The organism is Azospirillum thiophilum, from assembly GCF_001305595.1.
In the GTDB taxonomy this organism is placed as follows: Bacteria; Pseudomonadota; Alphaproteobacteria; order Azospirillales; family Azospirillaceae; genus Azospirillum; species Azospirillum thiophilum.
Genome location: NZ_CP012402.1, coordinates 208895 through 266565, shown reverse-complemented (window position 1 = coordinate 266565; position 57671 = coordinate 208895). Strand labels below are relative to the sequence as shown.

The 57671-nt window shown below is 69.4% G+C and carries 44 protein-coding genes (2 of these 44 running past the window's edge); 14 read left to right on the top strand and 30 right to left on the bottom strand.

Features of this window, described 5'->3' with window-relative positions; genetic code table 11:
- Positions 1 to 850, bottom strand: partial view of an alpha/beta hydrolase gene (locus tag AL072_RS15075; RefSeq protein ID WP_082109432.1) — the 5' portion only. It extends 263 nt beyond the left edge of the window; the window shows 850 of its 1113 coding nt (coding positions 1–850); the start codon lies at positions 848 to 850; its stop codon lies beyond the left edge, outside the window.
- A gap of 298 nt (positions 851 to 1148) precedes the next feature.
- Here AL072_RS15075 and AL072_RS15070 point away from each other — a divergent pair, with 298 nt between their 5' ends.
- The 3 genes from AL072_RS15070 (at position 1149) to AL072_RS15060 (ending at position 3915) form a co-directional block, all read left to right on the top strand.
- On the top strand, positions 1149 to 2348 hold the full coding sequence (locus AL072_RS15070; protein ID WP_045586166.1) for an MFS transporter: 1200 nt from the start codon (positions 1149 to 1151) through the stop codon (positions 2346 to 2348).
- 42 nt (positions 2349 to 2390) lie between these two features.
- The gene (locus tag AL072_RS15065; RefSeq protein WP_045586283.1) at positions 2391 to 3440 is read left to right on the top strand and encodes an NAD(P)-dependent alcohol dehydrogenase; all 1050 of its coding nucleotides are present in this window, start codon (positions 2391 to 2393) and stop codon (positions 3438 to 3440) included.
- A gap of 79 nt (positions 3441 to 3519) precedes the next feature.
- Complete coding sequence (locus AL072_RS15060; protein ID WP_045586165.1) at positions 3520 to 3915, top strand: (R)-mandelonitrile lyase; 396 nt, start codon at positions 3520 to 3522, stop codon at positions 3913 to 3915.
- 1253 nt (positions 3916 to 5168) lie between these two features.
- Here the strand turns inward: AL072_RS15060 and AL072_RS15055 are convergent.
- The 3 genes from AL072_RS15055 to AL072_RS15045 form a co-directional block, all read right to left on the bottom strand.
- Positions 5169 to 6449, bottom strand: a complete 1281-nt coding sequence (locus AL072_RS15055; RefSeq protein WP_245636876.1) for a DEAD/DEAH box helicase — start codon at positions 6447 to 6449, stop codon at positions 5169 to 5171.
- A 370-nt stretch (positions 6450 to 6819) separates the two neighbouring features.
- A complete protein-coding gene (locus AL072_RS15050) occupies positions 6820 to 7188 on the bottom strand; it encodes a DUF6481 family protein (RefSeq protein WP_045586164.1) in 369 nt (122 codons plus the stop codon).
- A gap of 222 nt (positions 7189 to 7410) precedes the next feature.
- Complete coding sequence (locus AL072_RS15045) at positions 7411 to 7620, bottom strand: cold-shock protein (RefSeq protein WP_045586163.1); 210 nt, start codon at positions 7618 to 7620, stop codon at positions 7411 to 7413.
- A 353-nt stretch (positions 7621 to 7973) separates the two neighbouring features.
- On the opposite strand from AL072_RS15045, the gene AL072_RS33470 reads away from it, so the two are divergent.
- Complete coding sequence (locus AL072_RS33470; RefSeq protein ID WP_342669611.1) at positions 7974 to 8282, top strand: DUF4167 domain-containing protein; 309 nt, start codon at positions 7974 to 7976, stop codon at positions 8280 to 8282.
- A 152-nt stretch (positions 8283 to 8434) separates the two neighbouring features.
- Here AL072_RS33470 and AL072_RS15040 read toward each other — a convergent pair whose 3' ends face one another.
- Positions 8435 to 8899: an ester cyclase gene (locus AL072_RS15040; protein ID WP_045586162.1), complete on the bottom strand. Its 465-nt coding sequence runs from the start codon at positions 8897 to 8899 to the stop codon at positions 8435 to 8437.
- 94 nt (positions 8900 to 8993) lie between these two features.
- Here AL072_RS15040 and AL072_RS15035 point away from each other — a divergent pair, with 94 nt between their 5' ends.
- Positions 8994 to 9932: a LysR family transcriptional regulator gene (locus AL072_RS15035; protein ID WP_045586161.1), complete on the top strand. Its 939-nt coding sequence runs from the start codon at positions 8994 to 8996 to the stop codon at positions 9930 to 9932.
- 182 nt (positions 9933 to 10114) lie between these two features.
- The gene (locus AL072_RS15030; protein WP_052710488.1) at positions 10115 to 13645 is read left to right on the top strand and encodes an indolepyruvate ferredoxin oxidoreductase family protein; all 3531 of its coding nucleotides are present in this window, start codon (positions 10115 to 10117) and stop codon (positions 13643 to 13645) included.
- 7 nt (positions 13646 to 13652) lie between these two features.
- Here AL072_RS15030 and AL072_RS15025 read toward each other — a convergent pair whose 3' ends face one another.
- From AL072_RS15025 to bcsA, 6 genes are all read right to left on the bottom strand, one after another.
- A complete protein-coding gene (locus AL072_RS15025; RefSeq protein WP_045586160.1) occupies positions 13653 to 15374 on the bottom strand; it encodes a tetratricopeptide repeat protein in 1722 nt (573 codons plus the stop codon).
- Positions 15375 to 15490: 116 nt separating this feature from the next.
- On the bottom strand, positions 15491 to 16120 hold the full coding sequence (gene bcsN, locus AL072_RS15020) for a cellulose biosynthesis protein BcsN (protein ID WP_425388600.1): 630 nt from the start codon (positions 16118 to 16120) through the stop codon (positions 15491 to 15493).
- A gap of 109 nt (positions 16121 to 16229) precedes the next feature.
- Complete coding sequence (locus AL072_RS15015; RefSeq protein WP_045586158.1) at positions 16230 to 18071, bottom strand: hypothetical protein; 1842 nt, start codon at positions 18069 to 18071, stop codon at positions 16230 to 16232.
- The gene (locus tag AL072_RS15010) at positions 18068 to 19135 is read right to left on the bottom strand and encodes a family 8 glycosyl hydrolase (protein WP_052710487.1); all 1068 of its coding nucleotides are present in this window, start codon (positions 19133 to 19135) and stop codon (positions 18068 to 18070) included. The genes AL072_RS15015 and AL072_RS15010 overlap by 4 nt, the downstream gene beginning before the upstream one ends.
- On the bottom strand, positions 19132 to 21714 hold the full coding sequence (locus AL072_RS15005) for a cellulose biosynthesis cyclic di-GMP-binding regulatory protein BcsB (protein WP_045586157.1): 2583 nt from the start codon (positions 21712 to 21714) through the stop codon (positions 19132 to 19134). The genes AL072_RS15010 and AL072_RS15005 overlap by 4 nt, the downstream gene beginning before the upstream one ends.
- Before the next feature lie 5 nt (positions 21715 to 21719).
- A complete protein-coding gene (bcsA, locus tag AL072_RS15000; protein WP_245636874.1) occupies positions 21720 to 23876 on the bottom strand; it encodes a UDP-forming cellulose synthase catalytic subunit in 2157 nt (718 codons plus the stop codon).
- A 535-nt stretch (positions 23877 to 24411) separates the two neighbouring features.
- Here bcsA and AL072_RS14995 point away from each other — a divergent pair.
- Positions 24412 to 25305, top strand: a complete 894-nt coding sequence (locus AL072_RS14995; protein ID WP_045586156.1) for an AEC family transporter — start codon at positions 24412 to 24414, stop codon at positions 25303 to 25305.
- 13 nt (positions 25306 to 25318) lie between these two features.
- A complete protein-coding gene (locus tag AL072_RS14990; protein WP_045586155.1) occupies positions 25319 to 25819 on the top strand; it encodes an OsmC family protein in 501 nt (166 codons plus the stop codon).
- Positions 25820 to 25906: 87 nt separating this feature from the next.
- Here the strand turns inward: AL072_RS14990 and AL072_RS14985 are convergent, their stop codons facing one another.
- Positions 25907 to 26566, bottom strand: coding sequence for a DUF4410 domain-containing protein (locus tag AL072_RS14985; protein ID WP_082109449.1), 660 nt, complete (start codon positions 26564 to 26566; stop codon positions 25907 to 25909).
- Positions 26567 to 26654: 88 nt separating this feature from the next.
- On the opposite strand from AL072_RS14985, the gene AL072_RS14980 reads away from it, so the two are divergent.
- Positions 26655 to 27449: a helix-turn-helix domain-containing protein gene (locus AL072_RS14980; RefSeq protein ID WP_045586153.1), complete on the top strand. Its 795-nt coding sequence runs from the start codon at positions 26655 to 26657 to the stop codon at positions 27447 to 27449.
- Between the two features lie 69 nt (positions 27450 to 27518).
- Here AL072_RS14980 and AL072_RS14975 read toward each other — a convergent pair whose 3' ends face one another.
- Positions 27519 to 28169: a helix-turn-helix transcriptional regulator gene (locus AL072_RS14975; protein ID WP_245636873.1), complete on the bottom strand. Its 651-nt coding sequence runs from the start codon at positions 28167 to 28169 to the stop codon at positions 27519 to 27521.
- A 111-nt stretch (positions 28170 to 28280) separates the two neighbouring features.
- On the opposite strand from AL072_RS14975, the gene AL072_RS14970 reads away from it, so the two are divergent.
- The gene (locus AL072_RS14970; RefSeq protein WP_045586278.1) at positions 28281 to 28910 is read left to right on the top strand and encodes a superoxide dismutase; all 630 of its coding nucleotides are present in this window, start codon (positions 28281 to 28283) and stop codon (positions 28908 to 28910) included.
- A 291-nt stretch (positions 28911 to 29201) separates the two neighbouring features.
- Here the strand turns inward: AL072_RS14970 and AL072_RS14965 are convergent, their stop codons facing one another.
- The 5 genes from AL072_RS14965 to AL072_RS14945 form a co-directional block, all read right to left on the bottom strand.
- The gene (locus AL072_RS14965; protein WP_045586151.1) at positions 29202 to 30518 is read right to left on the bottom strand and encodes a four-carbon acid sugar kinase family protein; all 1317 of its coding nucleotides are present in this window, start codon (positions 30516 to 30518) and stop codon (positions 29202 to 29204) included.
- Positions 30519 to 30523: 5 nt separating this feature from the next.
- Positions 30524 to 31942 (bottom strand): ribulose-bisphosphate carboxylase large subunit family protein, encoded by a 1419-nt coding sequence (locus tag AL072_RS14960; RefSeq protein ID WP_045586150.1) that lies wholly within the window; start codon positions 31940 to 31942, stop codon positions 30524 to 30526.
- Positions 31943 to 32116: 174 nt separating this feature from the next.
- Positions 32117 to 32656 carry a VOC family protein gene (locus AL072_RS14955; protein ID WP_045586149.1) on the bottom strand — a complete coding sequence of 180 codons (540 nt, stop codon included), beginning with the start codon at positions 32654 to 32656 and terminating at the stop codon, positions 32117 to 32119.
- 101 nt (positions 32657 to 32757) lie between these two features.
- On the bottom strand, positions 32758 to 34656 hold the full coding sequence (locus AL072_RS14950) for a TRAP transporter large permease (protein ID WP_045586148.1): 1899 nt from the start codon (positions 34654 to 34656) through the stop codon (positions 32758 to 32760).
- Positions 34657 to 34705: 49 nt separating this feature from the next.
- A complete protein-coding gene (locus AL072_RS14945; protein ID WP_045586147.1) occupies positions 34706 to 35746 on the bottom strand; it encodes a TRAP transporter substrate-binding protein in 1041 nt (346 codons plus the stop codon).
- A gap of 141 nt (positions 35747 to 35887) precedes the next feature.
- Here AL072_RS14945 and AL072_RS14940 point away from each other — a divergent pair, with 141 nt between their 5' ends.
- Together AL072_RS14940 and AL072_RS14935 are read left to right on the top strand one after the other, a co-directional pair.
- Positions 35888 to 36976 (top strand): LacI family DNA-binding transcriptional regulator, encoded by a 1089-nt coding sequence (locus tag AL072_RS14940; RefSeq protein WP_045586146.1) that lies wholly within the window; start codon positions 35888 to 35890, stop codon positions 36974 to 36976.
- Positions 36977 to 36999: 23 nt separating this feature from the next.
- Positions 37000 to 37719, top strand: a complete 720-nt coding sequence (locus tag AL072_RS14935) for a nitroreductase (protein WP_045586145.1) — start codon at positions 37000 to 37002, stop codon at positions 37717 to 37719.
- Positions 37720 to 37724: 5 nt separating this feature from the next.
- Here the strand turns inward: AL072_RS14935 and AL072_RS14930 are convergent, their stop codons facing one another.
- Positions 37725 to 40340, bottom strand: a complete 2616-nt coding sequence (locus AL072_RS14930) for a PAS domain-containing hybrid sensor histidine kinase/response regulator (RefSeq protein WP_082109429.1) — start codon at positions 40338 to 40340, stop codon at positions 37725 to 37727.
- Positions 40337 to 43411: a chemotaxis protein CheB gene (locus tag AL072_RS14925; RefSeq protein ID WP_045586144.1), complete on the bottom strand. Its 3075-nt coding sequence runs from the start codon at positions 43409 to 43411 to the stop codon at positions 40337 to 40339. The genes AL072_RS14930 and AL072_RS14925 overlap by 4 nt, the downstream gene beginning before the upstream one ends.
- Positions 43412 to 43819: 408 nt before the next feature.
- Here AL072_RS14925 and AL072_RS14920 point away from each other — a divergent pair, with 408 nt between their 5' ends.
- On the top strand, positions 43820 to 45865 hold the full coding sequence (locus AL072_RS14920; protein WP_045586143.1) for an NAD(+) synthase: 2046 nt from the start codon (positions 43820 to 43822) through the stop codon (positions 45863 to 45865).
- 128 nt (positions 45866 to 45993) lie between these two features.
- Here the strand turns inward: AL072_RS14920 and AL072_RS14915 are convergent, their stop codons facing one another.
- From AL072_RS14915 to AL072_RS14870, 10 genes are all read right to left on the bottom strand, one after another.
- The gene (locus AL072_RS14915) at positions 45994 to 46677 is read right to left on the bottom strand and encodes a hypothetical protein (RefSeq protein WP_045586142.1); all 684 of its coding nucleotides are present in this window, start codon (positions 46675 to 46677) and stop codon (positions 45994 to 45996) included.
- 87 nt (positions 46678 to 46764) lie between these two features.
- Positions 46765 to 47784, bottom strand: coding sequence for a cytochrome d ubiquinol oxidase subunit II (gene cydB / locus AL072_RS14910; RefSeq protein WP_045586141.1), 1020 nt, complete (start codon positions 47782 to 47784; stop codon positions 46765 to 46767).
- Positions 47785 to 47788: 4 nt separating this feature from the next.
- Positions 47789 to 49183, bottom strand: coding sequence for a cytochrome ubiquinol oxidase subunit I (locus AL072_RS14905; RefSeq protein WP_045586276.1), 1395 nt, complete (start codon positions 49181 to 49183; stop codon positions 47789 to 47791).
- Positions 49184 to 49354: 171 nt separating this feature from the next.
- Complete coding sequence (locus AL072_RS14900) at positions 49355 to 49981, bottom strand: MarC family protein (protein WP_045586140.1); 627 nt, start codon at positions 49979 to 49981, stop codon at positions 49355 to 49357.
- Between the two features lie 21 nt (positions 49982 to 50002).
- Positions 50003 to 50740, bottom strand: coding sequence for a DUF2161 domain-containing phosphodiesterase (locus AL072_RS14895; protein ID WP_045586139.1), 738 nt, complete (start codon positions 50738 to 50740; stop codon positions 50003 to 50005).
- 25 nt (positions 50741 to 50765) lie between these two features.
- Positions 50766 to 51062 (bottom strand): CcdB family protein, encoded by a 297-nt coding sequence (locus AL072_RS14890; RefSeq protein WP_045586138.1) that lies wholly within the window; start codon positions 51060 to 51062, stop codon positions 50766 to 50768.
- Between the two features lie 13 nt (positions 51063 to 51075).
- Entirely contained in the window at positions 51076 to 51330 is a 255-nt protein-coding gene (locus AL072_RS14885; protein ID WP_045586137.1) for a type II toxin-antitoxin system CcdA family antitoxin, read from the bottom strand.
- A 74-nt stretch (positions 51331 to 51404) separates the two neighbouring features.
- Positions 51405 to 53558 (bottom strand): methylmalonyl-CoA mutase, encoded by a 2154-nt coding sequence (scpA, locus tag AL072_RS14880; RefSeq protein WP_045586136.1) that lies wholly within the window; start codon positions 53556 to 53558, stop codon positions 51405 to 51407.
- A 207-nt stretch (positions 53559 to 53765) separates the two neighbouring features.
- The gene (locus tag AL072_RS14875) at positions 53766 to 55766 is read right to left on the bottom strand and encodes an acetyl-CoA carboxylase biotin carboxylase subunit (protein WP_045586135.1); all 2001 of its coding nucleotides are present in this window, start codon (positions 55764 to 55766) and stop codon (positions 53766 to 53768) included.
- A gap of 11 nt (positions 55767 to 55777) precedes the next feature.
- Positions 55778 to 57310 carry an acyl-CoA carboxylase subunit beta gene (locus AL072_RS14870; RefSeq protein ID WP_045586134.1) on the bottom strand — a complete coding sequence of 511 codons (1533 nt, stop codon included), beginning with the start codon at positions 57308 to 57310 and terminating at the stop codon, positions 55778 to 55780.
- 231 nt (positions 57311 to 57541) lie between these two features.
- Between AL072_RS14870 and AL072_RS14865 the strand changes: the two genes are divergently transcribed.
- Positions 57542 to 57671: the start of a helix-turn-helix domain-containing protein gene (locus AL072_RS14865; protein WP_045586133.1), read on the top strand. 1331 nt of this gene lie beyond the right edge of the window; the window shows 130 of its 1461 coding nt (coding positions 1–130); the start codon lies at positions 57542 to 57544; its stop codon lies beyond the right edge, outside the window.

The window sequence follows — 57671 nt, the reverse complement described above, 5'->3', positions numbered from 1 at the left end:
GCGTGGTGGTCGCCGGCGAACCGCCTGCAGGCGTGAATTCGCCCCGTGGCGTGCGGTAGAAGTCGTAGAATTCGCGCTGAATGGGGTGGGTGTCCGCCGTCAGCTCGTGCACCGTCCCGCTGGTGTATTTGGTCTCGCCGCCGGTGAACTCCACATAGCGCTGCTCGGCGGCTTCCGCGATGATCCGCTTGCGCTGCTCCACCGTCTGGGAGTGCTGGAGCGCGTCGCGGTTGGCGGCGCCCATGTCGTACATGCTGACCGTCGCGACGGCCCGCAGGCGCGGATCGATCTTGGCGGCGCTGATGACGAAGCTCCCGCTGCCGCAAATCCCGATCGCGCCGATCCGCGCCCGCTCGACGAACGGCCGGGTGCCCAGGAAGTCGACCGCGGCGCTGAACGCCTCGGCGTAGAGGTCCGGGGAGACCAGGTTGCGGGGTTGGCCGTCGCTCTCGCCCCAGAACGACAGATCGATGGACATGGCCACGAACCCCCGTTCCGCCATCTTGGTGGCGTAGAGATTGGCGCTCTGCTCCTTCACCGCGCCCATCGGATGGCCGACGACGATCGCCGGATTCTTCGCATTGCGGTCGAGGGTCTTGGGCGTGAAGAGAGTCCCGGCGACGTTCATCTGGTACTGGTTCTTGAAGGTGACCTTCTGGAGGGTCACCCGGTCGCTGGTGTAGAAGTTGGCCGCGCCTCTGGACATGTCCTGAGCCTTCGCGTCCGCCAGATCGAGGACCGGCATCATGCCGAGCGCGGCAACGCCGGCGCCGGTCATCTTCAGAAGGCTGCGCCGGTCGATGTCGGCACGCGCTTCCGCGGCGTGGTCGTCTGCATTCTGCCTGTTCATTGCTGTGGCTCCTTTCACGTCTGGGCGTGACGGAAATCTAGGCGATGCGGAGCGCGCGCATTAGACGGCGCGTTTTGCTTGTCGTTATGAATTCCGCTCATCAATCGGTCGCGGCCATTCAGCATTCATCCAGCGACCATCCAGGGGCTGGGAGCGGCGGAGGTCGCACCGATTGATGAATGCCGCTCATAACTACATGCGGTTTTGCACCGCTAATGACCCGAGAGTGCCTCGACTATCTATGCCTCATCGGATCGACCCGGCCGACACTCACTCTCCACGGACTCAAGGCAATCGCATGCAGGTTCACGTCTCTTCCGGGCACGACACGGCCGCGCCCCGGCCGGCCGCCTGGGGCGCCGTCTTCGCGATGTCGCTCTGCGTCTTCGTGCTGATCGCGTCCGAGTTCATGCCGGTCAGCCTGCTGACGCCCATCGCCACGGACCTGGTCCTGACGGAAGGCCAAGCCGGACAGGCCATCTCCGTGTCCGGCATCTTCGCCGTGCTGACCAGCCTGTTCATCACCTCGGTGACCGGGCGGCTCGACCGCAAGCTGGTGTTGCTGTCCCTGACCGGCCTGATGGCCCTGTCGGGTGCCATCGTCGCCTTCGCACCGGATTACATGACGCTGATGATCGGCCGGGCGCTGCTCGGCGTCACCATCGGCGGCTTCTGGTCGATGTCGACGGCGACCGTGATGCGGCTGGTGCCGGAGGACCAGGTACCGCGGGCACTTGCCATCCTCAACGGCGGCAACGCGCTCGCGGCCACCGTCGCGGCCCCGCTGGGCAGCGTCCTCGGCGCCGTCATCGGATGGCGCGGCGCGTTCTTCTGCGTGGTGCCGCTCGCGGCGCTCGCCCTGTGCTGGCAGTTGATGAGCCTGCCGGCGATGCGCAGCGAGCGCCGGTCCAGCAGCGGGGCCGTGTTCCGCCTTCTCGGCCGGCCCGACGTGGCCTTCGGGATGGCGGCGATCCTGTTCCTGTTCATGGGGCAGTTCGCGCTGTTCACCTATCTGCGGCCGTTCCTCGAAACGGTGACCGGTGTCGATGTCTCCGCGCTGTCGCTCCTTCTGCTGGTGGTCGGGGTGACCGGCCTCGCCGGCACGATGCTGATCGGACCGGTGTTGAACCGGAGCCTCTATGGCGTCCTCATCGTGATCCCGCTGCTGATGGCCGGCATCGCCGTGGCGCTGGTCGCTTTCGGCGAATGGGTCGCCGGGACGGCGCTGCTGCTCGGTGCGTGGGGTCTGATCGGCACGCCCGCGCCAGTCGGCTGGGGGACGTGGCTGTCGCGGACCCTGCCGGCGGACGCGGAGGTCGGCGGCGGCCTGATGGTCGCGACCATCCAGCTCGCGATCACGCTGGGCGCGACCATCGGCGGGACGCTGTTCGACCTGAGCGGTTATCAGGTCACCTTCGGCGTCAGCACCGTCCTGCTCATCATGGCCGCTCTCCTGGCCTTCGCCGCATCGCGCAGGGACCGGCTTCAGCCGGCCTGACCGAAACACCTCGAACGTGACATGAGATCCAAGGAGCGCTTCATGAGCATCAAGGCCTATGGCACCTACGGTGCCGACAAACCCCTCGAACCTCTGGAGATCACGCGGCGGGCTCCCGGTCCGCACGATGTCCAGATCGAGATCGCCTACTGCGGCATCTGCCACTCGGACCTGCATCAGGCGCGCGCGGAATGGGAGGGCACGCAGTGGCCGTGCGTCCCCGGCCACGAGATCGTGGGGCGCGTGTCCGCCGTCGGCGCGCATGTCTCGGGCTTCCGCACCGGCGACCTCGTCGGCATCGGCTGCATCGTCGACAGTTGCCGGCACTGCCCGGACTGCGAAGACGGGCTGGAGAACTACTGCGACGGCATGGTCGGCACCTACAATTTCCCGACCCCCGACGCGCCCGGCCACACGCTCGGCGGCTATTCGCAGCGGATCGTCGTGCACGAGCGGTATGTGTTGCGGGTCAAGCATCCGGAAAGCCAGCTCGCCGCGGTCGCGCCGCTGCTGTGTGCCGGCATCACCACCTATTCGCCGCTGAGGCACTGGAAGGCCGGCCCGGGCAAGAAGGTGGGCGTGGTCGGCATCGGCGGCCTCGGCCATATGGGCATCAAGCTCGCCCACGCGATGGGCGCGCATGTGGTCGCCTTCACCACCTCGACGTCCAAGCGCGAGGACGCTCACGCGCTCGGCGCCGACGAGGTGGTGGTGTCGCGCAATCCCGACGAGATGGCGGCGCACGCGAAGAGCTTCGATTTCATCCTGAACACCGTGGCCGCGCCGCACGACCTCGATGCGTTCCTCGTGCTGTTGAAGCGTGACGGGACGATGGCGCTGGTCGGCGCGCCGGCCACGCCGCACCCCTCGCCCAACGTGTTCAACCTGATCATGAAGCGCCGGGCGCTCGCGGGCTCGATGATCGGCGGCATTCCGGAGACGCAGGAGATGCTCGATTTCTGTGCGGAGCACGGCATCGTCTCCGACATCGAGCTGATCCGCGCCAATGCGATCAACGGCGCCTATGAGCGCATGCTCAAGGGCGACGTGAAGTACCGGTTCGTGATCGACACCGCCTCCCTGGGCGCCTAACCGCGACGGCCCGGTGAGAGGGCATGCCTTGTTGCTCAACAACAGCCCCAAACGGGGCAATAATCAGAGGATCGAAGCCATGAACATCACACGCGTCGGCTCGCAGCCGTCCGCCAAGGGGCCGGCCGACTGGTTCACCGGCACGGTTCGCATCGACCCGCTCTTCCAGGCGAACGCCCCCGCCCGCGCGACGGCCGCCAGCGTCACATTCGAGCCCGGCGCCCGGACGGCATGGCACACCCATCCGTTGGGGCAGACCCTGATCGTTACGGCCGGGTGCGGCCGGGTGCAGCGCGAGGGCGGTCCCATCGAGGAGATACACCCCGGCGACGTGGTCTGGTTCCCGCCCGGCGAGAAGCACTGGCACGGCGCGTCGCCCACCACGTTCATGACGCACATCGCAATCCAAGAGCAACTCGACGGGAAGGCCGTCGATTGGATGGACAAGGTGACGGACCAGCAGTACGGCGCGTAGCGCGACGGCACGGGCCGCCGGCGGGCGGCGAGGAGCCGGAGCCAGGAAAGGTTGGGCCATGACACAGGGCATCGAAAGCAAGGTGGTCGTCATCACCGGCGCCAGCAGCAGGCTCAGAGAAGCCGCTGCCCGCCATCTTGCCCAGCACGGCGCCTGGACAGGCTTCGGGTGCTCGCCATTCCCGCGGATTCCTTCGCGCGGGCGGTGGTCTTCGCCATGAGCCAACCGGAGGACGTGGACATCAACGAGATCCTGTTCCGGCCCACCGGCCAGAAATTGTGAACGTAGGGATTACCTCAAGGTCCTGCTCAGGCAGCTTTGGGTCAACAGCGGAAGCGTAAAGGCCGTGTCCGTCAAAGGGTAGCAAAGCGGACACTCTGATCCAAGCGGATCGGAGTGTCGCGAAAAGGAGGCGGGGATGGAACTGCGTGACATCATTGCGGGCTATGCGGCGCTGCTGAGCACCATTCTCGGCTTGGCAAAGTCCGGTGGCCTCTGATCGTGGTAGCCCCCCATATCACGCAGCACGGTCCAAGCGATGATGCCATTGAATTCCGGTTCTACAACCCGAGCCGTCGACCACTACAGGTTAGCGTTGTACGCTTTGTACCGGCCACTTTAGATCGGATCGTGTAAAATCGGAATCGATTTGAAGCGTGAATCCGATCGCCAAACATAAGGCTAGCGTTTCGTGCGTTTCATATTAAACGCACGAAACGCTAAATGTCGGCGTCTTCCGTCTGGGGGGTGATCTCCAAGAGCGAGACGGCCTTGAAGAGTGGATTGCCAAACGTAAGACCGGCTGCATCGACCTTCCGGTCTTCATCCCCGGCGGTGGCAGTGAGGCGGTCCTTGTGACCGGGATTAGGCCAGGAACACGCGGAATGCTGATGTTCTGGTGGCATCGCCATTCTTGGCTACCGCCCTTACCGATCCTTCGGTGGGTGCATCCTCGCCTGCTGACGGCCAACAAAGGGGTGGTCAGCCGATCAGCGGGCGCTCCTGCGAAGATGCCTGCATCCGATGGGTAAACTGCTGTCGTGTCGCGAAAAGGGTCGAGTTGCCCCCCAATTCCTGAATTCCCGATTGTCGGGTATCGGGGTCGGTGCCATCCGGACGACGCACCGTCCGGACCGGCCGGCCCCATTTTTCCGTGGCATTGCCCGGCGGCGCCATCAGGCCCACAAGACATCAGGCGCGGTTCCGGGGGGAACCGCGCCTGATTGTTCGGTCTCGTACTGCCTGAACCGCGCTTACCAGCGGCCGGCGCGGGCCTGTGACGGCCTGCCCTGGCCGCCGTCGCGCTGCCACGGCCTCGCTCCTCCGCGGCCACCGGCCGGGCGGCCCGCCGGACGTCCACTGCCGCCGGAGAAGGAGCGTTGCGGCTCGATGCCCGAAATCGTGTGGATCGCCAGCGTCGCGCCGGTGAAGCGTTCAATGCGGGACAGCGTGTCGCGATCGGATCGGGATGCGAAGGACACCGCGATGCCCGATGCGCCCGCCCGGCCGGTGCGGCCGATGCGGTGGACATAGTCCTCGGCCGAGCGCGGCAGGTCGAAGTTGATGACGTGGGTGATGTCGCGCACGTCGATGCCGCGTGCCGCCACGTCGGTCGCCACCAGCAGGCGGACCTGGCCGGTGCGCAGGCGCTGGAGCGTGCGGTTGCGCTTGGACTGGTCCATGTCGCCGTGCAGGGCGGCGGCGGCATGGCCGGCGGCGCTCAGCTCCTCGGCCAGCGCGTCGGCATCGCGCTTGGTCGCGGCGAAGATGATCGCCTTGCCGACCTCTTCCTGACCGGCGAAGTGCATCAGCAGGCGGCGCTTGTGGTCCATGTCGTCGGCATGGTGCAGGCGCTGTTCCACGTTGATCGCGGTGGCCTGGCTTTCGACGGCGACGCGTTCCGGGTTGCGCAGCAGCTTGCCGGCCAGCTGGGCCATGCGGCGGTCCAGCGTGGCCGTGAACAGCAGCGTCTGGCGGCCGGCCTGGCAGGCATCGGCGATCCGCTCGACGTCGTCGAGGAAGCCCATGTCCAGCATGCGGTCCGCTTCGTCGAGGATCAGCACCTCGACGGCGCTGAGATCGATCCGCTGACGGTCGATGTGGTCGATCAGGCGCCCAGGCGTCGCCACCACGACATGCACCGGGCGCGACAGCATGCGAAGCTGCTCGCCATACGGCATGCCGCCGACCACATCGATGATGTTCATGCGCAGCGGCCGGGCGTATTTGCGAGCCGCCTGGGTGACCTGACTGGCCAGTTCACGCGTCGGGGCAAGCACGAGGATGCGCGGCGCGGCAATGCCCGGAACCGGCATTTCGGCCACGCGGGTCAGGGCCGGCAACATGAAGGCCGCGGTCTTGCCGGTGCCGGTTTCGGCGGTGGCGAGGATGTCGCGGCCGGCAAGCGCCGGCGGGATGGCCGCCGCCTGGACCGGCGTCGGCGTGGTGTAGCCATGCTCACCGAGAGCCTGGGCGATTTTGGAATGAATGCCGAGTTCAGCGAAAGTCTGTTCGGAAACAATCAGTTCGGACAAGGAGTGGAACCTTCCACAAGCATGACGGCGCAAAGCGGACCACGCCCCCGATTGGGAAACGGTCAAGCGCCGGCTATCTCGCCAGGAGGGGGGTCGAACGAGGGAGTTGCGACTTGCTGAGGAGCGCGGCAGAGTGCCACGCCATGAAACCTACCGCGTCTCTCTCAAGAGACGTTCAAGCCTCCAGCGATCAATATGCGTAGAATAGGGCATTGCGCCGCAATATCAAGATTATTCGGCGTTCAGGAACGACGCCGGATGCTTGCCAGCCATGCGCAGGATTTATCGCATGGCCTGTGGAGACTTGAAGCGGAATGGCGGAGATCTCCCGATTTTCCGCTTCTCGTCTCCTGCCGTCCAACGCGGTGCGTTAGCGATTTCTGGCCTTGCGGGCTGCATAGCGGGCATCGCGGGCAATTTTCGCCTCCGCCGCCATGGCCACCCGGCTCGCGGCCTGCTGGGCGGTTTCCTGGGCCTCCAATGCCTCGCGGGCGGCCCGCTCGGCCTGTTCCGCCTGCAATGCCTCCTGCTCGGCGGCCTTGCGGGCTTCGCGCGCGGCATGACGTTCGGCCTCGCGGGCCTCACGGGCGATGCGCACGGCGCGCCGGGCCTCTTCCCGCTCCGCGAAGGCCGGATCGTTCACGCCGGGCTGCGCCTTGAACTTTTCGAGCAGGGCCTTCTTTGCGCCCGCAGCCGTATTCAGGCGCTCCGAAAGCCCTGCGTCCTTAAAACCGTTCATGTCTGTCCATTTCGTGAATTCGGCCCTGCCCCCAAGGCAGGCCGTCAGGCAAGTCCCGCATCGGGCACGCCTTGCATCAGGCGCGGGCACCGAAGGTGGCGATGCGGCACCGGGATCAGGCGCCGGTGGTCCCGGCGGCGGTGGTCCCGGATTTCAGTGCAAAAGGATTTCGGTACGAAAAAAGGCGGCCTGAGCCGCCCTTCTTTTCCGAACCCGCTGCGTTCACAGCGCGCGCAGGTTTTCCGCAGCGACCTTGCCACGGCGCGGATCGCGGATCGCGTCGAAGGAAAGCTTCTGGCCTTCGCCGAGGTTGCTGATCCCGGCGCGCTCGACGGCGGAGATGTGAACGAACACGTCGGGCGTGCCGTCTTCGGGTTGGATGAAGCCGAAGCCCTTGGTGGCGTTGAAAAACTTGACGGTACCGATAGCCATGGGTCAGTCCCCTTCCTGGCGTTGCCCTGCACAACATTGGACAGGGCATCAATTCACTACGGGAAGAGACCCAGATCCTTGTTCAGGATCAGAATAACAAAGCCCAGAGCAACGTCGACCAACCGAAAATAAGATATGCTCCGGATTCTTACAAGCGCAAAAATACCGCTGAGTGGAAATTCCCGATTTTATTGCCGGATTACGGCTTTGACGTCAGGCCGGCATTGGTGTTTTTGCTGTCGCCGAAGCCACATACCGGACATAGAGTGACGACAATCACCGCACCGCATTCCAGGAATGCCGGCGGATGTTGGTGCCGTCGCAGCACCGGAGAATTTTCGCGCATCGTGGCGATGCGCGGCGTAGACTTTGCCGGGTCAGAGGATGACCCTCAACTCCATCCAAGGAAGTCGGTAGGCCCAATGCCACCCTCCAGGCCCCGCGTACCAATGCCGCGACCGAATTTCAGCAAGTCCCGCCCCACCGCCGCTTCGGCCGGGGTTCGACCAACACCTGCCCGTGTGAACGGATCGGCGCTTCAAAAACAGTCTCAGTGGCTCGCCCGCGCCGTCGATGCCGAACGCGCCGGTGACGGCGTGGAAGCGGAACTCTGCCGGCAATACGCCGAGCATTGGTTTCGCGTCTCACGCGGACAGGAATGAAACCAAGCTGTCGCTCCATCGCGGGAGTCGCTGTGGCGGTGCCGTTTCCATGGGCTGGAAGACGCTCCGCCGCGCTGGTCCCTGCGGGTCGACGCCGCCTGAAACCCGCCGCCTGGAACCCGCGCCGCAGGCGGACAGCCGGACGGCTTTCATCAAGCGGTCTCCTGCGTCAGGACAGGGCGGGCGCCGATCTGGTTCATCCAGCCGAACCAGTCTTCCAGGTGCCAGGTATGGGTCAGCTTGCCGTCGGCGATGCGATGGAACTCGTGGATCGCCAGCCGGAAGGACCGGCCGGTCGGGGCGATCCCGAACCAGTCGCCGCTGTGCGTTCCGGTCATCACGGCGCGCACGGCGGCCCGGCCGGGGGCGCCGATGATCTCCAGGATCTCGATGGTCGTGTCCGGGAATGCGGCGCGGAACGAGCGGATCAGCGGCTTCATCCCCTCGCGCCCCGGCTGCTGGCCCGGATTGAGGGGGATGTCCTGCCAATCCTCGGTCACGGCCTCGTCGAGAAGGTCCGGGTTGCCTTCGCTGAAGGCACGGTAGAGCGTCTCGATCGCCTGCCGTTCCAGCGGTGTGAGTCCGGTTTCGGCCGGCGTTTCGGTCTTCGGTGTCATCGTGGCGTCTCCTGACTGCAGTGCGATGAGGGGACGTTACCCGGCGGCGCTTCATGTTTGAAATCGATCTTGGATATGTGACAACATCCATGTCATGGATTTGCATGGCATAGACCTGAACCTGCTGGTGGCGTTCGACGCCCTGATGGCCGAGCGCAGCGTAACGCGGGCCGGGACGCGCATCGGCCGCACCCAGCCGGCGATGAGCGCCGCCCTGGCGCGCCTGCGCGGGCTGCTGAAGGATGAGCTGTTCATCCGCGGACCGAACGGACTGCAACCGACGCCGCTGGCGCTCGACCTGGCCGAGCCGATCACCAACGCCCTTGCCGAACTCCAGCGGGCGCTGGCGTTCACGCAGAGCTTCGATCCGTCGACCTCGACCGCCAGCTTCGGCCTCGGCCTGTCGGAACACCCGACCTACGCCCTGCTGCCGAGCTTGCTGGAGGTGTTGCGCGAACAGGCTCCCGGCATCACCCTGCGCATCCGCAATTTCATCGCGCGGGACGATGCCATCGGCATGCTCGACGCGGGCGAGGTCGACCTGACGGTGGGCGTGCCGCCGACGCCCACCGCCAGGATCCTCAGCCGGCCATTGTTCGAGGAGCGTTTCGTCTGCGTCGTCCGCAAGGGGCATCCGACCCTGCGCCCGCCTCTCCAGCTCGACAGCTTCCTGGAGCATTCGCACCTTCTGGTGTCGCCGGAGAACGACAGCTACGGGGTGGTCGATGCGGCCTTGGCCAAGCGGGGCCTGAAGCGCCGGCTGGCGTTGACGCTGCCGCACCTGTACGCCGCCCCGGTCCTCGTGGCCCGGTCGGATATGGTCGCCACCTTGATGGAAGGCGTGATCGCCGCGTCGGGCCATGCAGAGCGGCTTTGCGTCATGCCGGCCCCGCTGGACCTGCCGTCGATCCCCTTCGCCCTGTCCTGGCACCGCCGCAACGATGTCCATCCGGCGCAGCGGTGGTTCCGCGACCTGCTGGCATCGGTCCCACCCCGCGCCGGCCTGCGGCAGGCCGAGCAGCCGAACCGGTAAAGGCTCCGGCCGGCCAAACGGATCCATCGGCACCGGCGGGATCGCGCAAGGATTTCGCTCGGCAGCCCAACAATCCGCAACAGGATTTTCCGAACCCCCGCCGTACCCGGCCAACCCGCAAAATCATTTGCCTGCGAAGGGCGCACACTCGTCCCAACGAACGATAATCGAGGGGACGGGACATGGACGGCATGCCGAGCAGTCTGCGGGGCGGCCTGTACGCCGAAGCCGCCGCGATCGACCGCGGCTATCGCCTGGACGACCGCTACACCCGCGCCGAGGGGCAGGTCTACCTGTCGGGAACCCAGGCGCTGGTCCGGCTGCTGCTGCTCCAGGCGGACAGCGACCGGCGGGCCGGGCTGAACACCGCCGGCTTCGTCAGCGGCTATCGCGGCTCACCGCTGGGCGGGCTCGATCAGGCGCTGTGGCAGGCCCGGCCGCATCTGGACAGCCACGCCATCACCTTCGTCCCCGGCGTCAACGAGGATCTGGGCGCCACCGCGGTGATGGGGTCGCAGCAGGTCGAATCCTCGGGCGAGGGCACCGTCGACGGCGTGTTCGGCCTGTGGTACGGCAAGGGGCCGGGAGTCGACCGCTCCGGCGACGTGCTGAAGCACGCCAACGCCTATGGCAGCTCGCCGCGCGGCGGCGTGCTGGCGGTGGCCGGCGACGACCATGGCTGCGTGTCGTCCAGCATGCCGCACCAGAGCGACCTCGCCATGATCGCCTGGTCGATGCCGGTGCTGAACCCGGCCGGCGTGCGCGACTATCTGGAGTTCGGCCTCTACGGCTACGCGCTGTCGCGCTTCTCCGGCGCCTGGGTCGGGTTCAAGGCGATCTCGGAATCGGTGGAAAGCGCGGCGACCGTGCGTCTGCCGCCGCTCGATGCGCCGTTCCTGCCGGTCGCGTTCGAGCCGCCGCCGGGCGGGCTGCATTACCGCTGGCCCGACCTGCCCGGCCTCGCCATCGAGGAGCGGCTGGCCGCCAAGATCGCCGCGGTCAAGGCCTTCGCCGCCGTCAACCGCATCGACCGGACGGTGCTGGGGAGCGGTGGCTGGCTGCGCATCCTCACCACCGGCAAGGCGCATCTCGACCTGATGGAGGCGCTGCGGCTGCTGGGCATCGGCCCGGCCGAGGCGGCGGAGATCGGGCTGTCGGTCCACAAGATCGGCCTGTCCTGGCCGCTGGAGCCCGGCTTCGCCCTGTCCGCCGCCCGCGGGGCCGAGGAGATCCTGGTGGTCGAGGAGAAGGCCCCGGTGGTCGAGGGCCAGCTGAAGGATCTGCTCTACCATCTGCCGGCCGGGGAGCGGCCGCGCGCCGTGGTCGGCAAGACCGACGAGACCGGCGCCGCCCTGCTGCCGGCCACCGGCGAGCTGCGCCCGTGGATCGTCGCCCGGGCGCTGGTGGAGCGCATCCGCCGCCGCTTCCCGCAGCGCGACGTCTCCGCCCGGCTGGCCGGGCTGCTGGCCGAACTGCTGCCGGCGGAGGTCCAGCCCGCCACCGTTCCCGCGCTGGCCCGCACACCCTATTTCTGCTCCGGCTGCCCGCACAACAGCTCGACCAGGGTGCCCGACGGCAGCAAGGCGATGGCCGGCATCGGCTGCCATTTCATGGCGTCCTGGATGGATCGCGACACCATCGGCCTCAGCCAGATGGGCGGCGAGGGGGTGAGCTGGGTCGGGCAGGCCCCCTTCAGCAAGCGCCCCCACATGTTCCAGAATCTGGGGGAAGGCACCTATTTCCATTCCGGGCTGTTGGCGATCCGGCAGGCGGTCGCCGCCAAGATCTCCATCACCTACAAAATCCTGTTCAACGATGCCGTGGCGATGACCGGCGGCCAGCCGGTCGACGGCCCGATCTCGGTCGATGCCGTCACCCGCCAGCTGGCGGCGGAGGGCGTCACCCGGATCGCCGTGGTCAGCGACGCGCCAGAGAAGTATGACAGCCGGTCGGGGCTGGCCCCCTTCACGACGGTGCATCACCGGGACGCGCTCGACGCCGTGCAGCGCGAGATGCGCGAGATCCGCGGCGTCACCGCCATCGTCTATGAGCAGACCTGCGCCGCCGAGAAGCGCCGCCGCCGCAAGCGCGGCACCCTGGCCGACCCGGCGCGGCGGATGGTGATCAACGATCTGGTCTGCGAGGGCTGCGGCGATTGCGGCCGGAAGTCCAACTGCCTGTCGGTGCAGCCCAAGCCAACCGAGTTCGGCATGAAGCGGCAGATCGATCAGTCCAGCTGCAACAAGGATTATTCCTGCGCCGACGGCTTCTGCCCGAGCTTCGTCTCGGTGGTCGGCGGGCGCCTGCGCAAGCCGGATCCGGACCGGGTCGCCGCCCGCTTCGCCGGGGAGCTGGCGGGATTGCCGCTGCCGGCGGCGGCGATGAGGGAGGAACCGGCGGAGATCCTGATCGTCGGCGTCGGCGGCACCGGCGTCGTCACCATCGGCGCGCTGCTGGCGATGGCGGCGCATCTGGAGGGCAAGGCATCCTCCGTGCTGGACTTCATGGGCTTCGCCCAGAAGGGCGGCGCGGTCTACAGCCATCTGCGGGTGGCGGAAGACGCCGCAAGGCTGAACCAGTCGCGCATCGACCCGAAACGGGCGCAGCTGGTGCTGGCCTGCGACACGCTGGTCGCCGCCTCGCCGGACGCGCTGAAGACGGTGCGGCTGGGGCGGACGCGGGTGGTGGCAAACGGCCATGTCGCCCCGACCGGCGCCTTCACCCGCGACGGAACCAAGCTGCCGGATGCCGGCGCCCTGCTGCGGAGCCTGCGCCGCGCCGCCGGACCCGACCGGGTGGAGGCGGTCGACGCCAACCGGGTGGTGACCGCCCTGTTCGGCGACAGCATCCTCGCCAACGTCTTCCTGATGGGCGTCGCCTTCCAGAAGGGGCTGCTGCCGGTCGGGCTGGAGGCGCTGACCCGCGCCATCGAGCTGAACGGCACCGGCGTCGCCGCCAACCTGCGCGCCTTCGCCTTCGGCCGGCTCGCCGCGCACCGGCCGGAGGTTCTGGCCGGGCTGGGCGGCAGGGATGAGACGCCGGCGGAGGAGACGCCCGCGGGCGATCTCGCCACCATCGTCGAGCGGCGGGCCGGCTTCCTGACCGAGTACCAGGACCGCGCCTATGCCGGGCGCTACCGCGCGCTGGTCGAGCGGGCGCGACAGGCCGAGGCGCGGGTCGCCCCCGGCTCGACCGCGCTGGCCGAGGCGGTGGCGCGCAGCGCCTTCAAGCTGATGGCCTACAAGGACGAATACGAGGTGGCGCGGCTGCACGCCGATCCGGCCTTCGCCAGGAGCCTGGGCGAGCGGTTCGAGGGCGACTGGAAGCCGGTCTTCCACCTCGCCCCTCCCCTGCTGTCGCGGGAGACCAACGGCCATGGCGAACCGCGCAAGATGGCGCTGGGCGCCTGGGTGCTGCCGCTGTTCCGCGGGCTGGCGGCCTGCAAACGGCTGCGCGGCACGGCGTTCGACCCGTTCGGCCACACGGCGGAGCGCCGGATGGAACGCGCCCTGATCGCCCGCTACGAGGCCACGGTGGCGGAGATCGCGGAGCGGCTGACCGCCGACCGGCTCGCCGCCGCGGTGGAGCTGGCCGCCCTGCCGCAGGAGATCCGCGGCTTCGGACCGGTCAAGCAGCGCGCATGGGACGCGGTCGAGCCGCGCTGGCGGGCGCTGGAGGACAGCTTGCGCGACCGGCCGGCCAAGGCGGCGTGAGGCGGGTTCACTTCTCCAGGAAATGCAGGAAGGGAAAGGCCTGGAAGTCGAAACGGACCAGGGCCGGCGCGCAGCCGGCGCGGACCATGTAATCATGGGTGCAGAAGGGGGCCGCCTGATCCAGCCCCCAATAGGCCCGCCCCTCCGCAAAATGCCGGCCGATATAGGCGACCACGAGGTCGAGGTAGCGCTGCGCGGCCGGCGTCCGGTTGAAGGCCAGGAATCCGGCCAGGAAATCGCGGGTCGGCCCGCGGCCCCGCCGGTCCTGCATCACCGCGACGTCCCAGTCCCCCCAGCCGGCCAGCGCCGCCCCCGGATCGGCGAGCAGCAGCGCATCGACGTCGACCTGGATCACCGGGCCACCCCCCTGCCCTGGCCCTTGCCGCAGAAGCTGCTGCGTCACCGCGAAGCGCGCGGAGGCGAACCAGGTCAGCCGCACCGGGTCGGGCAATCCGCCGAGTTCGACGGTCTCAAAGGACAGGGACAGTGCGGGCTCCCCGGCGCGGGCCAGCTCCCCGAGCGCGGCTTCGGTCCCGTCCGACGGGTTGACGACATGCACATGCACGGCGCAGGACGGGGCGTGCGTGCGCGCCGACGCCAGGAAGGCGGCGCCGAACCGCTGCCAATAGGACTCGTCGCAGCCCACCAGCAGGACCGGCCGGCCATCGGCGCGCGGCGGAACCGCGATGCGGCGGCCGGTGCCGGCGAACAGGCCGGGCGGCTCGGCGGCCAGCCGGTCGAAGAAGGCCGCTTCGCTGCGCACCATCGACCACAGCAGCATCTCGAAATCGGCGGCGATCGCCTGCGCCGGCCAGTGGCGGGCGTATTTGCGGAAATAGCGGCGGGCAAGGTCGAGCCGTCCCTTGCGGTAGAGGTGGTAGCAGACGACAGAGAGGGCGGAGGAGAGGACGGCGGAGGGGGCGCCGCCGTCGCGCGGCTCCGCCATCAGCCGGCGGCGCCCGGCCTCCGCCACCCGCGCCAGCATCCCGTCCTCCATCACCCCGGTCTGCAGGGCGACGATGGCGGTGCCGAACAGGTTGCGTTCGGCATCCCCGCTGCTGGCGGCATGGCCGGTGGCGGCGCGGGCGAAGGCGTCGACCGCCTCCGCCATCGCCGCGCGGTCGACCAGTTGCCCGGCGGTGGCCAGGGTGGACGCCATCAGCCGGCTTGCCGCCAGCCGGCAGAGGCCCAGCCGGTACAGGCAGTCGGAGCGGCCGGGGTGGAGCATGTCCAGGCGGCGGTACGCCTCCTCCGCCTCGGCGATGCGGTCCTGCGCATAGAGGCAATCGCCGAGCCGCAGCAGGTGGGAGTCGCTGTCCGGCGACAGCCGCAGGGCGCGGCGCAGGGCGGCGGCGGCGGCGGGGCCGTCGCCCAGGTCGGTCAGGGCGCCGGCCAGATTGCCGAACGGCTTGATCCAGCCGGGATCGAGCGCCAGCGCCGCCCGGTGCCGGCCGCCGGCCTCCGCCGCCTTCCCCAAGGCGCGCAAAGCCGAGCCGAGATTGTCATGGTAGGCGGCGCAGAGGGGATCCCGCCGGATCGCCTCGCCGATCAGGCGCACCGCTTCGCCGGACTGGCCGGACTGGTGGTTCAGAACCCCCAGCAGATGCCAGGCATCGGCCACGCCGGGCGCGGCCTGGACGATCTTGCGGTAGATGTCCGCCGCCTCGGCCAGCCGGCCGCCCTGGTGCAGACCGACGGCGATGCGCAGGGCTTCGGAAACGGTGGTCATCGGCAGCCGGCTCTGTCATCGGGGAGTGCAGGACCACCCCTGATTACAGCAAAGACGGGCCGCTGTCGCGTTTGGACAGGCCCGCGTTTGGACAGGTCCGCGTTTGGTCGGTCCGGTCAAGGGCCGTCCGGGTCCGGCGCCTCCAGCATGGTTTCCGGCAGGGTCATCGTCATGGTGTCGAACGGCACCAGCAGGGCGCGGACATCGGAGCCGACGCCGCAGGCCCGGTATTCCAGCCGCACCGCCTCGATCCGTTCCGGCAGCACCCGCTTGCGGTCGGTGATCAGCTGCCACGCCAGCACGCAGGAATTCTCCGCATCCTGCGCGGTGACATAGTCGTAGTCGCCGTAGCGGTTGCGGCGGGCGTAATCCGCCACCTTGACGCGCATCTCCGGAAACTCGCGCGCCGTCGCCGCCGTCAGCGTCTCCATGGTGTAGAGCGGCACCGGGAAGATGCGCGGCGGCTGGACCAGCGCGCCCATCAGGCTGTCGGGCAGGGTCTGCACGTCGATGGACAGGCGGTTCTCGCCCGGCAGCACCGTCGGGTTGCCCAGCACGACGATGTAGGATTTGTAGACCGTCCCGGTGTCGCGCGTCCGCGCCGCGACGATGGGGAAATCGCGGCTCTCCGGCAGCGTCACCGGCAGGGCCGCGGGCTGGATCCGCCGCCAGGGCGTCGGCGACTGGGTCAGGTTGTCGCGCACCCAGCCGGCGCAGCCCGAGGTCAGCAGGACGCAAGCGGCCAACACCCCCCATGTTGCGCCCCGTGTCGCGGTCCGCATCGCCGTCCCGGATGCGCGGTGCGGGCGGAGCCCGGCGCGGCTTCCGCTGGAGGTTCCAGTCATCGCGGTCCCCTTACCAGTCATGGTAGATGGTCTTCCAGGTGATGCTGAGGCCTTCGCGCGAGTCCTCGGTGCTCAGCCGGTCGTCGATGGCCTTGAACTGCGCATAGGCCTCGTCGTAGCGCATCAGGTTGTACAGCGCCCAACCGCGCACGATGCCGAGATTGCGCGGCTCCGGCTCCAGCGCCTTGCGGGCGTCGAGCAGGCGCAGCACGTCGTTGTAGCGCTTGTCCTCCAGCGCCCGGTTGGCCTCGGTCGCCAGCAGCGCGACCCGAATCTCTGCCTTCTGGGCCGCGGTCATGTTGGCGCGCGGCAGGTCGCGGGTCAGGCCGACGACGTCGCCGGTCGTCAGCCGGGCGATCGCCTGGCCATAGACATTCTCCTGCTCGCGCGTCGCCGCCTGCGGCAGGCCGGTGGCGCCGCCCTTGCCCGAGCTTCCGCCCCTGGCCGGTTCGCTCCTGGCCGGTTCACTCTTGGCCGGTTCGCGCGCCGCCAGGACCTGCGCCTCGGCGAAGGCGGCCTCGGCCTCCGACGGGCGCTTCATCTCCAGCAGGCACCAGCCGCGCTGCTGCAGCAGGGCGGCGGTCGGGCCGCTGCGGGCGATGGTGCTGCGGATGATGCCGAGGCATTCGGCATAATCGTGGCGGGCCAGCGCCCGGTCGAGCGGGCTCGGCCCCTGCGGGCCGCTGGGACGGCCGGAGCCGCCGGCCGGGCCGCGCGGCGGGTCGACCGCCTTCAGCGCCTGATCGATGCGGGAGGACTTGCCCTTCCAGGGGGCGGCGGCGGCCCGGGCCTGCGCCTTCTCGCCCAACCCGTTGTAGGCCAGCACCAGCCCTTCCGCCGCCTTGTCGGAGGGCGCCCAGCCATTGGCCTGGGAGAACCAGGCCTGGGCCTCGGCATAATTCTTCTGCCGCTGGAAATACCAGCCGAGCGCGATGGCGCCGTCGGCGTCCTGCTTCTCGCGGACGATGCCCTCGATCCGCGAGCGGTCGGCTTCCGACAGGGCACCCGGCCTGGTCCCCGCGCCGGCGGCGCCGAGCCGGTCCAGCAGGCGGCCGGTCTCCAGCTCCGCCTCCACGGCGCGGACGGTGGAATAATCCTCTCCCGCCGCCGGGTTGGCGGTGGCGCCCAGCGCCGTCAGCTCGCGCAGCCGCTCCGGCCCCAGGTGGCGGGACGCCTTGAAGATGGTGTCGCGCCGCTCCTTGGCCTTGGGGCAGGTGGTGACGATGGTCCGGTAGGTCTCGAAGGCGCGGTCGGCCTGCTTCAGCTCGGCATAGGCCTCGGCCAGACGCCACGCATTGTCCAGCCGGTTGCAGGCCACCGCCTCCGGCTGGGCGGCGGCGGCGTCGATCACGTCCTGCCAGCGCTTGGTGTCGCTGGCCGAGCGCAGGCGCCCGGCGCCCTCGGCAAGGTCGAGTTCCTGCAGCAGCTTCTGCGACGGCTGCCAGGAGGGGGTCTTGCGCCGCTGCTCGGCGATGGCGGCGCGCGTCTCCGCCACCTTGCCGGCGGAGAGCTGGGTCCAGAACGGGCTTTCGTCGACGCCGGGGGTGGTCGGCTGCGGCGCGAACAGATCCTTGGGCGGTTCCCAGCCGGGGTCGAGCGCGCGCAGCCGGGCGATCTCCGCCTCCAGCCGCTCGACGTCGCCGATGCGGGCGTAATAGCGCAGCGCCGTCTCGTCCACCTTGCCGGCGGCAGGCGCGGAGCCGCTGCCGGGTGCCGGCGCCACCTCCACCTTCACGCCGGGGGCGAGCGCCCGGCCGCCGCCGTTCACCTGCGCCCAGGCGCCGGTTCCGCAGCAGAGTGCCGCACCGGCGAGGAGGAGGGCGGGAAGAACACGGAAGGCAGGACGGGTCACGGCTCGATCCCCAGGCTTTGCGCCGCCAGCGCGGATAGATGGGCCAAGGTGGTGGAGTAATAATCCTCGTCCGGCGCCAGCGGCGGCACCGTCACCGCATTGCCCGCCCCGGCAAGCGCCGAGGCCAGCCGGTAGACCGCCAGCATGCCGACCGACGCCGCGACCTGGGTGGTGGTGCCGCCCGGCAGCGACACGGTGGCGGGGATCGCCGCCCCGCCATATCTCGCCGCCAGCATGGCGTAGGGACGGAAATAATAGGGATCGCGATAGCCGTCCCACGCCAGATACAGCGGCACCCGCACCGCGTCGTAGCCGTACTGCTTCTTGAAGCCGTCGGCCACGGTGACGGCGCCGTCCGCGTCCAGCGCCAGCCAGTCCGGCGGCAGCTGGAAACCGCCGAAGCGGGCCTTCGACAACAGGACGAGGCCGGACTCCGCCAGCCGGCCCCAGCGCTGGCCGTCAGGCAAGGCGGCGAAGGCGCGGATCGCCGGGAAGACCCAGTAGCTGGGATTGAGCACCAGCGCCTCGCCCTTGCGGAAGCCGTCGCGCCCCGGCAGCAGCACGGTCAGCCCGGCCTGCTCCACCAGCACCGCGGCGGCCAGCGCCCTGACGATGGCGGTGGCGGCGCTGCGGTAGGCCCCGTCGCCCCAGCTCTCGGCGGCGCGCAGCAGGGCCCAGGCGATCAGCATGTCGCCGTCCGACGCGTTGTTGCGGTCGGTGACGCCGCCGTCCGGCATCCAGCGCCAGGCGGCCAGCCCGTCGCCGCGCACCATCAGCGTGCGCTGGGTCCAGCCCCACAGACGGTCGAAGGCGGCGCGGTCGCCGGCCGCCACCGCCAGCAGCATGCCGTAGCCCTGCCCTTCGGAATGGCTGACGCCCTTGTTGCCGCTGTCGACGATCCGCCCGTCCGGCTGCAGGAAGCGGTCGGCGTAGCGGCGCCACGCCGACCCGTCGAAGGGCGCAGCCAGCGCTCCGCCCACCAGCCCCGTCCCCACCCCCGGCAGTGCCGCCGCCAGCCCGAGGGCGGCCGTTCCGATCAGCACGTCGCGCCGTGTCGCCGTCATGACCCGCTCCGTTCCCCATGCCCGTGTTTCAGCAGCAGCCGCATGGCAACCGTCAGCAGCACCGCCGTCCCCATCAGCAGCGCGAACAGCAGCTCGATCCGCTGCGACAGGTTGCGCGCCAGGATCAGGATCAGGTTGCCGATGTCAAAGGGGTTGAGAATGATCTGGTAGGGCCGCGACGCGTCCAGCGTGGTGACGGCCGGCGCGGCGCTGCTCCACAAGGCGCCGCCGCCGCGCAGCTTGTCCCACTGCCCAGCCTCGCCCAGGCTGCGCATGGCGCGGTCGATCGAACGGGAATCCGAGGCGGTCAGCAGCGTCCAGGTCAGCGTCTCGGTGCCCGGCGCGCGGTATTGCAGAAGGGCGGCTTCGGGCAGCGTCTCGGTGTTCTCGGTCAGGGCGACCACGTCGACCGGCGCGTCCTCCGCCGTCCAATGGTTGACGTAGCGCGCCGCCGCCGCCATGGCCCGCCGGGCCCAGTCGGGGATCCAGCCGCCGGAGGCTCCGGCATCCTTGGCATCGCCGGCCATGCGCTGCCAGCGGCCCTGCGCGCCGCCCTGGCCGCCGCCCTGGACACCGCCGTCCGCCGCCAGCGCGCTGCCGGCGAAGCCCATGGCGGGCACCGCACCGGAGCGCGCGCTGCCCTGGCGGGCGGGATTGCCCGACCAGCCAAGCCGCAGCCGGTCGACCAGCGCCCGGCGGTCGGCCGCCGGCATCGGCTCGCCGCGCGCGCCGGCCTGGGCGATCAGCGAGCCCGCCTCCAACAGCCCGGCCAGCCGGTCGGCCGGAAGGGGGGCGGAGGCGAAGACCGCCTGCGGCAGCGCCGCCACCGGCCCGACGATCAGCGCGTTGTCGGCGGGCACGCCGTCCCAGCCGACATAGGGCACCACCGTCATCGGCTCGCCCGCCCGCTGCGCCAGCCGGGCGGTCAGGCTCCAGGCGGCGCCGAACCAGGCCGGGTCGCGCCCGACGACGACGAGGTCGAAGGGCGGCGCCGGCTCGGTCCCGGCGGTGCCGCCATAGGGATAGGCGGTGTTGGCGAAGCCGCCCAGGCTGGGCAGGGTGACCAGCCGGGCGAAACCGGGGATTTCGATGGCAGAGCTGTCGAACAGGGTGAAGGTCGGCCGCCGCACCGCGAAGACGCAGTCGGTGCCGCCGGCGGGAGGCAGTTCCGCCTCGACCTCGATCAGGTTCGGGCCGGGGCGGAACAACGTCATCGGCAGCGGCATCTCGCCCTTCTCGATGATGCCGCTGGAGCGCTTGTCGATCTCCATGGCACCGGCGGACTGGCCGTTCACCCGGACGTTCAGGATCGCGCCGGGACCGAGGTCGCCCTCGAAGGCGGCATCGACGTGGAACAGGATGGAGCGGTCGCTGACCGGGGCGAAGCCGGTCGGCAGGGTCAGGCCGAAGCGGCCGGCATAGCGGTAGCCGCTGTGCCGGACGGTCTGGAAGCCCAGCTCCGACAGGCGGTAGCGCCCCTCCGCCTGGACCGGCACGCGCGCCGCGACGGCCGCGGCGGAACCGGCGGGGCTGGTCTGGTCGGCGACGATCATCGAGCTCTGGGTCGGCAGCGGCCGGGTGACGTCGGCCAGCCGCATCACCGCCTGATCGACCTCCTGCTGGGTCCGGCCGGAGGCGACGGCGACGAAGGCCCCGCCGCCGGTGCCGCCGCCAGCCCCACCGCCGGCCGGCAGCGGGTAGACGGCCAGGAAGGGACCGGTGATGGCGGCGGCGCGCGCCTCGCCCAACAGCGGCGCGATGCGGTCGCGGGTGCCGATCAGGATGGCCTTGCCGCCCGGCAGCGGCAGGCTTTCCAGCGTCATGCCGGAGCCGGCGGCTCCAGCCTCCGCCCCCTTCGGCGGCACGGAGACCGCCACCACCCGCGGCGTCTGGTCGCCCAGCAGCAGGCCGTAGGACTGGGCCACCATCGAGCCCCAGCCGAGCTCGTCGGCGTCGATCCCGCCGCCGGGCTCGATGATCGCCAGCGGCTCGCGCGCACGGTCGGACGCGACCAGCAGCTGGCGCATCATGGCGAGGTCGGGCGTGGGGACGCCGCCGTCGGACACCAGCGTCAGCGACGAGGCGGCGAGGTCGATCCGCGCCCACAGGTCGTAGGTGCCGCGCACCGTGCAGATGGCGCGGTGCTGGGCGTTGGTCTGGAAGACGATCTGGTTCTCGCCCGGCCGGATCAGGCTGGCCGGCAGGGTGATGGCGGCATTGACCGGCCCCTTGAAGGCGGCGAGCGGCAGGTCGGCCACCGGCGAGCCGTTGATGAAGACCGACATGGAGCCCTTCTCGGGCAGGATGTCGATGCCGTTCTCGTAGGTCAGCGCCAGCACGACGGAGGTCAGCCCGACCACCGGCGGCAGGACGGCGCGCAGCGCCACCGTCTCCGTCTCGCCATGCAGCGTGACCTCGGCCTGGCCGTCGCGCAGGTTCGACAACGGGATCACCCGCTTGTCGGCAGCCAGCGCCGGGGCGGCCCAGCCGAGCCACAGGGACAGGGCCAGCAGCAGGAGAGCCGGCAGAACCCGGCCGGACCGGCGGCCGCCGGCGGTATGTGCGCGCGAACCGGACATGGCCGCTACGGCGCCTGGAAGGTCAGGATGCGGCGCAGGGCGCCCGGCAGGGCCAGCAGCACATGCCCGAGCCGCGGCACCACCCGCGTGGCGAAGAACAGCAGCCCGCCGAAGAAGGTCGGGGCGCCCACCCGCTTGCGGTCGAGGAAGTCGTCCCAGCCGACGCTGTTGCCGAAGACGAAGCGCGCCATCTCCACGATGTCCTGGCGGTCGCGCGGGGCGAAGCCAGCGCCGACCGCCAGCTCGCCATTGCGCATCTCGATGCGGTGGATGCGGACGCCGGTGGTGGTCGCCGCCTCCGTCTCGGTCGCGGTGATGGTCAGCACCGGCGCCGCGTCCGGCCGGGCCAGCTGCTCGCGCCAGCGCGGATCGGCCAGCAGGCCGACGCCGCCGGCCGAAACGTCGGCGACCGACAGGTCGATGGCGCTGCCGTCCGCCAGCGTCAGCACGGCCGGGCGGTCGACGGTGAAACGCTCCTGCCGGCGGACGCGCTTGCGCTCGTAGACGACGGCGAGGCCGCCCAGCGCCAGCAGCAGGCTCAGCGAGTTCCACACCGCCACCGGCAGGATGGCGGCGCGGTGTTCCGGGAAGACGGAATAGCGCCAGGCGCACATCGCCAGCCCGGCAATCAGCAGCAGGGTGGTGACGATGAAGGGGGTGGCGAGCGGCGAGAAGCCGTCCTGCTCCACCGACTGGCCCTTGGCGGTGACCTTGAACACCGGGTCACGCGGCCGGATCAGCGTCGCCAGCGCCGCGCGGGAGACATGGAAGGACTGGAGATACTCGTACAGTTCCGAGAACAGCGGCCAGCGCATCCGCCCGTGCAGGAACTGCGACAGGAAGGCGGCGGCGAAGACGTGCGGGATGACGAAGCAGGCGAAGTCCGGCAGGTTGATCCGGTAGATCTCAAGCCCGAACAGCGCGTAGCACAGCGGCGACAGCAGGAAGATCGGCCGCCAGAACCAGAAGAACCAGTACAGCATCGTGCTGAGATAGCACAGGCGCTGCGAAAAGGTCAGCCCGCGCTTCAGCAGCGGGTTCTTCAGCAGGAAGAGCTGGATCATGCCCTGGGTCCAGCGCGAGCGCTGGGCGATGAAGCTGTCGAAGGTCTCCGGCTGCAGCCCGGCGATCAGCGGGCGCGGCAGGTAGACGCTGCGCCAGCCGCGCGAATGCAGCTCCAGCGCCGTCTCGCAATCCTCCGTCACCGTGTCGCCGCTGAAACCGCCGACCTCCTCCAGCGCCGACCGGCGCAGGACGGCGGCGGACCCGCAGAAGAAGGAGCCGTTCCAGCGGTCGAGCCCCGGCTGGATCGAGTAGTAGAACATCTCGTTCTCGCTCGGCATCCGCTCGAAGGTGCCGAGGTTGTATTCGACCGGATCCGGGTTGACGAAGAAATGCGGGGTCTGGACCAGGAACAGGCCGGCGTCCTGCTGGAAGAAACCGACCGTCGCCTTCAGGATTCCCACCGTCGGCACATGGTCGGCATCCAGGATCAGCACCAGGTCGCCCGACGTCTTCTGGAAGGCGTGGTTGATATTGCCGGCCTTGGCGTGCTCGTTGCGCGGGCGGGTCATGTAGGTGACCTGGAGCCGTCCGCACAGCGCGGTCAGCGTCTCGCGCCGCCGCAATGCCGCCGCCGCCTGCTCCGGATCGGCATGGGCCAGCTTCTGGTCGGTGCCGCCGTCGTCCAGCAGATAGACATGCAGCTTGTCGCGCGGATAGTCGATGCAGACCGCGGCGGCCAGCGTCGTCTCCAGCAGCTCCGGCTCCTCGTTGTAGGAGGGGATGTAGACGTCGACGCTGGGCCAGAGGGCGGGATCGCCCGTCGGCTCCGACGGCTCGCGGGTGATGGGATCGATGATGACGAACAACGAGGTCAGGAACAGGACGAAGGACAGCGCCTCCGCCGCGAACAGGGTCACGCCGGGAACGAAGTTGACCAGATCGTCCACCGGCGGCAGCGTGCCGGTCAGCCGCCAGAAGAAATAGCGGAAAGTGACGAAGGCCAGCAGCAGCACCGTCAGGGTGCGGGCATGCCAGAATCGCTGTGCGAAGCGCCCCAGGACGAAGGCGGCCACAACCACGCCGACAGAGATCGCGGCGCTGGCAAGTCGCCCGACGGGCAGGGCCGCCAGCGCAAGAAACAAGCCGGCGGACAGCAACAAAAGAATCCAGAGCAGAACGGAGCGCAGCGAGAAACGGCGACTGTTCGGGCTGGACTGTCGTTTGGCGTGTTGCGCCTTATTGTTCAAGGGTCGAACAACGGTCTTGGCGCCCGGCGAAGGTGTCATGCAAATCCGCGGAATGAGTCCATTCTTACCCTAGTGGGTGCCCTCTTGTCGCTCAAGCCTCGTTACAAATCGTTACTGCCTTATGTTAAATTTTGCACAAAAGCGAGCGCAACGGGGCCGTCATTGCGGCCGGAGCGGCCCGCCACCCACCGGCGGCGACTGGCGGCGACTGTAGCGCCATGCCCCGGTCCTGGCGACTCGGGGTTATCGGCAAGTGGCGGCGCCCCGCCACAGCGGGAGATTGCACATCCCAGGGCGGAACGGCGGGACGGGCGGCTTTTTTTGCGAGGCAGCCCTGCGCCCGGCCCCCGCCCCGCGGGGGTGACGCCGGGAGGGAATGCCGCCATGGTGGCGGACAATTCGCCCGCCCCGCCACCGGTTGCAGCACAGGCTCCCGTCACCGCCGATGCCCGCCTTCGCCCTTCTGTCCGACGTCTTCGCCGTGCTGGCCCCCGTGTTCATGGTTGCGGCGCTGGGATATGGCTGGACCCGCGCCAGCCTCCCCTATGACAGCGCCTTCATCACCACCTTCGCGGTCAACGTGTCGTCGCCCTGCCTCGTCTTCTCGGCGCTGACCCGGCTGCACCTGTCGGCCGACGCGATGGCGGAGATGGCGCTCGCGGCGACCGCCTGCATGGGGCTGACCGCGCTGGCGTCGGTGCCGGTCCTGCGGGCGGCGGGGCTGCCGCTGCGGGTCTATGTGCCGGCGATGGCCTTCCCGAATGCCGGCAACCTCGGATTGCCGGTCTGCCTGTTCGCCTTCGGCGAGAGCGGCCTCAGCCTCGCCGTGCTGTTCTATGCCGTCATGTCGGTCGGGCAGTTCACGCTCGGCCCGGCGCTGGCCGCCGGGCGCTTCGACCTCGGGCAGATGGTGCGCACCCCGACGATCTATGCGGTGGGGCTGGCGGTGGCGGTCCAGCTGGCCGATGTGCCGCTGCCGGTCTGGATCGGCAACACCACCACGCTGCTCGGCAACTGCGCGGTGCCGCTGATGCTGTTCTCGCTGGGGGTGGCGCTGTCGAAGCTGCGGCTGTCGGGGGCGGTGCGGGCGCTGTCGATGTCGGCCTTCCGGCTGGGGGTGGGCTTCGCCATGGGGCTGCTGATCGCCTGGGCGATGGGGCTGACCGGGGCGGCCCGCGGCGTCGTGCTGGTGCAGAGCTCGATGCCGGTCGCCGTCTTCAACTATCTGTGGGCGCTGCGTTACGACAATGCGCCGGAGGATGTGGCGGGCATGGTGCTGGGGTCCACCGCCATGGCCTTCGTCGGGCTGCCGGTGCTGCTGATGGTGGTGATGCAATAGACGGAGGGGTTCGATGGCGCACAGGGAACACCGCTATGCCGTCCGGCTCGACTGGACCGGCAATCTCGGCAGCGGCACCTCGTCCTACCGCGGCTACAGCCGCGACCACGCGCTGGGCGCGGGAGACAAGCCGGCGATCCCCGGCTCCGCCGATCCCGCCTTCCGCGGCGATCCGGCGCGCTGGAACCCGGAGGAGCTGCTGGTCGGCGCGCTCTCGGCCTGCCACCAGCTGTGGTACCTGCATCTCTGCGCCGCCGCCGGGATCACCGTCACCGCCTATGCCGACGCGGCCGAGGGGGTGATGGCGGAGGAAGCGGACGGCGCCGGCCAGTTCGTCGCCGTCGTCCTGCGCCCGCGGGTGACGCTGGCGCCGGGGTCGGGGGCAGCGGACATGGAGAAGGCGGTGGCCCTGCACCATGAGGCGGCGGAGAAATGCTTCATCGCCCGCTCGGTGAATTTCCCGGTGCGGCACGAGCCGACGGTCGAGGTAGAGGTCGAGGTTTCGGCCGGCTAGGCAGGCTTGCCCGGACCGGCAGCCGGTGGGTACGACGCTCGGCCATGGATGGCGGAACTTCCGGGTTGCGCGGCTGCATGGGCTGCCTCATGGCTCCCCCAGCTGCGGGAGCGTCGGGTAGGGCCAGCCTTGCGACAGGAAGTAGGCGCCGACCCGACTGTCTATCGCCTGCAGGGTCTGGTCGACCTCGACGGCAAGGCCGTCCTTCTGCAGCGCTTTGAGCCCTTCGCCCACCAGCGCGGGAATGCCATAGCCACCACCCGGCATGCTCCCGGTCGTGGAGTGTGTCGCGAAGTCGAGCAGAGGCGCGTCGCGCGCCGCCGGATCGGCCAAGGTCACGCCGACCTGCAACACGGTCTTGCCGGCACCATAGCCGACGAACACGCGAAGTGCTTTGCTGCCACTGCGGAGAGCCAGAATGCGGCACCGCAGGATCAGGTCCGGAGGCTGCCCGGCCGGCACCACGGCAAGGCGATGGGAGGCAAGGAGCTTCGGGATGCGCTCCGAGAGCGCGGCGGACACGGTGCGCAGGTCGGCGGCTTGGCGTGCGCGGCGAGACGGCTTCTCCGGCGGCAGGCTTTCGTCCTCGATGACCACCCCGATGCTTCTCGGGGGAAGCGAAGACAGGGTCGGCGGCCGGCTCGCAACCTCGTGCACGGTGGTGCCGGCACATCCCGCAATCGACAGGGCGGCAGCGATGACGAGCAGCCGGGCCGCGCGTGCGGACCCCGGACGGAACAAAGACATGGCGACCTCCTGCAATGCCTTGCCTTTATGCCGGAACCAACTAAGGTGCGCGTCTTGCAACAGGTCAAGTTTTGATGGTTTTGGGCCAATGGCAGCGATCTGGCCGGGAGCCGATGCCCCTGCCCTCGACGGGCTCGACGGCGCCGCGCTGCGCAGCGCGGCGACCGGCGGGGACGATCATTTCGCCCGTGGCGCCCATCGCCATCCGCATGGCGAGTTCTTCCTGCTTCGGTCGGGATATATGAGATCGCAGTCGCCGACCGGCCGTTGGCTCATCCCCGCCGGCCACCTGTGCTGGGTGCCTCCCTTCACCGACCATGCCGGCGACACCGCCAATACCGACGGCGTCCGGCTCTATCTCGCGCCCGAGTTCTGCCAGGGCTTTCCCGATGAGCCCGCGGTGATGCGCTGCACCCCCCTGGTCGGCGCCCTGGTCGAGCGGCTGGCTGCCGCTCGGCTGCATCCGGTAATCTCCGGCGCAACCGGACGACTGCTCGCTGTCCTGCAAGACGAGTTGATCGAGGCCAGGGGCGGGCTCATGATGCTCCCGATGCCGCAGGACAGTCGCCTGCGCGGTGCGGTGGAAACGTGGATGGACCGGCCGGACGAGCAGGTCGGGCTCGATGAGATCGCTGCCGCCGCGGGCATGTCGCGCCGAAGCCTCACCCGCAAGTTCAGGCTCGACACCGGGTTGCCGGTGGGCGAGTGGCTCCAGATCGCCAAGCTGATGCACGGCATCGACCTGCTTGCGGCGGGCAGGTCGGTAACGGATACCGCCTTCATGCTCGGCTATGACAGCATCAGCAGCTTCGTGGCGCTGTGCCAGCGCCACACGGGGATGAGTCCGAAGGTGCTGGCCCGTACCCTGACCGCCGGCAAATAGCGCGGTCCTCGTCGCCCGCCATCGCCCTCGTCACGCCGGGCCGGGCCGGGCCGGGCCGTGCGCCCCGTCTCATACCGGCGCCGGCGCGATCCGATAGGCGCAACGCCGCCTGTCGTCCAGGATATGCTCGATGCGCCGGACCGGAACATCGTCCCCGAGCACCCGCTGGAAAAGGTCCAGTTCCGCACGGCAAAAGCCCTGGTCGGCGGTGGCGGCGGCGCAGATCGGGCAATGGTTCTCGACGAGGAGCAGCGTACCGTCCGCCTCCTCCCACCAGTCGGCCATATAGCCTTCCCGGCTTCGGATCGCCGCGATGCCCGCCACGCGGTCCTTCACGGCAACCACATCCCTCAGCTCGGCCATGTAATGCGCCAAGGCGTCATCCCGGCGCGCCGCGATCAACGCATCGAGCGCGTCCCGCCCCAGCGTTTCGCCGATGCTGCGGATCAACTGCACCGCCAACTCGGCATGGGCATCCGGGAAGCGTGCGTGGGCGGCCTCGGTCAAATGCCAGACCTGGGCCGGCCGGCCCACCCCGCGTGACCGGGCACGGGCCTCGACCAGCCCCTCGGCAGCGAGCCTGCCCAGCTGCTGGCGTGCGTTCTCCGACGTCGTTCCAAGCACCTGCCCCAGCTCGGCCGTGGTCTGGGGACCGTGCGTCTTCAGGACGGTCAACAGCTTGTCGGTCGCAGCGGTCGAGGATGACGCATAGTTTTCCAAGCCATGGCTTGACATATTATCTGCCGCCGAATAAACCAAGTTTGTCCTTGGAATTTTAGCCGCTCCGTCATGCCGATGCAATGGCCGGGCGGCCTGGCGAAGGAGGAAACGATGACCGCTGCGTTCGTTCTGCCCGACCTGCCCTATGCCCCGGATGCACTCGGGCCGGCGATGTCGCTGGAAACCATGACGCTTCATCACGGCAAGCACCACGCCGCCTATGTGGCCAAGCTCAACGAACTGGTCCCCGGATCGGCGCTCGCCGGGTTGCCGCTCGAAGATCTCGTCCGGCGCTCCTTTGCCGAGCCGCAGGCCCAGGCCATCTTCAACAACGCCGGACAGCACTGGAATCACATCCATTTCTGGAGCTGGATGAAGCCGGCCGGCGGCGGGGCGGTTCCCGGCGCGCTGGAGCGCCGCATCGTCGACAGCTTCGGTTCCGTCGAGGCGTTCAAAAGCGGTTTCGTCAAGGAGGGCGTCGCGCAGTTCGGCTCCGGCTGGGTCTGGCTCACCGAGGAAGCGGACGGGCGGCTGGCCCTGATGCGCACCCCGAACGGGGAGAACCCGCTGGCGCACGGGCGGCACGCGCTGCTGGGCTGCGACGTCTGGGAGCATGCCTATTACGTCGATTACCGCAACCGCCGTCCCGACTATCTTGCGGCGTTCCTGGAGCAACTGGTCGATTGGGAGGCCGTGGCCGCGCGCCTGGAACAGGCTCCCGGCGCATCCGTCACGGCGTGATCGGCCGACGGTCCGGGCCGGTGCCATGGTAAGCAAGCATGGGGAAAGCATGGCACCGGCCATCGGGGGCCATGCTCCGGCCTGGGCGTCAGCGACGCTCCGATCTCCGGTTTTCAATTGGGTTTTCGCCGTCTTCGCCCGGTGGCCGCATCCGCGGCCAGGGCGGAAAAAGACGGTGGCTGACCTTCGAGCACGCGAGGCTGACGGCTGGCTTCCGGTATAAGTGCGTTCGAATGAGCAAATGATAACGATTATCATTTGCATGTCAAGCGCCAATCGCCGGTTCCCGATCTACCCGAGCAGCCGCTCGAACAGGTCGTCGCCGCCCATCTGGCCGCCCTTCAGCATCAGCTCCAGCCCGTCGACCGCCGGGTCGTCGGCATGGGTGCGGCTGACGGTGACGCCGGGCGCCAGCGTGCAGCGATAGGACAGCCCCCAGCAGCCGAGCGCCCGCACCGCGAGGCTGGAGGTGTCGCCGCCGGCGATGCCAATGCGGCGCAGCGGCCCCCCCCGCAGCGCCACGGCCCGCAGCACCGCAACGACGAACGCCGCGGTGGCGGCGGCGACCCGGCCGGCCCGGGCGGTGTCGGCGGTGCCGGGCTCGGCGGGGGCGGTCCAGACCAGGGTGTGGCGGCCGGCGCAGAGCGCGGCGACGACCTCGTTCAGCAGGGAGGCTGCATAGCCGGGATCGTCGCACAGCGCCGCGGCGTCGGCCCGGATACGGGTGTAGGAAGCGGCGGCTTCGATCTGCCGGCGCGTCACCGGCGACAGGCTGCCGGCCATCAGGAAGACCGGCGACGCGGCGGGGGCGAGCGGCGGCTCGTCCCGGACGGTGGCGGAAGGCGCCTCGTCCCAATGGGCGGCCAGCGCCTGGGCGACACTGCTCGGCCCGACCGCCAGCAGGGGGCAGCGGCGGGCACGGCTCCAGATCAGCCGCCCGACCGTGGCAAGGTCGGCGCTGCGCGCCACGTCCAGCAGGACGGCCGGCGGCGCCTCGTCCAAAATCCGTTCCAGCCGGGCGTCGAGGTCGGCGTCGGCGCGGCCGTAGTCGGGATAATGCAGCGCCGCCACGCCCTCCAGCCCCTGCGCCGCGAGATGGCGGCGCAGGTCGGCCTCGGCCATCGGGGTGACGGGGTGGACGCTCATGGTCGGGTGGCGGTCGATGCGGTGGACCGTGCCGCCGGTGCCGGCCGCGGCGAACAGGGTGCTGAACAGGCAATGGCGGCCGATGTTCGGCTGTCCGCCCACCACCGGACGGAATCGGTTGGGGAAATGCGGCGCCAGCGTGCGCACCGCCTCGCCGATGCTGCCGACCGCGGGCGCGCTGTCGAAGGTGGAGCAGCATTTGTAATGCAGCACCGGCACGCCCAGCGCCGCGAAGAAACGGCCGACCGGCTCCAGTTCCGCCCGCATGGCCTCGGGCGCCATGCTGCGCGCCGCCCCGGCGATTCCGACCGCATCGAGCGGGCCGGCATTGCCCAACCGGGCGACGTCCGGCACGTCGAGGAACAGCAGTGCCCGCCGGCCCGCCGTCGCCAGCGCGGCCAGCGTGTCGGTCGCGCCGGTGAAGTCGTCGCCGTACCAGCCCAGACGGGGGATTGGAGCCATGGCGCTCAGCCCTTCCTGCCGAAGAAATCCAGGGCGTGACGCAGCTCCGGCTGCTCCGCCGCGGCATCCTCCAGCCGGCGACCGGCGCGCACCGCGTCCCAGGCCTGGCGGATGCTGCGCACCCCGGCATCCGGGCCGTCGGGATGGGCCATGATGCCGCCGCCGGACATGAACAGCAGGTCGGCCGTCCCCACCGCCTCCCAGGTGACCGGCACCGTGCCGGCCCATTGCCCGGACGAGAAGGCGGGCATGACGACGTCCCCCACATCCCCTCTCCCCCCCGGGGAGAGGGTTGGGGTGAGGGGGGCGCGTTGCATGGAGGTGTCGGCAGGCGTCGGCGTATCCGGTTTCCCCAAATCCACGCCGTGCGTCCCCCTCACCCCGACCCTCTCCCCGGGGGGGAGAGGGGGAGCATCATAAGCCAGCGGCGCGAGGCAGGCGCGGGCGCCGTCGATCACCTCTGCGTCGGGCTGGGCGAACTTGCCGTCCAGGCCATGGACATGCATGTGGTCGACGCCGGCCAGACGCCACAGCGCCTGATAGGCGTCGAAGCCGATGCCGAGCAGCGGATGGCGCGACAGGGCGCCGAAGCCGTTGCGGTGGCCGTGCAGCACCAGCCCGCTGTGCCGGCGCAGCGTCTGGACCGCCGAATGGCCGCACCAGTTCAGGCTGACCATGATGCAGGACCCGCCCTCGCGCTCCACCAGATCGGCATGGCGGCGCATGGCGTCGGTCTCGTCGGTGATGTTGAAGGCGACCATCACATGCTTGCCGGTGCGGTCCTGGTGGCGGCGCACCCGGTCCATCACCGCCGGGATGCGCTGGGCCAGCGGCGCATGCACCGGATCGGCGCAGATCTCGTCGTCCTTGATGAAGTCGAGCCCGGCGGCGCACAGGGTGCCGACCAGATCGCCGGTCTCCTCGGCCGACAGCCCGACATTGGGCTTGAGGATCGAGCCGACCAGCGGCCCGTCGGCCACCCCGGTCAGCCGCCGGGTGCCGGCGATGCCGTGGACCGGCCGGTCGAAGCGGTCGCGGTAGGCCTGCGGCAGCCGCAGGGACTCAAGCCGCAGGCCGGTCACCTCCCCCAGGTCGTAGAGGTTGCCGGCAACGGTGGCGGCCAGCGTCGGCAGGTTGGCGCCGATGTTGCCGGTCGGGAAGGAGATGGTGACGCGCGCCCGCTGCCACGGGCCCGAATTGCGCTGGCGCTCCAGCCAGCTGTTGGGCAGGGCCGGCGTTTCGGCGACGTCGAGCTTCTCCACCGATTCCACGATGGCGCGGGCGCGGGCGCGCAGGTCGTCGGTCTCGCCATGGACACGGGTGAAGGTGCCGCAGGACTGCTCGCCCGCCATCACCTCCGCCACCTTGGCCGGAGCGAGGGGGGTTTCGATCAGGTATGTCGCTTCGATGCGGTCGGCGTGCATGGGAGTGGCCTTGTTCGGTCGCATGGAGAGTGATGGCTTACGAATGCCCCCACCTATCCTCCCCCGCCGGGCGGGGGAGGGACTGCCGCCGCTCTCCCGCTTCAGCAGTCGTCCCCTCCCCCGCCCAGCGGGGGAGGGTCAGGGTGGGGGTTAACTTGCCGTCATGGATTGCTCTTACAGCTTGCCCAGGTCCGGGAAGGGCCGCACCGGATCACTGCCGTCCCAGCCCATCGAGGCCTCGCGGATCAGGTCGAACATTTTGCCCTTGGGGCCGGCGACCTCCGACAGCTCGATCACCGTGCCGGGATGGTATTCGGTGTCGAAATAGATGAAGCGGCCCTTCTCGCCGACCTCGCCGCTCATCACCGGCTTGAAGCCTTGCCCGAGCAGCCGGTCGAGGTCGGCGTCGTAATCCTCGGTCCAGTAGGCGACATGCTGGAGCCCGGTGTTCCCGGCCTGGAGGAAGTCGCGGTACATCGACGGCGCGTCGTTGCGGGTCTGGATCAGCTCCATCTGCAGCGGGCCGGAATTGGCCAGCGCCACCGAATTGTGAACCTCGTAGCTTTCGCCGCGGTAGCTGTAGTTCCGGATCGGAACCCGCTCGTTGTAGAACCACGGACCGATGCCGAGCGTGCGGCTCCAATAGTCCATGGCGGCCTCGATGTCGCGCACGACGTAGCCAGCCTGACGGATCTGGCCGAAGAATCGGCTCATTGAAAGAACTCCGGATATGAGGGGGATCGGGAAGAGCCGGCGGCGTTAACGAGCGCCGAAACCAAGCCCGCCTTCAGCGGGCGCTAAAACCGAGCCCGCTTTCAGCGGGCGAGGAAACCGGTCGAAATCCAGGGGATGGCGGCGACGATCACCAGCCCGACCAGCAGGGCGCCGACATAGCCCCAGATGTGCTTCAGGCCCTCGTCGGGATTGACCTTGCTGATGGCGCAGGCGCCGTAATAGCCGACGCCGAAGGGCGGGGCGAACAGGCCGATGCCCATGGCGAAGATGACGACCATCGCGTAATGCACCTCGTGCACCCCGGCGGCGCGGGCGATGGGGAACAGCAGCGGGCCGAACAGCACGATGGCGGGGATGCCCTCCAGCACGCTGCCCAGGATGATGAAGGCGACGATCGAGATGGCGAGGAAGCCGTAGGCGCCGCCGGGGATGCCGGCCATGAAGGCCGCCAGGTCGGACGAGAAGCCGGACTGGGTCAGGCCCCAGGCCATCGAGGTGGCGCAACCGACGATGAAGATGATCGCCCCGGTCAGCGACGCCGTCTCGATCAGCATCGGCTTCAGCCGGCGCCAGTCGAACTGGCGGTAGATCAGCAGACCGACGATCGCGGAATAGGCGATGCCGATGGTCGACACCTCGGTCGCCGTCGCGATGCCCTCGACCACCGCGGCGCGGATGACGAAGGGCAGCAGGATGGCGGGCAGCGCCACCATGGCGAGCCGTCCGATCTCGCGGCCGGGGGTGCGCTCGACGTGGCTCAGATCCTCGTTGCGGTAGCGGCGCCAGACGACGAAGCACAGGCAGGCGCCGAGCACCACGCCGGGCAGCATGCCGCCGGTGAAGAGTGCCGCGATGGAGACGCCGGTGACGGAGCCGATGGTGATCAGGACGATGCTGGGCGGGATGGTCTCGGTCTGGGCGCCGGTCGCCGACAAGAGCGCCACCAGGTCGCCCGGAGGGGCGCCGCGCTTCTTCATCTCCGGGAACAGCACCGGGGCGATGGCCGCCATGTCGGCGATCTTCGAGCCGGAAATGCCGGAGACCAGATACATCGCGCCGATCAGCACATAGGACAGGCCGCCGCGGACATGGCCGAGCAGGCTGGCCAGGAACTGGATCATGGCGCGGGCCATGCCGGTCATCTCGATCAGGAGACCGAGGAAGACGAACAGCGGCACCGCCAGCAGGATCAGGTGCGACATGCCCTCGTCCAGCCGGCCGACCATCACCAGCAGCGGCGTGGAGGTGGTCAGCGCCAGATAGGAGAAGGTGGCGAGCGCGAAGGAGAAGGCGATCGGCACCCCGGCGAAGACGTTGGCGGCGACCAGCCCGACGAAGAAGATGACGAGGTTGAGCTGCCCAAGCGGCTTCAGCACCGGCCCGGCGGCCCAGAAGCCGCCGACGATGACGCCGGTCACCAGCGCCGCCGCCAGCACGGTGCGCGGCCGGGCAACCCGCAGCAGCCTGAACAGCGCCGCCACCAGCATCAGCCCGAGCCCGACCGGCAGGGCTGAGGCCCGCCAGGCGTTGGAGATCTCCATCGCCGGGGTGGTGATGAACTGCTCCTCCATCGCATAGTCGACGGCGTGGTAGAGCACCAGCGCCAGGAAGGCGATGGGCGCGGTGATGGCGATGCATTCCAAGAGGCTGCGCGCCTGGGGGCCGACGCGGCTGACGAGGCCCGTCATCCGCATGTGCTCGCCCCGGCGCAGCGCCACGACGGCGCCCAGCATCGACAGCCAGAGGAACAGGATCGACGCCAGCTCGTCCGACCAGACCAGCGGGGTGTGGAACAGGTAGCGGGCGGCGACGCCCGCCAGCAGGACGACGATCTCGACCAGCACCAGAAGGCCCGCCACGACCTCCACCCCGACGGACAGGCCGTGGTCGATCTTGCGGAACAACGAAGCGGCACCGCCCGCGGACGCGCCGCCGGGCGCCTCCGCATAGCCGTGGACCGGTTCGGACAGGTGGGACATGGCGGGGGGTTCCTTCATGCGACGGGGACCGGAGGGAGGAAGGATGCGGTCAGGCGAGCTTGCCGACCGCCTCCTCCAGCAGGCCCCAGGCCTCGTCGCCGAAACGGCCCTTCCATTCGCCGTAGAAGCCCGCCTCGCGCAGCTTGGCGCGGAAGCTGTCGGGCGACGGCTGGTTGAAGGCCAGCCCCTTCGATTCCAGGTCGGCGCGGACCGAGGCGTTCAGCGCCTTGATGTCGCCGCGCTGGGCCATGCCGGCGTCGTTGATCGCGGTGGCCACCACGGTCTGCATGTCGGCCGGCAGGCCCTTCCAGGCGCGGCCGTTGGCGATGAACCAGAAGCCGTCCCAGATGTGGTTCGACAGCGAGCAGAACTTCTGCACCTCGTACAGCTTGGCGACCTGGATGATCGGCAGCGGGTTCTCCTGCGCGTCGACGATCCGGGTCTGCAGCGAGGAATAGACCTCGCTGAACTGCAGGCTGGCCGGGGCGGCGCCCAGCCCCTTGAACATGGAGATGCTGAGCGGGCTGACCGGGACGCGGATCTTCAGGCCGTTCATGTCGGCGGCCGAATTGATCGCCTTGTCGCCGCTGGTCATCTGGCGGAAGCCGTTGTCCCACATCTTCTCGAAGGCGTAGAGCCCGACCTTGGAGATCGCCTCGCGGACATGGGCGCCAAGCTTGCCGTCCATCGCCTTCCAGACCTGATCATAGTCGGAGAAGGCGAATCCCACCGCGTTGATCGCGGCGACCGGGACCAGCGTGGCGATGACCAGCGCCGACGGCGTGAAGAAGGTCAGGCCGCCGCTGCGCACCTGGGACAGCATGTCGGTGTCGCCGCCGAGCTGGTTGTTGGGGAAGATCTTGACCGAGACCTTGCCGTTCGACTCTTTGGCGATGCGCTCCGCCGCCTCCTGGGCGCGGACATTCAGCGGGTGGCTCAGCGGCAGGTTGTTGCCGTATTTCAGGTCGAACTCGGCGGCGCGCGCGATGTGCGGCATGCCGATGACGGCGCCGGCCGCGCCGAGCGCCGGAAGCACCGCCGGAACGGTCGCCATCGCCTTCAGCATCTTGCGGCGGGTCAAACTGGTCATTGTCCATCCTCCCATTGGGTTGCGGCCGACGTTGCTTTCCGGCCTTGCGTTTCTGATGTGATCTGATGTCAATTGATGATTGTTGAAGGGACGGTAGGTCCGCAGCCGATCAGTGTCAAACACGAATGATGATGGTTTTTGATGGTTTCGCTGAAGAATGAACCGGAAGCCGGTACCCTGTCGCGCGCCCTGCCGCGGGTGGTCGACATCGCACAGGCGGCGGGCGTGTCGACCGCGACGGTCGACCGCGTGCTGAACCACCGGCCGGGGGTGCGCGCCGCCACGGTGCAGCGGGTGCTGAAGGCGGCGGCGGATCTCGACTATCTGCCGGAATCCGAGCTGCATCCGGCGGTGGCGGCCAAGCCGATGCGGCTGTCCTTCCTGCTGCCTGCCGGCAACAACCGCTTCCTGACCGGGCTCGGCGAGATGATCCGCCGCGCCGACTCCCTGCTCGCCCCGCAAGGGGTGAAGGCCCAGGTCGAGTTCATCAAAAGCTTCAATCCGGAGCTGCTGGCCCGCAGCCTGTTCCAGCACGGCCGCCGGGCCGACGGCGTCGCCTTCATGGCGCTGGAGCATCCGGCGGTGCGCGAGGCGGTCGACGCGCTGGCCGAGCGCAACGTGCCGGCGGTGACGCTGATCTCCGACATCCTGAACTGCCGGCGTGCCGGCTATGTCGGGCTGGACAACCGGGCGGCGGGCCGGACGGCCGGCTATCTGATCGCGCGCTTCCTCGGGCGGCGGACGGCCAAGGTGGCGATGATCGCCGGCAGCCTGAGCTACCGCGCCCACGAGGACCGCGAGATGGGCTTCCTGCATGTGCTGAAGGAGATCGCGCCCGGCATCGAGGTGGTCGGCCTGCGCGAGGGGCATGACGACGAGGGCAAGAGCTACCGCCAGACCCGCATGCTGCTCGGCCTGCATCCCGACCTCGCCGGGGTCTACAACATCGGCGGCGGGGCGGAGGGGGTGGCCCGCGCGCTGAAGGAGACGCGGCGGGAGCGTGAGATCGTCTTCGTCGGCCACGGCCTGACCAACGAGACGCGCGCGATGCTGATCGACGGCACGTTGGACGCGGTCATCACCCAGGACCCGCGCAACACGCTGTCGGCCTGCGTCGGCATCTTCACCAATCTGCGCGCCGGACGGCCAGCCATGCAGGGGGTGGAGACGCCGCGCGGCGAAGTGATCTTCCGCGAGAACCTGCCGCAGGGCATGCTGCCGGACGAGTGACCCGAACCAGAGCCGGAAAGCCGATGTCCGACAGCATGAAAGACGTCCCTCCCCCCGCCCCCTTGCCCCGCCCCCTGCCCGTCCTCGACGCCGTCGCCGGCCGGCGCAGCGTCCGCGCCTTCCTGCCGACCCCGGTGGAGCGCGAGACGGTGCTGCGCATCCTCGACCTCGCCGCCCGCGCGCCGAGCGGCTCCAACATCCAGCCCTGGAAGGTCCACGCCATCGCCGGGGAGGCGCGCGCCGCCCTGTCGGCGGAACTGCTGGCCGCCCATGAGGCGGGAGATCCCGAGGTGCCGGAATATCCCTATTATCCAGAGCACTGGCGCGAGCCCTATCTCGCCCGGCGCCGCGCGGTGGGCTGGGCGCTCTACGGCGCGCTCGGCATCGGCAAGGGCGACCGCGAGCGGATGGCGCGGCAGCATGGCCGCAACTGGCTGTTCTTCGGCGCTCCGGTCGGGCTGTTCTTCACCATCGACCGCGACATGGGCAAGGGCGCCTGGCTCGACCTCGGCATGTTCATGCAGACCGTGATGATCGTCGCCCGCGGCTTCGGGCTGGAGACCTGCCCGCAGGCGGCCTTCTGCTACCGCCATGCGATCACCGCCCGCCATCTCGGCCTGCCGGACACCGAGATCATCGCCAGCGGCATGTCGCTCGGCCATGCCGACTGGTCGGCGCCGGAAAACAACTTCCCGACGGAGCGCGAGCCGGCGGAGGGCTTCACCCGCTTCGTCGGGTTCTGAGCCCCTCACCCCGTCAGGGCCGCAACCACGGCATCCTGCAGGCGGGCGGGCTGGATCGGCTTGTGCAGCAGGGCGCATTGGGCGCCGGCCGCCTCGCGCAGGCGGTCGGCCGAGGTGTCGCCGGTCAGCAGGATGCCCGGCACGTCGCGCGACAGGCGGCGGCGCACCATGTCCATCACCATCAGCCCGGTGGTCCCCTCCGGCAGCCGGTAGTCGGCCAGGATCAGGTCGGGCACCTCACCGGCTTCGGCCAGACCGTCGAGCAGGCCGTCGGCCTCGGTCCCGCTGCCGGCCTCGACCACGCGGTAGCCCCACTCCTCCAGCATCAGCACCAGCGCCATGCGGATGACTGCATCGTCCTCCACCAGCATGATCAGCCGGTCGGCACTGTCGCCGGACGGCTCGCCGCCACCGGTGCCGGCGCCGGACGGCTCCCGGCCGCCGGGCCTGCTCCCGGTCAGCGGCAGGGAGACGGTGAAGCGGCTGCCGCGGCCGAGCGAGGAAGTCACGTCGATGACGCCGCCCAGCATGGTGACCAGCCGCTTGGCGATGCTCAGCCCCAGCCCCAGCCCTTCCCGGCGGTCGCGGGCGGCGTTGCCGACCTGGAAGAAATCCTGGAAGATGCGGTCGACATGCCGGTCGGCGATGCCGATGCCGCTGTCCCACACCTCGATCTGCAAGCGGTCGCCGCGGCGGCGCGCCCCCATCAGGATGCGGCCGCCGGGGGCATAGCGCAGCGCGTTGGCCAGCAGGTTGCGCAACACCCGCTCCAGCAGGCCGGGGTCGGTCCGGGTGGCCAGCGGCGGCGCCACCATGCGCAGGCGCTGCCCGCTGCGCTCGGCCAGGGGGGCGAATTCGCCGTGCAGGCGGGTCAGCAGGGCACAGACATCGACCGGCTCGGGGTTCGGCGCCACCAGGCCGGCCTCCAGCCTGGAGATGTCGAGCATCCCGTCCAGCATGCCGCCCAGCCCGCCGAGCGAGGATTGGATCTGCTCCGCCATCCGCCGGGCCTCGCCGGACAGGCTTTCCTTCAGCAGCAGGTCCGACAGCAGGACGAGCGCCTGCACCGGCTGGCGCAGATCGTGGCTGGCCGCCGCCAGGAAGCGTTCGCGGGCGTCGAGCGCGACGTTCAGCTCGCGTTCCAGCGCCTTCACCGCGGTGATGTCGGCGACGCTGGACACCACCGCCTCGACCCGGCCCGCCGGATCGGCGACGGGGTGGCTCGATACCCTGAGCCAGCGGGTCGGGGCGGTCGCCTCGTCGCCTTCGACCACGCCGACGATGCGCTCCACCACCGGCCTGCCGCTGTGCGCCGCCTCCGCCGCCGGAGGCAACCCGTGCATCCGGTTGCCGTTGGCGTCGATGAAGCGGCGCCCGGCGGTGGTCGGGACCAGGGTGTCGGGGGCGGTCGCCGGAGCCAGCCGGCCGTCGCCGTCATAGCCCGGCGCGGTGGGGTCGAGCAGCGGCCGGGCCGGGCCGCCCAGCAGCCGCTCCGCCATCGCGTTCGCCAGCAGGCTGCCGCCGTCGGCGGAGATCATCGCCAGCGCGTCGTGCAGCGACTGCACCAGCACCCGGTGCCGCCGCTCGCTGAGATTCAGCGCCGCTTCCGCCGAGCGCCGGGCGGTGACGTCGCGGAAGGCGACGACGGCACCCTGGATGCGCTCCGCGATCGGGGCGGCCAGCGGGGCGAAGCCCTTGCCGGAGGCCAGGATCGGCGAAACGGAGACCTCCACCTGCATCAGGCCGCCATCCTGCCGCCGCAGCCGTTCGCAGGCGATGCTGCGCGGCCGGCCGTCGGCCAGCGACAGCGCCAGCGCCCGGGCGGCACCGCCTTCCGCCATGCCGCCGTCCGTGGCGCCCTCCATCTCCGGGTCCGGCCCGGCCAGCAGGTCGGACGGCGGGCGGCCGATCAGATCGAGGTCGAGGCGCCCGGTCATCGCCGTCGCCGCGGCGTTGACGAAGCGGATGCGCCCGTCCGCGTCCACCCCCAGGATGCCGTCGCCGACCGACTGCAGGATGTGGTGGTAGTCGGCCCGCGCCCGCTCGGCGTCGTCGCGCGCCTGCTGGACCTCGCGCAGCCAGAGATTCCGCTCGGTCACGTCGGTGATGGTCAGCAGCACGTCGCCACGGTCGCCGTCGTCCAGCGCCACGCTGCGGGCGTCGGTCAGCCCGTCGATGACCGCGCCCTGCGGCCCGACATAGCGGAACTCCTGCCGGACCCATTGCCCGGTCTCGCGCAGCCGGCCGAGCGCGGTGAACAGGCGGCCATGGTCCAGCCTGTCGACCAGCAGGGTCAGGGGCCGTCCCTTCAGCCGCAGCATCGGCAGGCCGAACTGCCGCTCGGCCGCGGCATTGGCCTCGCCGACGATGCCGGCGGCATTCACCGCCAGACAGGCCAGCGGCACCGACTGGAACAGCTGGAGATATTGCAGGCGCGACGCCTCCAGCGCCTGCTGGGCGCCACGCAGCTCCTCGTTCTGGATCTCCAGCTCGGCCTGATGGACATAGAGCTCGTGCAGCAGCTCCTTCATCGAGGTGGCGGTGAGGTCCGCCGCCTCGACACCGCCGCCAAGGGCGGTTTCGGCACGCCGCCGCAAATGGCCGGAGGACTCGTCGCTCATCGTTTCCCCGTGCCCCCGGCAATGGCTCCGCCCAGCTGCAACTCCATCAGCTTGCGGTTGGTGATGTTGATGTGGCTGACGACGATGCCGCCGCTGCCGTCGTTCAGGCGGTTCGCATGCATCAGGAACCAGCGCCGCTCGCCCGGCGAATGGCAGGGATATTCGATGGTGAAGCCGTCGGCTTCGCCGTCCAGCATGCGGCGGAGCCCGTCATGCACGGCGCGGCCGATCCCGCCCTCCTCGCCATCGCCATCGCCATCGCCATCCCCGGCCCCGGCCGCGTCCGGAGAGAGACAGACGTCGAGATAGTTCGTGCCGACGCCGCAGCGGTCCAGCGCCGGGGCGCCGTTGCGCTCGGCGAAGCCGCGCCACGCCGCGTTGACCATGACGATCCGGCCCTGCCGGTCGGTGACGGCGATGTGCTCCGGCAGGCTGTCGAGCACGCTCTGCAGCCGCTCCTCCGCCCGCTTGGTGTCGGTGACGTCGACAAAGGTCACCACCACCCCGGCCACCCGGCTCTTGTCGGTCAGGTAGGGCAGGATGCGGGTCAGCACCCAGCGCGTCCCCGGCTCGCCGCCATCGCGCAGGCGGGAACCGTGCAGCCGGTAATCGTGCAACTTGACATGGCGTTCCACCGGCTCGCTGCCCCGGAACACCGCCTCGATGTCGGCCAGGAAGCCCGGATAGTCGATGTTGGTCGACAGATGCGCGATGGAGCGGCCGATGTCGCGCGGGATGATGTTGATGAAGCCGGCCGCCGCCGGGGTGAAGCGGCGGATGACGAAGTCGTCGTCGAGGAACACCGTGCCGATCTCGGTCGAGTGCAGCAGGTTGTCGAGATCGTTGGTGATCTCCGTCAACTCCTCGACCTTCGCCTGGTATTCGGCATTGACCGAGTAGAGCTCCTCGTTGACCGACTGCAATTCCTCGTTGGTGCTCTGAAGCTCCTCGTTGGAAGCGAGAAGCTCCTCGTTGGTGGCCTGGAGCTCCTCGTTGGCGGTCTCCAGCTCCTCGATGGTCGCCTGGAGATTCTCGCCGCGCGACAGCAGCTCCTGCTCCAGCCCGCGGATGCGCTCGGCGGCATCGGCATTCAGGTCGAAGTCGGACTCGCGCACCGGCAGGCGGGGCGCGTCGGCGCGGTCCAGCACCACCAGGGCGAAGCGGCGCCCGGTCTTGCGCACGGCATAGGGCTGCACCCGCAGGCTGATGGCGGCGACGCCCTCGCGGTCCTTGACCGGGATGCCGGACAGCGAGAACTCCTCGCCCGACCGGAAGGCGCGGTTCAGCGCCGTGCCGGTCACCATGGCGACCGACGAGGGCAGCAGCTTCAGCACGTTCAGCGTCGCCCCGCCGGGCGGCAGCTTCAGCAGGGCGGAGGCGTCGCCGAACACATGCATGATGTCGAGCTTTTCGTCGACCAGCAGGCAGGGCGGCACATAGGCCTTCATCAGCGCGCCGATCGCCTCGTCGATGGCGGCGCCCTCGTCCAGCGCATGGCCGCCCCCATAGCCGGCCCCATGGCCCACCCCGTAGCTGCCGCCATGGGCCAGGCCGTCCTCGCCATGGCGGGAGGGCAGGGCGGCGACGGTCGGCACCAGCAGCCGCGACAGCCGGAAGGACCCGGCGCGCAGGCTCTGGTAAATCTTGTTGCGGCTGTCGATGGTGTGGAAGTCGGGCTGCAGGTCGCCCAGCGTCTCGCTGCTGCCGAGGAACAGGAAGCCGCCCTGGCGCAGCGCGTACTGGAACAGGCCGAGCACCTTGCGCTGCAACGGCTGGTCCATGTAGATCAGCAGGTTGCGGCAGCTCAGCAGGTCGATCTTGGTGAAGGGCGGGTCGCGCATGATGTTGTGCGCGGCGAACACCACCATGCGGCGGATGTCGCGCGCCACCACATAGGTCTCGCCGCGCAGGGTGAAGAAACGGGCGAGCCGTTCCTGCGACACGTCCTCGGCTATTGTGCGCGGATATTCGCCGAGGCTGGCATGCTCGATGCTGTCCTTGTCGATGTCGGTGGCGAAGATCTTGACGTCGACGCTGCGGCCCATCCGCTCCTGCGCCTCGGCGAACAGGATGGCGATGGAGTAGGCCTCCTCCCCGCTGGCGCAGCCGCAGACCCAGACGCGGATCATGTCGAGCGGGCTGCGGTTCGCCAGCAGGCCGGGGATCACCTTGTCGGCCAGCACGCGGAAGGCGGCCTCGTCGCGGAAGAAGCGGGTGACGCCGATCAGCATCTCCTTGTAGAGGCTGACCGTCTCCGCACTGTTCCGCCGCAGCAGGGCGGCGTACTCCTCCATCGAGTCCAGCCCGGCGCCCTGCATCCGCCGCTCGATCCGCCGCAGCAGGGTCGCCAGCTTGTAATGCGAGAAATCGACCCCGGTGACCGACCGGATGACCGCGACGATCCGGGCCAGCGGGTCGTCGCCGTCGTCGTGCAACCGCCGGGTCGGCAAGGGACGGGCGCGGGTCGACGCCTTGCGCGCATGCTCGATCAGCCTGGCCGGCAACTCGTCCGGCGGCAGGATGGCGTCGATCCGGCCGGCGGCGAGCGCGCTGCGCGGCATGCCGTCGAACTGCGCGGTCTCGGGCCGCTGCACGGCGGTGAAGCCGCCGGCCGCCTTGATCGCCATCAGGCCGCGCGTGCCGTCCGACCCGGTGCCCGACAGGATGACGCCGAGCGCGTGCGGCCCCTGGTCGCGCGCCAGCGCCGTCAGGAAGATGTCGATCGGCAGGCTGAGGCCGCCGCCCGCATCCTTGGCGGTCAGGCGCAGGCGGCGGTCCTCGATGCTGAGATGCTTGGCCGGCGGCAGCAGGTAGACGGTGTTGCGCTGCACCGGAACGCCGTCGGTCGCCTGCACCACCTCCATCGCCGTGTGCTTGGCCAGCAGGTCGACCATCAGGCTCTTGTGCACCGGCGACAGGTGCTGGACCACGACATAGGCGAGGTCGCTGTCGCCCGGCACCGCGGCGAAGAACCGCTGCAACGCCTCCAGCCCGCCGGCCGAGGCGCCGATCCCGACGATGCAGCAGGCGGGATCCGCCGGCAGATCGCCCTCCGCCCGGAGATCCGGCATCGATAGGGCGGCGGCATCGGACTCCTGTGCCGCGATATCGTTCCGGGAGGATTGCGTAACCGGGAGGTCCGATGTCACGGTGTGAAACGAGTCCCTTCAGAGCGGCGGACCAAACGAGGCACAGGCTATATCCGTCCGATTCCGATAAATCAACTTGCCTGTCGGAAAGCGCGATGCTTCCCGTGTCATCATTTCAATTGGCATCCTCGACCCGATCTATCGATTCGACTTTGGTTTTATAACCAATGTATTAGGTTGACATTTCATGCACGGCCCCAACGGTTCGCCGGCCGCAAGGCCGGGAAAGCCGGGCATAGGGACCTGACGCGGGCGAAAATCCTGCTATGTTTGCGGCTTGCGCATCATCATGCGATGCGTCCGGACGATGGGCGGCAGCGGGAACGGGATATGAGCTTCACCTCGATCTATCGGCACGGCTTCGCGCGGGTGGCGGCCTGCACAACCCGCTGCACCCCGGCCGACCCGGCGGCGAACGCCGCCGCGATCCTCGACGCGGCGCGCGCCTGCCATGACAAGGCGGTGGCGGTGGCCCTGTTCCCCGAACTGGCGCTGTCGGGCTATGCCATCGACGACCTGCTGATGCAGGACCCGCTGATCGACGCGGTGGAACGGGCGATCCTGGAACTGGTGCAGGCGTCGGCCGATCTGATGCCGCTGCTGCTGGTCGGCGCCCCGCTGCTGCATGAGGGGCGGCTCTACAACACGGCGGTGGCGATCCACCGCGGCCGGCTGCTGGGGGTGGTGCCGAAGCTGCATCTGCCGAACTACCGCGAATTCTACGAACGCCGCTGGTTCGCGTCGGGCACCGGCATGGCGGGGGGGACGATCCGCATCGGCGGCCTGACCGCCCCCTTCGGCCCCGACCTGCTGTTCGCGGCGGAGGACCGGCCGGGGCTGGTCGTCCATGCCGAGATCTGCGAGGATCTGTGGGTCGCGGTGCCGCCGAGCGCCACGGCGGCGCTGGCCGGCGCCACGGTGCTGACCAACCTGTCGGCCAGCAACATCACCATCGGCAAGGCCGACACCCGCCGGCTGCTGGCCCAGTCGCAATCGGCGCGCTGCCTCGCGGCCTATCTCTATTCGTCGGCCGGGACGGGGGAATCCACCACCGACCTCGCCTGGGACGGCCAGACCTCGATCTTCGAGAATGGCGAGATGCTGGCGGAGACCGACCGTTTCCCCGACGGCGCCCAGATGGCGGTCGCCGACGTCGATCTCGACCTGCTGCGGCAGGAGCGGCTGCGCCAGGGCACCTTCGACGACAACCGCCGGCTGCACGGGCAGGCCACCGGCGGTTTCCGCAGCATCGCCTTCCGGCTGGACCCGCCGGCCGGCGATGTCGGGCTGCTGCGCGTGGTGCCGCGGCTGCCCTTCGTGCCGGCCAATCCGGAGCGGCTGGAGCAGGACTGCTACGAGGCCTACAACATCCAGGTCGCCGGGCTGGTGCAGCGGCTGCGCGCCGCGCGGATCGGGCGGGTGGTGATCGGCGTGTCGGGCGGGCTGGACAGCACCCATGCGCTGATCGTCGCCGCCCGCGCCATGGACCGGCTGGGGCTGCCGCGGACGGGCATCCTCGCCTACACCATGCCCGGTTTCGGCACCAGCGAGGGCACCAAATCCAACGCCTGGCGGCTGATGACCGCGCTTGGGGTGACGGCGCGGGAGCTCGACATCCGGCCGGCGGCCAACCAGATGCTGCGCGACATGGAGCATCCCTATTCCCGCGGCGAGGCGGTGTACGACATCACCTTCGAGAATGTGCAGGCGGGGCTGCGCACCGACTATCTGTTCCGGCTGGCCAACCAGCATGACGGCATCGTGCTCGGCACCGGCGACCTGTCGGAGCTGGCGCTGGGCTGGTGCACCTACGGCGTCGGCGACCAGATGTCCCATTACAACGTCAATGCCGGCGTGCCGAAGACGCTGATCCAGCATCTGATCCGCTGGGTCGGCCGCACCGGGCAGTTCCAGGACGAGGTTTCGCAGACGCTCGACGCCATCCTGAAGACCGAGATCTCGCCGGAACTGGTGCCGGCCGGCTCCGACAAGGCGCTGCAAAGCTCGGAATCGGTGGTCGGGCCCTACGACCTGCAGGACTTCACCCTGTATTACGTGCTGCGCCACGGCTTCCGGCCGGCGAAGATCGCCTTCCTCGCCCGCCATGCCTGGTCGGACCCGGAGCGCGGCGACTGGCCGGAGGGCTACCCGCTGGAGAAGCGCCGCGCCTACAGCCCGGCCGAGATCCGCGACTGGCTGCGCGTGTTCCTGCGCCGCTTCTTCGGCTTCAGCCAGTTCAAGCGCTCGGCGATGCCGAACGGGCCGAAGGTGTCGGCCGGCGGCTCGCTCTCGCCGCGCGGCGACTGGCGGGCGCCGTCGGACGGCAACGCCCGCATCTGGCTGGAGGAGCTGGAGCGCGACGTCCCGGCGGAATAGGGAGCGGGGGAGAATCCCCCTCCCCCCCCGGGGAGAGGGCCGGGGTGAGGGGGATGCACTGGCGTAGCGTCCGGGGAAACGGTGATGCCCAGTCCGCCGGCAGAGCCGCGCCGCGCTCCCCCCTCACCCTAACCCTCTCCCCGGGGGGGAGAGGGGATGAGGTTGGGTGCAGCCTTCGCCGACGATGCCCGCACCGACGCGAGGGTCAGGGCGTGCCAGTAGAGGTCCAGCAGCGCCGCCGGCATGCCGCCCTCCCCCTGGCCGTCCATCGGCAGGATGGCCGAGGCGTGGGCCAGCGCCGCGGCGGCGGCGTTGGCGCTGCGCGACACCGCGTCGCCCAGCAGCTCCAGCGTCCGGCCAAGGGCGGCGGCGTCGAAGCGCAGCAGGGCGGGCGCCACGGTGATCTGCGCCTCGCCGCCGCGCAGCCGGCCGACCGCGATGTAGACATGCAGCAGGTCGGGCCGGTCCTCCGGCCGCAGCAGGGCGGCGACGATGCGGTTGCCGGTCAGCGGGCCGCTGCCGTCGAACTCGTACATCGTTGCGCGTTCGCCCTGGCGGGTGGCGGCGAGGCCGGCAAGGCGGGCGGCCGGCGGCTCGGCGCTGCGGCGGGCGGCCTCCTCGAACAGGGCGGGATGGCTGCCGCCCTCGCTCAGCACCACCAGCGGCGCGTCGGTCGCCGCGGCGGCGGCCAGCAGCCGGGCCAGCACGGCGAAGGGGTCGGCATCCGCCGCAGCAGCATCCGCCCCGGCGGCCTCCAGCAGGCCGGCGCCGCGGCGCAGCATCGCCTCGGCAAAGCTGATGTCGAAGTCCATCGCCCGAACCCTCCCCTCTTCCGCGTGACCGGCTCCTTTTAGGCCGAGGCGGCGTCCGGGCTCAACAGCGGATGCCCCCGCCCCGCTTCAATGATAGCCGAAGCCGCCCGTCACCTTGCCGCGGAAGACCCAGTAGGAATAGGCGGTGTAGCCGAGGATCGACGGGATCAGGAAGGCCATGCCGACCAGCAGGAAAATCTGCGTCTCCGGCGGGGCCGCCGCCTGCCAGACGGTGACGCCGGGCGGGATCAGGGTCGGCCACAGGCTGATGGCGAGGCCGAGATAGGACAGGCCGAACAGCGCCATCGACAGGACGAAGGGCGCCACCTCCCGCCCGTCGGCGACAGCCCGCCACAGGGCGACGGCCAGCGCGGCGGTGACGATGGGCACCGGCGCCAGCAGGATCAGGTTGGGCATCGAGAACCAGCGCTCCGCGATCTGCGGCAGCAGGAAGGGCGTCCACAGGCTGACCGCCAGGACCCCGGCCAGCACCGCCAGCATCAGCCGGCGCGCCATCCGGTAGCACCAGTCCTGCAGCGGCCCGACGGTCCGCCAGATCAGCCAGGTCGCCCCCAGCAGCGCATAGCCGGCCACCAGCGCCGCGCCGCAGAACAGGCTGAAGGGCGACAGCCAATGCAGCATGCCGCCGGCGAACTGCCGCCCCTCCACCGGGATGCCCTGGATGAAGGAGCCCAGCACGACGCCCTGCGCGAAGGTCGCCAGCACCGACCCGACGAAGAAGGAGCGGTCCCACCAAGGACGGCCCGCCCGCGCCTTGAAGCGGAACTCGAAGGCGACGCCCCGGAAGATCAGGGCGAGCAGCATCAGCAGCAGCGGCAGATACATCGCCGGCAGCACCACCGCATAGGCGATGGGAAATGCGGCGAACAGCCCCGCCCCGCCCAGCACCAGCCAGGTCTCGTTGAAGTCCCAGACCGGCGCCACCGTGGTCATCATGGTGTCGCGGTCCTCCTCGGTGGGCGCGAAGGGGTAGAGGATGCCGATGCCGAGATCGAAGCCGTCCATCAGCACATACATGAACACCGAGAAACCGACGATGCCGACCCAGATCAGGGTCAACAGGCTGCCTTCCGCAATTTCCGGCATCGCTCTACTCCGCGGCTTCGGTGGAGGGGTCGGATCCGGACATCGGCCGTTTCGCGCTCCGCGCCTCCGGCGGCGGCCTGTCATGCACGGCGGACGGCCCGGCGCGCAGCAGGCGGATCAGGTAATAGGTGCCGGCCCCGTAGATGATGGTGTAGGCGACGACGAAGGACAGCAGCGAGATCAGCGCCGCCTCCGTCGTCAGCGACGGCGTCACCGCGTCGGCGGTGCGCAGATGGCCGTAGACCGCCCAGGGCTGGCGCCCGATCTCGGTGGTGAACCAGCCGGCCAGGATGGCGACGAAGCCGATCGGCATGCAGCCGACCAGCAGGCGATGGAAGCGGTCGCTGCTGTAGAGCCGGCCGCGGACGCGCAGAACCAGATGGGCCACGGCCACCGCCAGCATCAGGAAGCCGATGGCGACCATCACGCGGAAGGTCCAGAAGACGATGGCCGGGCTCGGCCGCTCGTCGGCGGGGAACTGCTTCAGGCCGGGCACGGCGCCGTCGAAATCATGGGTCAGGATCAGGCTGGACAGGGCGGGGATGCCGATCTCCCACCGGTTGGTCTCATTCTCCACGTCGGGGATGGCGAACAGCACCAGCGGCGCCCGGGTGCCGCCCTCCCAGTTGCCCTCCATCGCGGCGATCTTGGCCGGCTGGTGCTCCAGCGTGTTCAGCCCGTGCTCGTCGCCGAGGAAGATCTGGAGCGGCGCCAGCACGGTGATCAGGCTCAGCGCCATGCCGAGCCCGATCCGCGCATGGTCGACATGGCGGCGCTTCAGCAGGTACCAGGCGCTGATGCCGGCGACGACGAAGCCGGTTGTCAGGAACATCGCCGTCACCATGTGGGCGAGGCGGTAGGGGAAGGACGGGTTGAACACCACCTGCCACCAGTCGGTGACGAAATAGCGGCCGTCGCGGATCTCGAAGCCGGCCGGGGTGTGCATCCAGCTGTTGGCCGACAGGATCCAGAAGGACGACAGCAGCGTGCCCAGCGCCACCAGGCAGGCCGCCATCAGGTGGATGCCGCGCGGCACCCGGTCGCGCCCGAACAGCAGGATGCCGAGGAAGGCGGCCTCCAGGAAGAAGGCGGTGACGACCTCGTACTGGATCAGCGGCCCCAGCACGTTGCCGACCGTATCCGACCAGCGGCTCCAGTTGGTGCCGAACTGGTAGGACATGACGATGCCCGACACCACGCCCAGCCCGAAGGACAGCGCGAAGATGCGGGTCCAGAACTCCGACAGGCTGCGGTAGATGCCCTTGCCGGTGCCGACCCACAGCGCTTCCAGCAGCGCGATCCAGCAGGCAAGCCCGACGGTGAAGCTGGGGAACAGGATGTGGAAGGAGATCGTGAATGCGAACTGGATCCGCGACAGGATCAGCGGGTCTAGGTCCATGGCCGCCGCCTCATGTGATTGGGCGCGTGGAAGGCCCGGCATCGGGCGGATGCCCGGCACCGGCTCTCTCCGGACCCGATGTAGGGCGGCGGCGGGGGCTGGAAAGGGGACCAGGAAGCGGTAGGAGGGACGCGCCGCAGCGCGCCGGCTACCCCCTTTTCGGCGCTTCGATCAGGGGGGCGGATAGACGCTGGTGATGCCGGAAATGATGGTCTGCGCCGCCAGTGCGGCCAGCACGATGCCCAGCACCCGGCTGACGGTGTGGATCACCGTGCGGCCCAGCAGCCGCCCCACCCGGTCGGCGCCCAGCAGGATCAGCGTCACCCCGCCGATCACGGTGGCCGCCGCCCCCAGCACGCTGGCCTGTCCCGCCACCGTGCCGCCGGCGCGGTCCATCAGCAGCAGGATCGAGGTGATGGCGCCCGGCCCGGCGATCAGCGGCACCGCCAGCGGGAAGACCGCGACGTCGTGGGCGTCCTCGTCGGTCATCGCCTCGCCGGTGTCGCGCTCCTTGCGTTCGGAGCGCTTGGCGAACAGCATCTCGAAGGCGATCCAGAACAGCAGTGCCCCGCCGGCGATGCGGAAGGCCGGCATGCCGATGGAGAGCGTCTCCAGCACGACCTTGCCGAAATAGGCGAAGAAGACCAGCACGACGAAGGCGATGGCGGTGCCGCGCAGCGCGATGATCCGCTTGTGGCGGTCCTCGAAACCGCGGGTCAGCGCGATGAACAGCGGCACCAGCCCCGGCGGATCGACGACGACGAAGAAGACGACGAGGTTGCTGATATAGTCCGACAAGGCGGCCCTGCCCGGCTGGGTTCACGGATTCGACGGACCGATCATAGGCGTGGCCGCAGGCCCCGTCACCTCTTCGATCAGCGCCGGGGCGAAGGTCTCGATCCCCTGCACTCCAGCAGGCGTCAGGCCGTAGGTGCCGCGCCCGACCCGCTCGAACCAGCCATAGACGTTGCGTTGCAGGATCGGCCCGACATCCTTCGGCGACCCGGCCTGGCGCAGCGCCGCGACGCTCAGCGGGCCGGCGCGCAGCAGCCGGGCGATGCGCAGGGCATCCTGGCGGTAGGCGGTGACGATGGCGACGCGGGTCGAGCCGCCGCGGTTGGGGTCGCCGACCCGGCGCGCGTGCTCGCCCAGCAGGCGATGGACACGCTTCCTGTCCTTGCGCGGGGTGTAGGGCAGCGGGTCGAGCAGCACGGCGACGCGGTGGCCCTCCGCCAGCCCCGGATCGACCATCAGCAGGCCAAGCCCGAGCCGGCGGCACAGCTTCTTCACGTCCGGGTCGAGCGGCGACGGGCCGGTCGCCTTGCGCCCCGGCTGCGGCACGGCGAGATAGACGCTGTCGCTGATCGCCAGCCGGTCGACGCCCTGGAGCACGAGGTCGAGGGTGAAGCGCTTCTTCAGCTCGACCACCACCGGCGGCTCGGCCCCGCGGGTGGCGACGAGGTCGCAGCCGTGGATCTCGGCCTTGACGTCATAGCCCTGGGCTTCGAGGAAGGCCTTGACCGGTGCATAGAGGTCGGATTCGGCGGCGACGGTCACGGGATGCGGGTCTCCGGCCAAAGCGTCAGGCGCCGATCAGCATGTCCAGCGCCGCCACGATGGCGGTGTCCTCCGCCAGCAGGCTGCCGACGCAGGGGCCGAGGTCGGCAACCCGGACGGCTCCGGCGAACTGGGTGGCCATGACGTGCGCCTTGCCCTCGACGGTGACGACGGGATTGAGGCGGACGGCCGGCCGCGGCGCTTCGTCCGGCGGCAGCAGCGGCGCGACGAAGCGCGTGTTGAGATCGCGCAGGATGTCGGCCTGAAGGTCGATCAGATAGCCTGGACCGTCGAGGCAGCGGTGAACGTCGAAGCGGGCCATCGGCAAGGCCCCGTCAATAGGGCCGGTATCGGGCCAGCGGCAGCCCATGCGCCTCGACATAGGCGTTGGACGACGCCAGCGCCTCACGGTTTTCCTCCAGCCAGCGCTTGCGCCGCAACTCGGCGATCTGGTCGGCCAGACCGCGCTCGCACGCCCGCGACACGTTGATGCCAAGCGCCTTCGCCTGCTCCAGCAGGTCGCTGTTGAGGCTGACGTTGGTCGCCCGTTTCGGGGCGGAGGCGTCGAATGGCAGGCGCGTGTCGGGCATCGGTCTCTCCATGGCCATGCGCAGTCACTATGCGCATGGCCATGGGCAGGATCAAGTGCCGGCGACCACCCGACTCACGCCGCCGCCCTGCGCTTGCGCAGGATGCCCAGGATATCGGCCGCCGCCTTCGGGATGTTGGTGCCCGGCCCGTAGATCGCCGCGGCGCCGGCCTTGTAGAGATAGTCGTAGTCCTGCGGCGGGATGACGCCGCCGCACACCACCAGGATGTCACCGGCGCCCTGGCGGCGCAGTTCCTCGACCAGCTGCGGCACCAGGGTCTTGTGGCCGGCGGCCTGGCTCGACACGCCGATGATGTGGACGTCGTTCTCCACCGCCTGACGGGCGGCCTCGTCCGGGGTCTGGAACAGCGGGCCGATGTCGACGTCGAAGCCGATGTCGGCGAAGCTGGTGGCGATCACCTTGGCGCCGCGGTCATGGCCGTCCTGGCCCATCTTCACCACCAGGATGCGCGGCCGGCGGCCCTCCTCGGCGGCGAAGGCGGCGACGTCCTCCTGGATCCTCTTGAAGCCCTCGTCGCCGTCATAGGCCGAGCCGTAGACGCCCGACACCGAGCGGATGACCGCGACATGGCGGGTGAAGGCCTTCTCCAGCGCGTCGGAGATCTCGCCGACGGTGGCGCGGGCGCGGGTCGCCTCGACCGCCAGGGCCAGCAAATTGCCGGTCTTCTCCTCGGCAGCCCTGGTCAGTGCCTCCAGCGCCTCGCGGCATTTGGCCTCGTCGCGGCTGGCGCGGATCTGCTTCAGCCGGGCGATCTGCGATTCGCGGACGGCGGTGTTGTCGATGTCCAGCACGTCGACGCCCTCCGGGTTCTCCGGACGGTACTTGTTGACGCCGACGATCACCTCCTCGCCGCGGTCGATGGCGGCCTGGCGGCGGGCGGCGGCCTCCTCGATCAGCAGCTTGGGCATGCCGCTCTCGACCGCCTTGGTCATACCGCCCATCTCCTCGACCCGGCCGATCAGCTCAAGCGCGGCGTTGGCGAGGCTGTGGGTCAGGTGCTCGATGTAGAAGGAGCCGCCGAGCGGATCGACCACCTTGGTGACGCCGGCCTCCTCGGCGATGATCAGCTGGGTGTTGCGGGCGATGCGGGCCGAGGTCTTGGTCGGCAGGCCCAGCGCCTCGTCGAAGGCGTTGGTGTGCAGCGACTGGGTGCCGCCCAGCACCGCCGCCATCGCCTCGATGGTGGTGCGGATGACGTTGTTGTAGGGATCCTGCTCGGTCAGCGAGACGCCCGACGTCTGGCAGTGGGTGCGCAGCGCCAGCGAGCGCACGTCCTTCGGAGCGAACTTCTCCTGCATCAGGCTCGACCACAGCAGGCGCGCCGCGCGCAGCTTGGCGATCTCCATGAAGAAGTTCATGCCGATGGAGAAGAAGAAGGACAGGCGCGGCGCGAACTTGTCCACGGCCAACCCCTTCGACATCGCGGCGCGGACATATTCCAGCCCGTCGGCGATGGTGAAGGCCAGCTCCTGCACCGCCGTGGCGCCTGCCTCCTGCATGTGGTAGCCGGAGATCGAGATCGAATTGAACTTCGGCATGTGCTGGGAGGTGTATTCGATGATGTCGGCGATGATCCGCATCGAGGGTTCGGGCGGGTAGATGTAGGTGTTGCGGACCATGAACTCCTTGAGGATGTCGTTCTGGATGGTGCCGCTCAGCTTGTCCTGGGAAACCCCCTGCTCCTCCGCCGCGACGATGTAGCCGGCGAGGATCGGCAGCACCGCGCCGTTCATGGTCATCGACACCGACATCTTGTCGAGCGGGATGTCGGCGAACAGGAGCTTCATGTCCTCGACGCTGTCGATGGCGACGCCGGCCTTGCCGACATCGCCGACGACGCGGGGATGGTCGCTGTCATAGCCGCGGTGGGTGGCGAGATCGAAGGCGACCGACAGGCCCATCTGGCCTGCCTTGAGGTTCGCCTTGTAGAAAGCGTTCGACTCCTCCGCCGTGGAGAAGCCGGCATATTGGCGGATGGTCCAGGGCTTCACCGCATACATCGTGGCGCGCGGCCCGCGGGTGTAGGGCGGGAATCCCGGCAGCGTGTCGAGCTCCAGCCCTTCCAGGTCGGCGGCGGTGTAGAGCGCCTTGACGTCGAGCCCCTCCGGCGTCTTCCAGGTCAGCTTGGAGAGATCGCCGTCGGCGCCGAGATCCTTGGCGGCCAGCTTGTCCCAGTCGGCAAGGGTCTTCTGCGGGAACTCGGTCATCGACGCCTCCTGATATGGCGGTGTTGTCGCACGCTTATTTTTGGCAGGTGCCGGGTGATCTGCCCCCTCCCTAACCCTCCCCCGCTCCGCGGGAGAGGGAATCAGGCCCCTCCACCGCCGATGGCGGGGGAGGGAGGGGCCCGCTCGGCAGAGCGGGAGGGAGGGGGCAGAAGTACGTTTCCTCTCGGTACTTTCTTCTTCTTGCGGTTACGCGAATTCCACGATCTTCTGATCGACCGCCAGGCTGCTGCCCGGGGCTGCGTGGATTTTCGCGACCGTTCCGTCCTGCGACGCGCGCAGGATGTTCTCCATCTTCATCGCCTCGACCACGGCCAGCACCTCGCCGGCCTTGATCTCCTGCCCTTCCGACACCGCCAGCGAGACCAGCAGGCCCGGCATCGGCGACAGCAGGAACTTCGACATGTCCGGCGGCGCCTTGACCGGCATCAGCGCGTCGAGCGCCGCCGCCTTTGGGGTCAGCACCTTGACGATGGCCTGCGACCCGCTGTGATGCAGGCGGTAGCCGATGCCGACCCGGTCGATCTGGACGCAGACATGGCTGCCGTCGACCGTGCCGCGGAACAGCGGCTCGCCGATCTGCCAGTCGCTCCACACCGTATGGTGCCTGCCGGCGATGTCCACCGTGTAGCCGATGCGCTGCGGGCTGCCGGCGGCCGCGTGCAGATGCACCGGATGCGCCGTGCCATCCAGCACCACCACCCAGTCGTCGCGCACCGTGACCTTGCTCCCAGCCATCTTGCCGGAGATCTGGATGTCGCGGTCGTTCAGGCTGCGGTGGATGACCGCGGCGACCGCCACCAGCACCGCCGGATCCTCCGGCGGCAGGTCCGAGGCGTGGAAGCCGTTGGGATATTCCTCGGCGATGAAGTTGGTGGTCAGCCGGCCGTCGACGAAGCGCTGGTTCGCCATCAGCGAGGCCAGGAACGGGATGTTGTGGCTGACGCCGCGGATGTAATACTGGTCCAGCGCCTCGCGCATGCCGCCGATCGCCGCATCGCGGGTCGAGCCCCAGGTGCAGAGCTTGGCGATCATCGGATCGTAGTACATCGAGATCTCGCCGCCCTCGAACACGCCGGTGTCGACGCGGACATGCGGATCGGCGGCAGGCGGCCGGTAGTTGGTCAGGCGGCCGGTGGAGGGCAGGAAGTTGCGGAAGGGATCCTCGGCATAGACGCGCGCCTCGATGGCCCAGCCGTTGAGCGTCACGTCGTCCTGGCCGATGGTCAGCTTCTCGCCGGCGGCGACGCGGATCATCAGCTCGACCAGATCGAGGCCGGTGATCAGCTCGGTGACCGGGTGTTCGACCTGGAGACGGGTGTTCATCTCCAGGAAGTAGAAGTTGCGCTCGGCATCGACGATGAACTCGACCGTGCCGGCCGACTTGTACTGCACCGCGTTGGCCAGAGCCACCGCCTGCTCGCCCATCGCCTTGCGGGTGGCGGCGTCGAGGAACGGGCTCGGCGCCTCCTCGATGACCTTCTGGTGGCGGCGCTGGATCGAGCATTCGCGCTCGTGCAGGTACAGACAGGTGCCCTGCCCGTCGGCCAGCAGCTGGATTTCGATGTGGCGCGGCTGCTGGATGTACTTCTCGACGAAGACGCGGTCGTCGGCGAAGCTGGAGCGCGCCTCGTTGGTGGCGGAGCGGAAGCCCTCGCGCGCCTCCTCGTCGTTCCAGGCCACCCGCATGCCCTTGCCGCCGCCGCCGGCCGACGCCTTGATCATCACCGGATAGCCGATGTCGCGGGCGATCATCACCGCCTCTTCATCGTCGGCGATGACGCCGAGATAGCCGGGGACGGTCGACACGCCGGCGGCCTTGGCCAGCTTCTTGGATTCGATCTTGTCGCCCATCGCCCGCATGGCGTGGGCGTCGGGACCGATGAAGGCGATGCCGGCCGCCGCCAGCGCCTCCTGGAACCCAGGCTTCTCCGACAGGAAGCCGTAGCCGGGATGCACGGCCTGGGCGCCGGTCCGCTTGCAGGCGTCGACGATCCGGTCGATCAGCAGATAGCTCTGCGCCGAAGCCGGCGGGCCGATGTGGACGGCCTCGTCGGCCATCTCGACATGCAGGGCGTTCTTGTCGGCGTCGGAATAGACCGCGACGGTCTTGATGCCCATGCGGCGTGCCGTGCGGATGACGCGGCAGGCGATCTCGCCACGATTGGCGATCAGGATCTTCTCGAACATGCTGCCGGCCCTCACAGCGGAATGTTGTCGTGCTTGCGCCAGGGGGTCTGGAGCTGCTTGTTCTTCAGCATGGACAGCGCCTTGGTGACGCGGCGGCGGGTGCCGTGCGGCATGATGACGTCGTCGATGTAGCCCCGGGACGCGGCGACGAAGGGATTGGCGAACTTCTGGCGGTATTCCTCGGTCCGCGCCTCGATCTTCGCGGTGTCGCCGATGTCGGCGCGGAAGATGATCTCGACGGCGCCCTTGGCGCCCATCACCGCGATCTCGGCCGACGGCCAGGCATAGTTGACGTCGCCGCGCAGATGCTTGGACGACATCACGTCGTAGGCGCCGCCATAGGCCTTGCGGGTGATGATCGTCACCTTGGGCACGGTCGCCTCGGCATAGGCGTAGAGCAGCTTGGCGCCGTGCTTGATGATGCCGCCATATTCCTGGGAGGTGCCGGGCATGAAGCCGGGGACGTCGACCAGGGTCAGGATCGGGATTTCGAAGGCGTCGCAGAAGCGCACGAAGCGCGCCGCCTTCTTGGAGCTGTCGATGTCCAGGCAGCCGGCGAGCACCATCGGCTGGTTGGCGACGATGCCGACCGTGGAGCCGTTCATGCGGGCGAAGCCGATGAGGATGTTCTTGGCGAAATCCGGCTGGAGTTCGAAGAAGTCGCCCTCGTCCACGATCTTGAGGATCAGCTCCTTCATGTCGTAGGGCTTGTTCGGGTTCTCGGGCACCAGCGTGTCGAGCGAGAAATCCTCGCGGTCGAGCGGGTCGACGCAGGGACGGACCGGCGCCTTCTCGCGGTTGGAGGACGGCAGGAAATCGACGAAGCGGCGCAGCTGCAGCAGCGCCTCGACGTCGTTCTCGAATGCGAGGTCGGCGACGCCCGACCTGGTGGAATGGGTGACGGCGCCGCCCAGCTCCTCCGCGGTCACGACCTCGTGGGTGACGGTCTTCACCACGTCCGGCCCGGTGACGAACATGTAGGAGCTGTCCTTCACCATGAAGATGAAGTCGGTCATCGCCGGCGAATAGACGGCGCCGCCGGCGCACGGCCCCATGATCATCGAGATCTGCGGGATGACGCCGGACGCGTCGACGTTGCGCTGGAACACCTCGGCATAGCCGCCGAGCGAGGCGACGCCCTCCTGGATGCGGGCGCCGCCCGAATCGTTGAGGCCGATCACCGGTGCGCCGACCTTCAGCGCCTGGTCCATGATCTTGCAGATCTTCTCGGCATGCGCCTCCGACAGCGCGCCGCCGAAGACGGTGAAGTCCTGGCTGAAGACGAAGACGAGGCGGCCGTTGACGGTGCCGTGGCCGGTGACCACGCCGTCGCCGGGGATCTTCTGGCCTTCCATGCCGAAATCGATGCAGCGGTGTTCGACGAACATGTCGAACTCCTCGAACGACCCCTCGTCGAGGAAGAGGTCGATCCGCTCGCGCGCGGTCAGCTTGCCCTTGGCGTGCTGGCCGGCGATGCGCTTCTCGCCACCGCCCAGCCGCGCCGCGGCGCGCTTCGACTCCAACTTGGCCAGAATGTCCTGCATCGGGCGTTTCCACTCCTTGGCGTCGCCATGTCCATCCCCGCTCCGGCTGCGAGCGACGCAATCATTCACCGGATTGCCGCGGATTATTCACAAACTTCGCATTCGTTCAAACAGACACTTCGCAGAAAGGTGCGAAGTTGCGAAGCCCTTTGCAAACGCCGTTTATGGCTTGCTAAGATTGCGAAGAACGGCGGATTTCCGAGAGCCGGTTCGCGGCGGGGCGTCATGCGTATGCAAAAGAAACTGTTCCTTGGCTACAAGCTGCGCCGCCTGCGCGAACAGCGCGGGCTGACCCAGGCGTCGCTCGCCAAGACGCTGGAGCTTTCCCCCAGCTATCTCAACCAGATGGAGAACAACCAGC

Bases quoted from the DNA above. Each gene is read 5' to 3' on its own strand.
- AL072_RS14940 (WP_045586146.1), top strand. From the start codon at position 35,888: ATGGTTTCGCTGAAGAATGAACCGGAAGCCGGTACCCTGTCGCGCGCC.
- AL072_RS15030 (WP_052710488.1), top strand. From the start codon at position 10,115: ATGGACGGCATGCCGAGCAGTCTGCGGGGCGGCCTGTACGCCGAAGCC.
- AL072_RS15070 (WP_045586166.1), top strand. From the start codon at position 1,149: ATGCAGGTTCACGTCTCTTCCGGGCACGACACGGCCGCGCCCCGGCCG.
- AL072_RS14980 (WP_045586153.1), top strand. From the start codon at position 26,655: ATGGCAGCGATCTGGCCGGGAGCCGATGCCCCTGCCCTCGACGGGCTC.
- AL072_RS14960 (WP_045586150.1), bottom strand. From the start codon at position 31,942: ATGCACGCCGACCGCATCGAAGCGACATACCTGATCGAAACCCCCCTC.
- AL072_RS14875 (WP_045586135.1), bottom strand. From the start codon at position 55,766: ATGTTCGAGAAGATCCTGATCGCCAATCGTGGCGAGATCGCCTGCCGC.
- AL072_RS15010 (WP_052710487.1), bottom strand. From the start codon at position 19,135: ATGACGGCGACACGGCGCGACGTGCTGATCGGAACGGCCGCCCTCGGG.
- AL072_RS14930 (WP_082109429.1), bottom strand. From the start codon at position 40,340: ATGAGCGACGAGTCCTCCGGCCATTTGCGGCGGCGTGCCGAAACCGCC.
- AL072_RS14920 (WP_045586143.1), top strand. From the start codon at position 43,820: ATGAGCTTCACCTCGATCTATCGGCACGGCTTCGCGCGGGTGGCGGCC.
- AL072_RS15065 (WP_045586283.1), top strand. From the start codon at position 2,391: ATGAGCATCAAGGCCTATGGCACCTACGGTGCCGACAAACCCCTCGAA.
- AL072_RS14915 (WP_045586142.1), bottom strand. From the start codon at position 46,677: ATGGACTTCGACATCAGCTTTGCCGAGGCGATGCTGCGCCGCGGCGCC.
- AL072_RS14870 (WP_045586134.1), bottom strand. From the start codon at position 57,310: ATGCAGGACATTCTGGCCAAGTTGGAGTCGAAGCGCGCCGCGGCGCGG.
- scpA (WP_045586136.1), bottom strand. From the start codon at position 53,558: ATGACCGAGTTCCCGCAGAAGACCCTTGCCGACTGGGACAAGCTGGCC.
- AL072_RS14885 (WP_045586137.1), bottom strand. From the start codon at position 51,330: ATGCCCGACACGCGCCTGCCATTCGACGCCTCCGCCCCGAAACGGGCG.
- AL072_RS14955 (WP_045586149.1), bottom strand. From the start codon at position 32,656: ATGAGCCGATTCTTCGGCCAGATCCGTCAGGCTGGCTACGTCGTGCGC.
- AL072_RS15045 (WP_045586163.1), bottom strand. From the start codon at position 7,620: ATGGCTATCGGTACCGTCAAGTTTTTCAACGCCACCAAGGGCTTCGGC.
- AL072_RS15005 (WP_045586157.1), bottom strand. From the start codon at position 21,714: ATGTCCGGTTCGCGCGCACATACCGCCGGCGGCCGCCGGTCCGGCCGG.
- AL072_RS14890 (WP_045586138.1), bottom strand. From the start codon at position 51,062: ATGGCCCGCTTCGACGTTCACCGCTGCCTCGACGGTCCAGGCTATCTG.
- AL072_RS14990 (WP_045586155.1), top strand. From the start codon at position 25,319: ATGGCGCACAGGGAACACCGCTATGCCGTCCGGCTCGACTGGACCGGC.
- AL072_RS14935 (WP_045586145.1), top strand. From the start codon at position 37,000: ATGTCCGACAGCATGAAAGACGTCCCTCCCCCCGCCCCCTTGCCCCGC.
- AL072_RS14905 (WP_045586276.1), bottom strand. From the start codon at position 49,183: ATGGACCTAGACCCGCTGATCCTGTCGCGGATCCAGTTCGCATTCACG.
- AL072_RS14965 (WP_045586151.1), bottom strand. From the start codon at position 30,518: ATGGCTCCAATCCCCCGTCTGGGCTGGTACGGCGACGACTTCACCGGC.
- AL072_RS15050 (WP_045586164.1), bottom strand. From the start codon at position 7,188: ATGAACGGTTTTAAGGACGCAGGGCTTTCGGAGCGCCTGAATACGGCT.
- AL072_RS14970 (WP_045586278.1), top strand. From the start codon at position 28,281: ATGACCGCTGCGTTCGTTCTGCCCGACCTGCCCTATGCCCCGGATGCA.
- AL072_RS14925 (WP_045586144.1), bottom strand. From the start codon at position 43,411: ATGCCGGATCTCCGGGCGGAGGGCGATCTGCCGGCGGATCCCGCCTGC.
- AL072_RS15035 (WP_045586161.1), top strand. From the start codon at position 8,994: ATGGATTTGCATGGCATAGACCTGAACCTGCTGGTGGCGTTCGACGCC.
- AL072_RS14985 (WP_082109449.1), bottom strand. From the start codon at position 26,566: ATGTCTTTGTTCCGTCCGGGGTCCGCACGCGCGGCCCGGCTGCTCGTC.
- AL072_RS33470 (WP_342669611.1), top strand. From the start codon at position 7,974: ATGCGCGGCGTAGACTTTGCCGGGTCAGAGGATGACCCTCAACTCCAT.
- AL072_RS14945 (WP_045586147.1), bottom strand. From the start codon at position 35,746: ATGACCAGTTTGACCCGCCGCAAGATGCTGAAGGCGATGGCGACCGTT.
- AL072_RS14950 (WP_045586148.1), bottom strand. From the start codon at position 34,656: ATGTCCCACCTGTCCGAACCGGTCCACGGCTATGCGGAGGCGCCCGGC.
- AL072_RS15025 (WP_045586160.1), bottom strand. From the start codon at position 15,374: ATGACCACCGTTTCCGAAGCCCTGCGCATCGCCGTCGGTCTGCACCAG.
- AL072_RS15040 (WP_045586162.1), bottom strand. From the start codon at position 8,899: ATGACACCGAAGACCGAAACGCCGGCCGAAACCGGACTCACACCGCTG.
- AL072_RS15060 (WP_045586165.1), top strand. From the start codon at position 3,520: ATGAACATCACACGCGTCGGCTCGCAGCCGTCCGCCAAGGGGCCGGCC.
- cydB (WP_045586141.1), bottom strand. From the start codon at position 47,784: ATGCCGGAAATTGCGGAAGGCAGCCTGTTGACCCTGATCTGGGTCGGC.
- AL072_RS14995 (WP_045586156.1), top strand. From the start codon at position 24,412: ATGCCCGCCTTCGCCCTTCTGTCCGACGTCTTCGCCGTGCTGGCCCCC.